The organism is Halorussus marinus (genome assembly GCF_004765795.1).
Classification (GTDB): Archaea; Halobacteriota; Halobacteria; order Halobacteriales; family Haladaptataceae; genus Halorussus; species Halorussus marinus.
The window spans coordinates 161,581-216,262 of sequence record NZ_SBIV01000002.1 but is presented as its reverse complement, the minus strand read 5'-3'; the positions used below and the strand labels follow the sequence as shown (position 1 = coordinate 216,262).

The 54,682-nt window shown below is 71.1% G+C and carries 57 protein-coding genes and 1 tRNA gene (2 of these 58 running past the window's edge); 31 read left to right on the top strand and 27 right to left on the bottom strand.

The window, feature by feature from the left end; all coding sequences use genetic code 11:
* The 3 genes in view from EPY72_RS05015 to EPY72_RS05005 are tightly spaced (at most 52 nt apart) and all read right to left on the bottom strand, a layout consistent with a single transcriptional unit that may run on beyond the window.
* Positions 1 to 313, bottom strand: partial view of a hypothetical protein gene (locus tag EPY72_RS05015; RefSeq protein WP_135805758.1) — the 5' portion only. It extends 1,133 nt beyond the left edge of the window; the window shows 313 of its 1,446 coding nt (coding positions 1–313); it begins with the start codon at positions 311 to 313; the stop codon falls past the left edge of the window.
* A 52-nt stretch (positions 314 to 365) separates the two neighbouring features.
* The gene (locus EPY72_RS05010; RefSeq protein WP_135805757.1) at positions 366 to 1,955 is read right to left on the bottom strand and encodes an ATP-binding protein; all 1,590 of its coding nucleotides are present in this window, start codon (positions 1,953 to 1,955) and stop codon (positions 366 to 368) included.
* Between the two features lie 52 nt (positions 1,956 to 2,007).
* A complete protein-coding gene (locus EPY72_RS05005; protein ID WP_168215998.1) occupies positions 2,008 to 2,541 on the bottom strand; it encodes a redoxin domain-containing protein in 534 nt (177 codons plus the stop codon).
* Positions 2,542 to 2,633: 92 nt separating this feature from the next.
* On the opposite strand from EPY72_RS05005, the gene EPY72_RS05000 reads away from it, so the two are divergent.
* The 11 genes from EPY72_RS05000 (at position 2,634) to EPY72_RS04950 (ending at position 11,916) form a co-directional block, all read left to right on the top strand.
* Positions 2,634 to 2,966: a hypothetical protein gene (locus tag EPY72_RS05000; protein WP_135805755.1), complete on the top strand. Its 333-nt coding sequence runs from the start codon at positions 2,634 to 2,636 to the stop codon at positions 2,964 to 2,966.
* A 62-nt stretch (positions 2,967 to 3,028) separates the two neighbouring features.
* On the top strand, positions 3,029 to 4,231 hold the full coding sequence (locus EPY72_RS04995) for a M24 family metallopeptidase (protein ID WP_134669434.1): 1,203 nt from the start codon (positions 3,029 to 3,031) through the stop codon (positions 4,229 to 4,231).
* Between the two features lie 46 nt (positions 4,232 to 4,277).
* A complete protein-coding gene (locus EPY72_RS04990; protein ID WP_135805754.1) occupies positions 4,278 to 4,901 on the top strand; it encodes an HAD family hydrolase in 624 nt (207 codons plus the stop codon).
* Positions 4,898 to 5,833, top strand: a complete 936-nt coding sequence (cbiB, locus tag EPY72_RS04985; protein ID WP_134669690.1) for an adenosylcobinamide-phosphate synthase CbiB — start codon at positions 4,898 to 4,900, stop codon at positions 5,831 to 5,833. The genes EPY72_RS04990 and cbiB overlap by 4 nt, the downstream gene beginning before the upstream one ends.
* Positions 5,824 to 6,588, top strand: a complete 765-nt coding sequence (cobS, locus tag EPY72_RS04980; RefSeq protein ID WP_244605526.1) for an adenosylcobinamide-GDP ribazoletransferase — start codon at positions 5,824 to 5,826, stop codon at positions 6,586 to 6,588. The genes cbiB and cobS overlap by 10 nt, the downstream gene beginning before the upstream one ends.
* Complete coding sequence (locus EPY72_RS04975; RefSeq protein WP_210423500.1) at positions 6,588 to 7,157, top strand: NTP transferase domain-containing protein; 570 nt, start codon at positions 6,588 to 6,590, stop codon at positions 7,155 to 7,157. Before cobS ends, EPY72_RS04975 begins: the two co-directional genes overlap by 1 nt.
* Positions 7,144 to 8,154: a threonine-phosphate decarboxylase CobD gene (gene cobD, locus EPY72_RS04970; RefSeq protein WP_135805752.1), complete on the top strand. Its 1,011-nt coding sequence runs from the start codon at positions 7,144 to 7,146 to the stop codon at positions 8,152 to 8,154. Before EPY72_RS04975 ends, cobD begins: the two co-directional genes overlap by 14 nt.
* Complete coding sequence (locus EPY72_RS04965; RefSeq protein WP_135805751.1) at positions 8,147 to 8,872, top strand: adenosylcobinamide amidohydrolase; 726 nt, start codon at positions 8,147 to 8,149, stop codon at positions 8,870 to 8,872. Before cobD ends, EPY72_RS04965 begins: the two co-directional genes overlap by 8 nt.
* Positions 8,873 to 9,084: 212 nt before the next feature.
* Positions 9,085 to 10,548 carry an aldehyde dehydrogenase family protein gene (locus EPY72_RS04960; RefSeq protein ID WP_135805750.1) on the top strand — a complete coding sequence of 488 codons (1,464 nt, stop codon included), beginning with the start codon at positions 9,085 to 9,087 and terminating at the stop codon, positions 10,546 to 10,548.
* Between the two features lie 52 nt (positions 10,549 to 10,600).
* On the top strand, positions 10,601 to 11,374 hold the full coding sequence (locus tag EPY72_RS04955; RefSeq protein ID WP_135805749.1) for a nucleotide-binding protein: 774 nt from the start codon (positions 10,601 to 10,603) through the stop codon (positions 11,372 to 11,374).
* The gene (locus EPY72_RS04950; RefSeq protein ID WP_134669422.1) at positions 11,371 to 11,916 is read left to right on the top strand and encodes a DUF8054 family protein; all 546 of its coding nucleotides are present in this window, start codon (positions 11,371 to 11,373) and stop codon (positions 11,914 to 11,916) included. Before EPY72_RS04955 ends, EPY72_RS04950 begins: the two co-directional genes overlap by 4 nt.
* Here the strand turns inward: EPY72_RS04950 and EPY72_RS04945 are convergent, their stop codons facing one another.
* Positions 11,917 to 13,017, bottom strand: a complete 1,101-nt coding sequence (locus tag EPY72_RS04945; RefSeq protein ID WP_135805748.1) for an outer membrane protein assembly factor BamB family protein — start codon at positions 13,015 to 13,017, stop codon at positions 11,917 to 11,919. It abuts the gene before it with no gap.
* Positions 13,018 to 13,145: 128 nt separating this feature from the next.
* Here EPY72_RS04945 and EPY72_RS04940 point away from each other — a divergent pair, with 128 nt between their 5' ends.
* The gene (locus EPY72_RS04940) at positions 13,146 to 14,054 is read left to right on the top strand and encodes an ABC transporter ATP-binding protein (protein ID WP_134669419.1); all 909 of its coding nucleotides are present in this window, start codon (positions 13,146 to 13,148) and stop codon (positions 14,052 to 14,054) included.
* The gene (locus tag EPY72_RS04935; protein ID WP_135805747.1) at positions 14,051 to 14,839 is read left to right on the top strand and encodes an ABC transporter permease subunit; all 789 of its coding nucleotides are present in this window, start codon (positions 14,051 to 14,053) and stop codon (positions 14,837 to 14,839) included. The genes EPY72_RS04940 and EPY72_RS04935 overlap by 4 nt, the downstream gene beginning before the upstream one ends.
* Positions 14,840 to 14,900: 61 nt before the next feature.
* Here the strand turns inward: EPY72_RS04935 and EPY72_RS04930 are convergent, their stop codons facing one another.
* From EPY72_RS04930 to EPY72_RS04900, 7 genes are read right to left on the bottom strand one after another with little or no spacing between them, the layout of a single operon-like run.
* Positions 14,901 to 15,434 (bottom strand): DUF7261 family protein, encoded by a 534-nt coding sequence (locus EPY72_RS04930; protein WP_134669415.1) that lies wholly within the window; start codon positions 15,432 to 15,434, stop codon positions 14,901 to 14,903.
* Positions 15,431 to 15,847, bottom strand: coding sequence for a DUF7262 family protein (locus EPY72_RS04925; RefSeq protein WP_135805746.1), 417 nt, complete (start codon positions 15,845 to 15,847; stop codon positions 15,431 to 15,433). Before EPY72_RS04925 ends, EPY72_RS04930 begins: the two co-directional genes overlap by 4 nt.
* Positions 15,840 to 16,517: a DUF7263 family protein gene (locus EPY72_RS04920; RefSeq protein WP_135805745.1), complete on the bottom strand. Its 678-nt coding sequence runs from the start codon at positions 16,515 to 16,517 to the stop codon at positions 15,840 to 15,842. Before EPY72_RS04920 ends, EPY72_RS04925 begins: the two co-directional genes overlap by 8 nt.
* Complete coding sequence (locus EPY72_RS04915) at positions 16,514 to 16,987, bottom strand: DUF7266 family protein (protein ID WP_135805744.1); 474 nt, start codon at positions 16,985 to 16,987, stop codon at positions 16,514 to 16,516. The genes EPY72_RS04920 and EPY72_RS04915 overlap by 4 nt, the downstream gene beginning before the upstream one ends.
* Positions 16,980 to 17,726 carry a DUF7289 family protein gene (locus EPY72_RS04910; protein WP_135805743.1) on the bottom strand — a complete coding sequence of 249 codons (747 nt, stop codon included), beginning with the start codon at positions 17,724 to 17,726 and terminating at the stop codon, positions 16,980 to 16,982. The genes EPY72_RS04915 and EPY72_RS04910 overlap by 8 nt, the downstream gene beginning before the upstream one ends.
* Positions 17,723 to 19,633, bottom strand: a complete 1,911-nt coding sequence (locus EPY72_RS04905) for a type II secretion system F family protein (protein ID WP_135805742.1) — start codon at positions 19,631 to 19,633, stop codon at positions 17,723 to 17,725. Before EPY72_RS04905 ends, EPY72_RS04910 begins: the two co-directional genes overlap by 4 nt.
* A complete protein-coding gene (locus EPY72_RS04900) occupies positions 19,630 to 21,855 on the bottom strand; it encodes a type II/IV secretion system ATPase subunit (protein ID WP_135805741.1) in 2,226 nt (741 codons plus the stop codon). Before EPY72_RS04900 ends, EPY72_RS04905 begins: the two co-directional genes overlap by 4 nt.
* Before the next feature lie 175 nt (positions 21,856 to 22,030).
* Here EPY72_RS04900 and EPY72_RS04895 point away from each other — a divergent pair, with 175 nt between their 5' ends.
* Genes EPY72_RS04895 through EPY72_RS04880 form a run of 4 tightly spaced genes read left to right on the top strand, consistent with a single transcriptional unit; the run spans position 22,031 to position 25,363 of the window.
* Positions 22,031 to 22,981 (top strand): DUF4129 domain-containing protein, encoded by a 951-nt coding sequence (locus EPY72_RS04895; protein ID WP_135805740.1) that lies wholly within the window; start codon positions 22,031 to 22,033, stop codon positions 22,979 to 22,981.
* The gene (locus tag EPY72_RS04890) at positions 22,978 to 23,574 is read left to right on the top strand and encodes a DUF7269 family protein (protein ID WP_135805739.1); all 597 of its coding nucleotides are present in this window, start codon (positions 22,978 to 22,980) and stop codon (positions 23,572 to 23,574) included. Before EPY72_RS04895 ends, EPY72_RS04890 begins: the two co-directional genes overlap by 4 nt.
* Positions 23,571 to 24,866 carry a DUF58 domain-containing protein gene (locus EPY72_RS04885; RefSeq protein ID WP_134669400.1) on the top strand — a complete coding sequence of 432 codons (1,296 nt, stop codon included), beginning with the start codon at positions 23,571 to 23,573 and terminating at the stop codon, positions 24,864 to 24,866. Before EPY72_RS04890 ends, EPY72_RS04885 begins: the two co-directional genes overlap by 4 nt.
* Positions 24,863 to 25,363 (top strand): DUF7519 family protein, encoded by a 501-nt coding sequence (locus EPY72_RS04880; protein WP_244605525.1) that lies wholly within the window; start codon positions 24,863 to 24,865, stop codon positions 25,361 to 25,363. The genes EPY72_RS04885 and EPY72_RS04880 overlap by 4 nt, the downstream gene beginning before the upstream one ends.
* Here EPY72_RS04880 and EPY72_RS04875 read toward each other — a convergent pair.
* Together EPY72_RS04875 and EPY72_RS04870 are read right to left on the bottom strand one after the other, a co-directional pair.
* Positions 25,360 to 25,548: a hypothetical protein gene (locus tag EPY72_RS04875; RefSeq protein WP_134669397.1), complete on the bottom strand. Its 189-nt coding sequence runs from the start codon at positions 25,546 to 25,548 to the stop codon at positions 25,360 to 25,362. The genes EPY72_RS04880 and EPY72_RS04875 overlap by 4 nt on opposite strands.
* A gap of 62 nt (positions 25,549 to 25,610) precedes the next feature.
* Complete coding sequence (locus EPY72_RS04870) at positions 25,611 to 26,570, bottom strand: AAA family ATPase (protein ID WP_134669395.1); 960 nt, start codon at positions 26,568 to 26,570, stop codon at positions 25,611 to 25,613.
* 100 nt (positions 26,571 to 26,670) lie between these two features.
* On the opposite strand from EPY72_RS04870, the gene EPY72_RS04865 reads away from it, so the two are divergent.
* Positions 26,671 to 26,755, top strand: a tRNA-Ser gene (locus tag EPY72_RS04865).
* A 34-nt stretch (positions 26,756 to 26,789) separates the two neighbouring features.
* On the opposite strand, the gene EPY72_RS04860 is transcribed toward EPY72_RS04865, so the two are convergent.
* From EPY72_RS04860 to EPY72_RS04845, 4 genes are all read right to left on the bottom strand, one after another.
* Positions 26,790 to 27,188 (bottom strand): hypothetical protein, encoded by a 399-nt coding sequence (locus EPY72_RS04860; RefSeq protein ID WP_134669394.1) that lies wholly within the window; start codon positions 27,186 to 27,188, stop codon positions 26,790 to 26,792.
* A 141-nt stretch (positions 27,189 to 27,329) separates the two neighbouring features.
* The gene (locus EPY72_RS04855; RefSeq protein WP_134669392.1) at positions 27,330 to 27,842 is read right to left on the bottom strand and encodes a TspO/MBR family protein; all 513 of its coding nucleotides are present in this window, start codon (positions 27,840 to 27,842) and stop codon (positions 27,330 to 27,332) included.
* A 42-nt stretch (positions 27,843 to 27,884) separates the two neighbouring features.
* A complete protein-coding gene (locus EPY72_RS04850) occupies positions 27,885 to 29,432 on the bottom strand; it encodes a 2-isopropylmalate synthase (protein ID WP_135805738.1) in 1,548 nt (515 codons plus the stop codon).
* Positions 29,433 to 29,510: 78 nt separating this feature from the next.
* The gene (locus EPY72_RS04845) at positions 29,511 to 29,858 is read right to left on the bottom strand and encodes a DUF192 domain-containing protein (RefSeq protein ID WP_135805737.1); all 348 of its coding nucleotides are present in this window, start codon (positions 29,856 to 29,858) and stop codon (positions 29,511 to 29,513) included.
* Positions 29,859 to 29,943: 85 nt separating this feature from the next.
* On the opposite strand from EPY72_RS04845, the gene EPY72_RS04840 reads away from it, so the two are divergent.
* Positions 29,944 to 30,465: a DUF7097 family protein gene (locus EPY72_RS04840; RefSeq protein WP_135805736.1), complete on the top strand. Its 522-nt coding sequence runs from the start codon at positions 29,944 to 29,946 to the stop codon at positions 30,463 to 30,465.
* A 28-nt stretch (positions 30,466 to 30,493) separates the two neighbouring features.
* On the opposite strand, the gene EPY72_RS04835 is transcribed toward EPY72_RS04840, so the two are convergent.
* The gene (locus EPY72_RS04835) at positions 30,494 to 32,920 is read right to left on the bottom strand and encodes a methyl-accepting chemotaxis protein (protein WP_134669387.1); all 2,427 of its coding nucleotides are present in this window, start codon (positions 32,918 to 32,920) and stop codon (positions 30,494 to 30,496) included.
* Positions 32,913 to 34,163 (bottom strand): ABC transporter substrate-binding protein, encoded by a 1,251-nt coding sequence (locus EPY72_RS04830; RefSeq protein ID WP_134669385.1) that lies wholly within the window; start codon positions 34,161 to 34,163, stop codon positions 32,913 to 32,915. The genes EPY72_RS04835 and EPY72_RS04830 overlap by 8 nt, the downstream gene beginning before the upstream one ends.
* 286 nt (positions 34,164 to 34,449) lie before the next feature.
* Between EPY72_RS04830 and metG the strand changes: the two genes are divergently transcribed.
* Entirely contained in the window at positions 34,450 to 36,582 is a 2,133-nt protein-coding gene (gene metG, locus EPY72_RS04825; protein WP_135805735.1) for a methionine--tRNA ligase, read from the top strand.
* Between the two features lie 17 nt (positions 36,583 to 36,599).
* On the opposite strand, the gene EPY72_RS04820 is transcribed toward metG, so the two are convergent.
* On the bottom strand, positions 36,600 to 36,884 hold the full coding sequence (locus EPY72_RS04820) for a GYD domain-containing protein (protein WP_134669382.1): 285 nt from the start codon (positions 36,882 to 36,884) through the stop codon (positions 36,600 to 36,602).
* A 104-nt stretch (positions 36,885 to 36,988) separates the two neighbouring features.
* Between EPY72_RS04820 and pyk the strand changes: the two genes are divergently transcribed.
* The 3 genes from pyk (at position 36,989) to EPY72_RS04805 (ending at position 39,771) form a co-directional block, all read left to right on the top strand.
* On the top strand, positions 36,989 to 38,737 hold the full coding sequence (gene pyk, locus EPY72_RS04815) for a pyruvate kinase (RefSeq protein WP_135805734.1): 1,749 nt from the start codon (positions 36,989 to 36,991) through the stop codon (positions 38,735 to 38,737).
* A gap of 54 nt (positions 38,738 to 38,791) precedes the next feature.
* The gene (locus tag EPY72_RS04810) at positions 38,792 to 38,986 is read left to right on the top strand and encodes a DUF7312 domain-containing protein (protein WP_134669378.1); all 195 of its coding nucleotides are present in this window, start codon (positions 38,792 to 38,794) and stop codon (positions 38,984 to 38,986) included.
* Positions 38,987 to 39,069: 83 nt separating this feature from the next.
* Positions 39,070 to 39,771 carry a TIGR00266 family protein gene (locus EPY72_RS04805; RefSeq protein ID WP_134669377.1) on the top strand — a complete coding sequence of 234 codons (702 nt, stop codon included), beginning with the start codon at positions 39,070 to 39,072 and terminating at the stop codon, positions 39,769 to 39,771.
* A gap of 10 nt (positions 39,772 to 39,781) precedes the next feature.
* Here EPY72_RS04805 and EPY72_RS04800 read toward each other — a convergent pair whose 3' ends face one another.
* Positions 39,782 to 40,210: a hypothetical protein gene (locus tag EPY72_RS04800; protein WP_135805733.1), complete on the bottom strand. Its 429-nt coding sequence runs from the start codon at positions 40,208 to 40,210 to the stop codon at positions 39,782 to 39,784.
* 199 nt (positions 40,211 to 40,409) lie between these two features.
* On the opposite strand from EPY72_RS04800, the gene ppsA reads away from it, so the two are divergent.
* The 4 genes from ppsA (at position 40,410) to EPY72_RS04780 (ending at position 46,223) form a co-directional block, all read left to right on the top strand.
* Positions 40,410 to 42,734 (top strand): phosphoenolpyruvate synthase, encoded by a 2,325-nt coding sequence (gene ppsA / locus EPY72_RS04795; RefSeq protein ID WP_134669373.1) that lies wholly within the window; start codon positions 40,410 to 40,412, stop codon positions 42,732 to 42,734.
* Between the two features lie 94 nt (positions 42,735 to 42,828).
* On the top strand, positions 42,829 to 43,995 hold the full coding sequence (locus EPY72_RS04790) for a hypothetical protein (protein ID WP_135805732.1): 1,167 nt from the start codon (positions 42,829 to 42,831) through the stop codon (positions 43,993 to 43,995).
* Positions 43,996 to 44,089: 94 nt separating this feature from the next.
* Positions 44,090 to 44,962: a DUF7537 family lipoprotein gene (locus tag EPY72_RS04785; RefSeq protein ID WP_135805731.1), complete on the top strand. Its 873-nt coding sequence runs from the start codon at positions 44,090 to 44,092 to the stop codon at positions 44,960 to 44,962.
* Between the two features lie 76 nt (positions 44,963 to 45,038).
* The gene (locus tag EPY72_RS04780; RefSeq protein ID WP_135805730.1) at positions 45,039 to 46,223 is read left to right on the top strand and encodes a 3-dehydroquinate synthase II; all 1,185 of its coding nucleotides are present in this window, start codon (positions 45,039 to 45,041) and stop codon (positions 46,221 to 46,223) included.
* Here the strand turns inward: EPY72_RS04780 and EPY72_RS04775 are convergent, their stop codons facing one another.
* Positions 46,224 to 46,703 carry a zinc ribbon domain-containing protein gene (locus EPY72_RS04775; protein WP_134669366.1) on the bottom strand — a complete coding sequence of 160 codons (480 nt, stop codon included), beginning with the start codon at positions 46,701 to 46,703 and terminating at the stop codon, positions 46,224 to 46,226. It lies immediately after the preceding gene.
* A 43-nt stretch (positions 46,704 to 46,746) separates the two neighbouring features.
* A complete protein-coding gene (locus tag EPY72_RS04770) occupies positions 46,747 to 47,418 on the bottom strand; it encodes a type I 3-dehydroquinate dehydratase (protein WP_134669364.1) in 672 nt (223 codons plus the stop codon).
* 84 nt (positions 47,419 to 47,502) lie between these two features.
* Here EPY72_RS04770 and EPY72_RS04765 point away from each other — a divergent pair, with 84 nt between their 5' ends.
* Positions 47,503 to 48,159, top strand: coding sequence for a helix-turn-helix domain-containing protein (locus tag EPY72_RS04765; protein WP_134669363.1), 657 nt, complete (start codon positions 47,503 to 47,505; stop codon positions 48,157 to 48,159).
* Positions 48,160 to 48,168: 9 nt separating this feature from the next.
* Here the strand turns inward: EPY72_RS04765 and EPY72_RS04760 are convergent, their stop codons facing one another.
* Positions 48,169 to 49,197, bottom strand: coding sequence for a DNA-methyltransferase (locus EPY72_RS04760; RefSeq protein WP_135805729.1), 1,029 nt, complete (start codon positions 49,195 to 49,197; stop codon positions 48,169 to 48,171).
* A 52-nt stretch (positions 49,198 to 49,249) separates the two neighbouring features.
* A complete protein-coding gene (locus EPY72_RS04755; RefSeq protein ID WP_134669359.1) occupies positions 49,250 to 50,215 on the bottom strand; it encodes a transcription initiation factor IIB in 966 nt (321 codons plus the stop codon).
* Between the two features lie 249 nt (positions 50,216 to 50,464).
* Between EPY72_RS04755 and EPY72_RS04750 the strand changes: the two genes are divergently transcribed.
* Positions 50,465 to 51,262 (top strand): helical backbone metal receptor, encoded by a 798-nt coding sequence (locus EPY72_RS04750; RefSeq protein ID WP_135805728.1) that lies wholly within the window; start codon positions 50,465 to 50,467, stop codon positions 51,260 to 51,262.
* A 68-nt stretch (positions 51,263 to 51,330) separates the two neighbouring features.
* Positions 51,331 to 51,849 (top strand): inosine/xanthosine triphosphatase, encoded by a 519-nt coding sequence (gene yjjX / locus EPY72_RS04745; RefSeq protein ID WP_135805727.1) that lies wholly within the window; start codon positions 51,331 to 51,333, stop codon positions 51,847 to 51,849.
* A 122-nt stretch (positions 51,850 to 51,971) separates the two neighbouring features.
* On the opposite strand, the gene EPY72_RS04740 is transcribed toward yjjX, so the two are convergent.
* Positions 51,972 to 52,211: a DUF7123 family protein gene (locus tag EPY72_RS04740; protein WP_134669353.1), complete on the bottom strand. Its 240-nt coding sequence runs from the start codon at positions 52,209 to 52,211 to the stop codon at positions 51,972 to 51,974.
* A 372-nt stretch (positions 52,212 to 52,583) separates the two neighbouring features.
* Here EPY72_RS04740 and EPY72_RS04735 point away from each other — a divergent pair, with 372 nt between their 5' ends.
* On the top strand, positions 52,584 to 54,422 hold the full coding sequence (locus EPY72_RS04735; protein WP_134669352.1) for a flippase-like domain-containing protein: 1,839 nt from the start codon (positions 52,584 to 52,586) through the stop codon (positions 54,420 to 54,422).
* 44 nt (positions 54,423 to 54,466) lie between these two features.
* On the opposite strand, the gene EPY72_RS04730 is transcribed toward EPY72_RS04735, so the two are convergent.
* On the bottom strand, positions 54,467 to 54,682 hold the end of the coding sequence (locus EPY72_RS04730) for a winged helix-turn-helix transcriptional regulator (RefSeq protein WP_135805726.1). Its footprint extends 393 nt past the window's final position; only the last 216 of its 609 coding nucleotides appear in the window; its start codon lies off the right edge, out of view; its stop codon occupies positions 54,467 to 54,469.

Below are 54,682 nucleotides of genomic sequence, written 5' to 3'. Positions count from 1 at the left end.
CGTCGGCGCGGACCGACTCGGGCCACCGCCGGCCGAGCACCCGCCGAATCTGCTCTTCGTCGACGGCGTCGTGATCGTGCTCGGGATACGCGGGATCGCTCGTCGACCAGTTCCGGAAGCCGAAGCCGTGGACCGCCGGGTCGAAGCCGTCGGCGTCGGGGCCGCCCCGCCTCGACACGCCCCGGCGCCCGGCGCGACTGCGCGCCCGATGGTCGGCTCTCGGCGTTCGATCTCGGGCGCTCGCGGTGCCGACCGCGAGCAGCGAGGCCGCCGCCGTCCCCAGGAACCCCCGACGGGTCGTTCCGGATCGCATCCAGTGCGTTCACGCCCGCCGATCACTTATTTCTAGCGTAGCTGAAATCAGACTATCGCGGCCAGGGACGCGTATCAGATCCGAACCACTCGGTTCCCAGACTGTACAGGAGGCCGAGGCCGAGCCCCCAGACGAGGTGGCTCGCGAGCGACGGCCACGCCAAGTTCGGCAGCGGCGCCGAGATCCCGACCAGCCGCAGCCACGTCGGCATGACGACGCCGGCCGCGAACGCCCAGAGGAACGCGCCCCAGCCCGCCCCGACGAGCAATCGGCCGCGCCGGCTCCTGCCGTACCGTTCGGGGACGACAGCCAGCATCGCCGCGTAGATCATCCCGAACACGACGCTGTGGAACTCGTGGGTGATCCAGCCGACGAGCGGGTTCGCGACGCCGTACAGCGCGCCGATGACGGGGATCGACCCGCCGGTGAGCTGATTGAACACGCCCATCGCACCCCCCGCGAGCACCGACGCGCCGACCGCGACCGTCAGCTCCGACGGCGAGACGCCGTACGACGAGACGCTCTCGGTCGGGGACGCCGGCGCCGGCCGGCTCGCCCGGACCAGCGTCACTTCGATGGTCGTCCCGTCGTCGGTCACGGTCGTGTGTACGTCGCCGTGGAACCGCTCGGCGAGCAGGCGGACTGCGTTGAGGCCGAACCCGCTCGACGGGTCGTCGTGGTCGGTGATGGCGCCGTCTTCGAGGATCTCGCGGTGGCGGGCCGGCAGTCCCGGTCCGTCGTCCGCGATGCGGACGGTCGCGCGACGCCCGCCGACGGTCGCGTCGATTTCCACGCGGGGCCGGTCGGAGCCGTCGTACGCGACGGCGTTCTCGATCAGGTTCTCGAACAGTTGGTCGAGCCGCTCGTTGGCCCACACCTCGACTCCCTCCGCCGGATCGACAGCCAGCGCGTACTCGGCGTCCGGATACGCCGCCCGGACCGACTCGACGCTCGCCCGCAGGCACGTCGCCAGCCCGACCGGCTCCAGTCCCCTCCCGGCCGATCGGCCCGTCTCGGTGAGGTACTCGACGTCCTCGATCGTGTCCACGATGTGGTCGGACCTCCGGCGGATGACGTCGGCCGACTCGCGTTCGTCCCCGGGGCGCTCGCGGTCGGCGATCGCGTCGGCGTACCCGCCGATGACGGTCACCGCGTTGAGGACCTCGTGGCGGAGGATCCGGTTGAGGGTGACCAGCCGGTTGGCCTGCGATCGGAGCTGGCGCCGCCGGCGCTCGGCCCGGGCGGCGTAGACGCCGGTCAGCGTCCCGCCGACGCTCCCGCCGATGAGGAAGTTCGAGAGGTACGTCTCCGACAGCACCGGCGCCATCCCGTCGACGCCGTCCGGGTTCGAGCCAAGCACCGTCAACATCACGAGCAGGAGCATCGCGCCGGCGCCGACCAGACACCAGGCGGTGGTGGTGCGGACGAACGCGCGGTCGAACGGTCCGACCACGAGCGCGACGCCGAACGCCGTCAGCGAGAGTCCGAGGACCAGCGGCACCAGCCCCGAGAGATAGAACGCCCGCGGCTCGTCGTAGATCGCCAGCGTCACCGTGAACCGAGTCAGCAGAAATCCGACGCCAGCGACCCCGAGGCCGCCGAGAGTCGCGTTTCCGGCCGGCGATGGGGTCGACCAGCGCATGCTACTCGGCGAAGCTTCCGATTCCCGATACAAATAGGTGTGGGTCCCGCGATCACGCGAGTCCGAAGGTCTCGGTGGTCGGGCGGCCGAGCACCTCGAGGACCGACTCGTAGAGGTCCCGGATCTGGGCCCGGGCGTGACTCCGTCGGGCCCGATCGGCAACCCACCGGTGGCGGACCACGCCGTCCGAATCCACGAAAAAGCAGGCCGGGCGCGCCCGCGGGGCAACCCCGAACGCCCGGTAGGTCACGCCGTACGCCCTCGCGATCGAGAGGTTCCGATCCGAGCAAAACGGGTACGGGACGTCGAGGTGCGCGGCGAACTTCCGGTTGGTCCGGGGTCGCGCCCGGTTGACGCCGACGACCCGGACCCGATCGTCGACGGTGAACCAGCCGTACTCGCCGACCGCCGACTCTTCGGCGAACGGTTCGAGTCCGAAGTCGGTGGGCTGGAACACCAACAGGACCGCGCGGTCCTCGCACAGCGACGACAGCGACACCGATCGGGTCGTTCCCTCAGAGGTAGAGAGTGGTGCAGTGAACTCCGGCGCCTCCGCGCCGACCGCCGGGCCGCGAGCGTCTGCCATCGGTCTCGTTTCGCGTCGTTCCGGCATAAGTTATTCGTCAGACGCACGTCTTCCGGACGTTTTATCTCCGGCGGGTCGAACGTCCGGTCGTGATGTCGGCGCAACTCGCGGACGCGGCGGTGGTCGTGGCGCTGGTGGGGTTCTACGGCGGTGTCGCACGCGACCTCGGCACGACGGCCGACCTCGTTGAGGCCCGGGTCGGCGTCGGGCTCTCGGTCGGTGCGTACGTCGCGGGCGGGGTCGCGGCCCTGCTGTCGCTGGCGATCGTCGCGATCGAAGCCGCCCGCGCCGCCCCGTCAGCGCTCGACGTCGCCGCGACTGCGGTCGGTCTGTCGGTCCTGTTCGTCGTCGTGTTCGGCCTGTTCTTCCGGATCGGGATCGCCGCCTACGCGGTGGCGCTCCGGGCGGGCCTGCGACTCTCGTGACCGGGTCCCGCGGGGTTGCCTCCACGTCAATATTTAACCGCGGGGGTTGCGTGGTTCGGCCTATGCCGACACGCGTTCCCGAGTCCGAGTTCGCGGACCGCCTCGACGCCGTCCGAAAGCGAATCGCCGACGCCGGCGCCGACGCCGGCGTCTGGTTCGGCGCGACCAGCATCGAGTATCTGACCGGGTTCGACCACATCCAGACCGAACGGCCCGTGGTCCTCGCGGTGACCGACGACCGAGCCGAGGTCACGGTCCCCCGGCTCGAAGTCGAGCGGGTCGAGACCAACCCGTTCATCGACGCGGTCCACAACTACTTCGACTACCCCGGCGGCGAACCGATCGAGGTGGCCGCCGAGATGCTCGCGGGTCTCGACGCGTCGTCGGTCGCGGCCGACGCCGACGGCGCCCCGGGCGCGATGGGCTACGAGGGGCCGGCGCTCTCGGAGTACGTCGACGTCGAGTCCCAGAGCTGGGTCGACCGGATGCGGTGGGCCAAGTCCGACGTCGAAGTAGACCTCATCCGCGAGTCCGCGCGGTGGGGCAACCTCGCTCACCGCTATCTCGCCGACTACACCGAGGTCGGCGAGCACCCCGCGACGGTGAGCCAGCGAGCGTCGATGGAGGCCTCGCGGGCGATGCTCGACGCGCTGGGCGACGAGTACGTCCCGCGCACGCGAGGAGACGGTCCCGCGATGGCGGGCTACATCACCGGCGAGCAGACCGCCCTGCCCCACGGCCACACCGCGAACCGCCGGCTCCGGGAAGGCGACGTGCTCGTGACCGGCGCGAGCGCGAACGTCGACGGCTACCACTCGGAGCTCGAACGCACGATGTTCCTCGGCGAACCCTCCGACGAGCAGGCCCACTACTTCGAGCTGATGCTGGAGGCCCAGACGATCGCCATCGAGGCGCTCGGCCCGGGCGTCCCGCTGTCGCACGTCGACGAGCAGGTGTGGTCGTACTTCGACGAACAGGGCGTGACCGATCTCGCACAGCACCACGTCGGCCACAACATCGGGCTCGGCGCCCACGAGCCGCCGTACATCGACCGCGGATGGTCCGACCACTGCGAGCGACGCGAGGAGCGCGACCCGGCCGACGCCGAGATGGAGCCCGGACACGTCTACACCATCGAGCCCGGAATCTACACCGACGAGTACGGCTATCGCCACTCGGACACCATCGCGGTCACCGAGGACGGCGTCGAGTGGCTGACCTACTTCCCGCGAGACCTCGAATCGAACGTCATCCCGGTCGAGTAGGGTCGACTCCGAGCGATTCAAGTCGGCTTGGACTAATCCCGGAGTAGTGGCAGTTTCGTTCGATCTGTTCGGGACGCTGGTCGAGGCCGACCGGCCGACCGATCCCGCGGCGGCGGTCGCGACCGAACTCCGCGAGCGGGGGGTCCGGGTCCCCGACGACTGGGACGCGGCCTATCGTGAGCGACACGTCGACGCGCCGGCCGGCGCGGAGGTGCCGCTGCCGGCCCACGTCAGTGGGGCCCTCGCCAGCCGCGGCGTCGACGCGCCCGGAAACGCCCCGCGCCGGGCGGTCGTCGCGGCGTTCGATCCCGACGTCGAGACGCGCGAGGGCGCCGTCGCCGCGGTCGCGGCCGCGAGCGATCGGGGGCCGGTCGGCGTGCTCTCGAACTGCGCGGTGCCCGAACTCGCCCGCCGGACCCTGATCCGGTCGGCGCTCGACCGCGAGGCCTTCGACGCGGTGGTCACCAGCGTCGCCTGCGGGTGGCGCAAGCCCGACCCGCGGGCGTTCGAGACCTGCGCCGACCGGCTCGGGGTCGGCGTCGAGGCGCTCGTCCACGTCGGCGACGACCCTCGGACCGACGCGGGCGTCGCGGACGCGGGAGGCGAGGCGGTCCTGCTCGACGACGTCGGCCTGACCGAGTTCCCGGCGTGGCTGGAGGGTCGGCGATGACCGCGGCGGCCGCCGGCGCGGTCGCGGTCGCGATCGTCCTCGACGCCGCACTCGCCGAACCGCCGACGCGGTTCCACCCGGTCGCGTGGTTCGGCTCGCTGGTCGCCTCCTTCGACCGCGAGTGGGTCCGCCCGCGGCTCGCCGGCGCGGTCGCGGCGGTCGCGCTCCCCCTGTTGGCGGCCGGCGTCGTCGCGCTCGCGGTCGCGCTCGCCCGCCGAGTGTTCCCGCTGGCGGGCGTCCTCGTCGCGGGGGTCGCGCTCTTTTCGACCACGAGCCTCCGGCGACTCGTCGCGAAGGCCGCCGAGGTCGCGGCGGCGACCGAGACCGACCTCCCGACCGCCCGCGAGCGCCTCCGGTGGCTGGCCGGCCGGGACGCGACCCACCTCTCGGCCGGCGAGGTCCGGAGCGCCGCCGTCGAGAGCGCGGCCGAGAACCTCACCGACGGACTGGTCGCGCCCCTGCTGGCGTTTGCCCTCCTCGCGCCCGCCTCCGTGGCGCTGGCGGCCGGCGCGGCCGCGTGGGTGAAGGCGGTCAACACCGTCGACTCGATGGTGGGCTACCCGCACAAGCCCCACGGCGGGGCCGGCGCCCGCCTCGACGACCTCGTCATGTGGGTCCCGGCCCGAGCCAGCGCCGGCCTGCTCGCTCTCGGGGCGCTCGCGGTCCGGGACGCCGACGCCGCTCGACCGCGACCGCTCGCGGCGCTCCGGGCGGCCCGCGAGTGGGCCGGCGTCCCCGCCTCGCCGAACTCGGGGTGGCCGATGGCGACGCTGGCGGCGCTTCTGGACGTCCGGCTCGAAAAGCCCGGCGCCTACGCGCTCAACCCCGGAGCCCCGCTCCCGACGCTCGCGGACGCTCGGGGCGGCGTCCGGATCGTCGGGGTCGCGGGACTGCTCTCGTTCCTGCTCGCGGGGGTGGTCGCGTGGCCCTGAACGAGGGGTCGCTCGCGGAGCGTCACCTGACCGCGCTCCGTGGCGCGCTCGGCTTTCTCACGCGCGCGCCGGTCGGCCACGACGAGCGGGCGTGGGACGCGTTCCGCGCGACGCCCGCCGCTTTCCCCGCGGTCGGCTGGATCGTCGGCGCGGTCGCGGCGGGACCCCTCCTCGTCGGGGTCCCCGCGCCGACTGCCGCGTTCGGCTACCTGCTCGCGCTCTACGCGATCACCGGGATCAACCACGCCGACGGGGTCGCCGACCTCGGGGACGCCGCGGTCGTCCACGGCGGCCCCGAGAAACGCCGGGCGGTGCTGAAAGACACCGAGGTCGGGGTCGGCGCGCTGTTGGCGCTCGGGGTCGTCCTCGTCGGGGTCGCGCTGGCGGGGCTGGCGCTCGCGCGTCGACCGCCGGCCGGGGCGTTCGGGGTCGTCGTCGCCGCGGAGGTCGGCGCCAAACTCGGGATGGCGTCGCTGGCGTGTCTCGGCCGGCCCGCCCACGAGGGGCTGGGCTCGGCGTTCGCCCGCCACCCGCCCGCCCGACTCGCCGGGCCCGCGGTCGTCGCCGCCCCCGTCGCGCTGTTGGGCGCGCCAGCGATCGCGGCCGTCCTCGGCGCGCTCGGGGCCGCGTTCGGCGTCCGGCGGTGGTTCGACGCGACTCTCGGCGGGATCAGCGGCGACGCGTTCGGCGCCGCCAACGAGCTCGGCCGGCTCGCCGGCCTCCACTTGGGGGTGATCGCGTGGACGCTCTCGTGATGTGTGGCGGGCGGGGCACCCGCCTCGACGCCGACGCCGAAAAGCCCCTGTTCGAGGTCGCCGGCGCGCCGATGGTCGACCGGGTCGCCGACGCGCTCGCGGCGAGCGGGCTCGAACGCGCCCACGCCGTCGTCTCGCCCCACGCCCCGGAGACCCGCGCGCACGTCTCGGCCCGCGAGGACCTCGCGGTCGTCGAGACGCCCGGCGAGGGGTACGTCGCCGACCTCCGGACCGCACTCGACCGGGTCGGGACGCCTGCGCTGACCGTCGCCGCCGACCTGCCGGTGCTCGACGGGGCGGCCGTCGACCGGGTCCGGGACGCCTTCGACGGGCGGTCGGTGACGGTCTGCGTGCCGGCGGTACTCAAGCGCCGACTGGGCGCGAGCGCCGACACCACCTTCGAGCGCGACGGGCGGGCGCTCGCGCCCGCCGGGATCAACGTCGTCGCCGACGCTTCCGAGGAGACCATCTACGAGACCTACGACGCGCGATTCGCGCTCAACGTGAACAGACGATCGGACGCCGACCTCGCCGAAACCCTGCTCGGGGGTGCGGATGGACCCCGATAGCGTCCGGGGGGTCGACCGCGTTCCCCACGGCGGGAGCGACGACCCCGACCTGCTCGACTTCTCGGCGAACACCAACCCCCGGACGCCCGACGGAGTCGATGCGGTCTACGACGGGGCGCTCGACGCGGCCCGATCCTACCCGAACGACGGCTATCCGGCCTTCCGAGACGCCGCCGCCGCCTTCGTCGGCTGTGACTCCGAATCGGTCGTCCCGACGCCCGGCGGCCTCGCGGCGCTCCGGCTCGCGTTCGCGACCACGCTGGGTCCGGGCGACGACGCGCTGGTCCCGTCCCCGAGCTTCGGGGAGTACGCCCGCGAGGTCCGCCTGCAGGGCGCGACGCCCGAGTTCGTCCCCCACGACGAGGTGCTCGACGCCGACCCCGACGACTACGCGCTCGCGGTCGTCTGCAACCCCAACAACCCGACCGGCGACGCGTACGACCCCGACGCGATCGAGGCGTTCGCGGCTCGCTGTCGCGACCGCGACACGCGTCTGGTCGTCGACGAGGCGTTCTTGGGGTTCACCGATCGACCCTCGCTGGCGGGCACCGAGGGCGTCATCGTCGCGCGCTCGCTCACCAAACTGTTCGGGCTCCCCGGGCTCCGGGCGGGGTTCGCGGTCGCGACCGGCGACCCCCGCGAGGCGCTCGGGACGGCCCGGCGGGCGTGGAACCTCGGCACGCCCGCCGCCCGGGTCGGCGCCTACTGTCTGGACCAGTCCCAGTTCGTCGCCGCGACCCGCGACCGGGTCGCGAGCGAGCGCGCCCGGCTGGCGGACGCGCTCGGCGAGCGCTTCGACGTCCACCCCTCCGAGGCCCCGTTCCTGTTGCTCGATACCGGCGCCCGTGATCCCGCCGACCTCGTCGCGGCCGCCCGCGACCGGGGCGTCGCGATCCGGGACGCCACCACCTTCCGGGGACTGAACTCGCACGTCCGGGTAGCGGTCCGCGCGCCCGCCGAGAACGACCGCCTGCTGGAGGTGCTCGCGAGTGTTTGAGACGGCGGTTCGGGACGGCGTCCTGCGACTCCGCCGCGAGGGCGCTCGCTGGCTCTCCTCGGGGTGGGCGGGCGGGCACTGCCGGGCCGACGCCGCGTACAACGTCTCGGTGCCCGAGGGGTTCGACCGGACCGACCTCGACGCCTATCTGGCCGAGCGCCGCGACCGGGTGGGCTTCGACGGGGCGGGGCCGGCCCTGCTCACCGGCGTCGACCTCCGCCACGCCCGGGGGGCGCGGTGTGGGCCGGTCGCGGCGGTCGCGACCGCGGGCCTCTCGAACCCGGCGGCGCTCCCGATCGACCCCGACCCCGACCCCGACCCCGACGGCGTCGAGCGGCCGAGCGACTCGCCCCGCCACGCGGGGACGGTCAACGTCGTCGTCGGCGCCGACCGATCGCTGGCCGACGGCGCGCTCGCGAACCTGCTCGCGGTCGCGGTCGAGGCCAAGACCGCGACCCTGCTCGCCGCCACGGGCTTTCCGGGCACGACCAGCGACGCCGCGATCGCGGCCTGCGACCCGGCTGGCGAGCCGGCGGCGTTCTCCGGGAGCGCGACCGAGGTCGGCGCGTGCGCCCGGGCCTGCGTCCGGGAAGCGGTCTCGGCGAGCCTCGACTCGCGGTACGCCGACGGCGACGGCGACTCAGCGCTCCCCGAGTCGGTCGCGGACGCAGACTACGGGGTCGTGACCGATCGGCGGGCGTCGGTGTTTACACCGTAACCGGCGATACGAAATCGACTGCGGGTGACGGACCGCGGAGGCGCGCCGTCGCGGTGAGCTCGGTCGATCCCGTGCGAAGTAACTAAATACGGTTTCGTAATACGGACTTTCCGGCGATATAGTAATCTATTGTAGTTTCCGACACCGGCTAGTTTTATACGCGCTCGCCGAGAGGGTTCTGACGAGCCGGACGAACACCGGTGACAGCACCCATGCCGACGACAGATACCGAGCGCGAGCGCCTCTTCATCGACGGCCAGCGCGTTCCAGCGACCGATGGCGAATGGCTAACGACCGAAGACCCGGCGACCGGCGAAGCGATAGCCAGCGTCCCGGAGGCGAACGCTCCCGACGTCGACCGTGCAGTCGAGGCGGCGGAGTCGGCGTTTCCCGATTGGCGAGACGTCTCGCCGTCGGAGCGCGGGCGTCTCCTCCGTGCGGTCGCCGCCGAGATCAGGGACTGCGCCCACGACCTCGCCGAACTCGAGAGTCGCGACCAGGGCAAGCCGCTGTCGCAGGCCCGTCGCGACATCGAGGGCGCGGCTCGCTACTTCGAATACTACGCCGGCGCGGCCGACAAATTAGAGGGGACGACCGTCCCGGTCGAGTCCGATCGTCTCGATTACACCGTCCGGGAACCGTACGGCGTGAGCGCTCAGATCATCCCGTGGAACTTCCCCGCGAACATCTTCGCGCGCGGCGTCGCGCCCGCGCTCGCCGCCGGTAACGCGACGGTCGTGAAGCCATCGCCCACGACGCCGCTTTCGGCCCTCCGGCTTGCCGAACTCTGTCAGGACGCGGGTCTCCCCGACGGGGTCGTCAACGTCGTCACCGGCGGCGCCGAGCCGGGCGCAGCCCTGACCGGCCACGAGGACGTCGACGCGATCACGTTCACCGGGAGCGTCCCCACCGGTCAGCGCGTGATGGAAGCGGCCGCAGAGACGATAACGCCGGTCACGCTCGAACTCGGAGGGAAGAACCCGGCCGTCGTCTTCCCCGACGCCGATCTCGACGAGGCGGTCTCGTGGATCGCGACCGGAATCTTCACTAACGCCGGACAGGTCTGCTCGGCCGCAGATCGGGCCCTGGTCCACGAAGACGTTTACGAGGAGTTCGTCGATCGCATCGTCGCCGTCGCGAACGCGTACGAACTCGACGCCGGACTCGACGACCCAGACATGGGTCCGCTCAACCACGCCGCACACCGCGAGAAGGTCGAGCAGTACATCCGGGTGGGACGCGAAGAGGGCGCGACGGTCGCGGCCGGCGGTGGGTCGCTCGACCGCGACGGCCACTTCGTCGAACCGACGGTGTTCACCGACGTTTCCCCCGAGATGCGGATCGCCCGCGAGGAGATCTTCGGTCCCGTACTCACCGTCGTTCCGTTTTCGGACGTCGACGAGGCGATCGCCGTCGCGAACGACGTCGAGTTCGGCCTCGCGGGCGGTGTCTTCACCCGCGACGTGAAACGCGCTCACGCCGTCGCGGGCCGCATCGACGCCGGAACCGTCTACGTCAACGAGTGGTTCGGCGACCGGACGGCGACCCCGTTCGGAGGCTACAAGCGGAGCGGAATCGGCCGCGAGAAGGGACTCGAAGCGCTCGACTCGTACCTCCAGACCAAGAACGTCGCGCTCTCGCTCGACGAGGGCCACCCCGACGTGCCCGGATTATAATTTCTCGCCTCGAAGGTTAGATTTTTACCGCGTCGAGCGCAATCACGGCCCAATGGTCGAGGCGTTCGCGGTGGCGAGCGGGAAGGGCGGCACCGGCAAGACCACCACGACGGTCGCGCTCGGGATGGCGTTGGCCGAGGAGTACGACGTGACCGTGGTGGACGCCGACACCGGGATGGCGAACCTCCTCTTTCACACCGGCCTGACCGACGCCGACGCGACCCTCCACGACCTGCTGATCGCGGGGTCGGCCAGATCGGTCGAGGACGCCGTCTACGAGCGGTTCGGCATGCGAGTCGTGCCCTGCGGGACCAGCCTCGAGGCCTTCGAGGCGGCCGACCCCGACCGGCTCCGAGCCGTGGTCGCGGAATTGGCGGCCGACGCCGACGTGATCCTGCTGGACTCGCCGGCGGCGCTCGGCTCGAAGAGCGCGGTCCTCCCGGTCGTGCTGGCCGATCGGGTCGCGGTGGTGGTCGAGCCGACGATCCCGGCGCTCAGCGACGGCCTCAAGGTCCAGGAGTACGCCGCCTCCTACGGCACCGACACCGCGGGCGTCGTGTTCAACAAGGTCCGAGACCCCGAGGCCGCCTCGGACGTCGCCGAGAAGGCAGAGCGGTACTTCGACGGGCCGACGCTGGCGACGGTCCCCGACAGCGACGCCGCCCGGGCGGCCCGGCGGGCGGGCGCTCCCCTGCTCGCTCACGCCCCCGACAGCGACGCCGCCCGAGCGTATCAGGCGGCGGCGGGGACGCTCGACGTGCGGGCCGGCGAATCGGACGCGGTGGCCGACCGCTTCCGGAGCGCGGTCGCGCCGGACTCGCCATGAGCCTCCCGTCGGGTACCCTCGTGCTGTCGCGAGTCGTCGGCGACCCCGGGGACGCGCTCGCGACCGCCCTCGACCGCGGGCTCACGGGCTATGCCGTCCTCGAACCCCAGGACGCGCTCCTGCTCGACGGGACGGGCGAGGGCCGACTCACCTTCGAAGACGGCGTGCCGGTCGCGGCGGGCCACACCGGGACGGGTCGGCGCGGCGCCGACGCACTCGCGGACCTCGCGGTGCCCGGACCCTACAGGGTCGAACTCCGGTCTGTCTCGGCGGGGGCGCTCGAAGCGTACCACCGCGAGGCCGACCGCCGAGTGGCGGCCGACGCGCCGGCGGACCTGCTGGCGGGCGACGCCGCCCTCGCCGACCGGACGCGGGCGGCCGCCCCCACGAGCCGTCGCGACGAAACCGCCGACGCGGGGTCGATGGACGCGGTCGAGGCGTTTCTCGACGACGAGGAGAAGATCGACGCGATCCGCGAGCGCGCACGCGAGGAGGCTCGCGAGCGCGCCGAGCAGTGGGGGTTCGACGAGACGCTGGAGTGATCAGGGCGCGAGCGCCCACAGCGTCCCGTCGGTGGTCTGGGCGTACGCTCGCTCGCCGTCGGTCGCCAGCAGGGCGCTCGCCGACAGCTCGGTCCGCCACGCTTCGGTGAACGTCTCGGCGTCGAAACAGGCGACGGTGTCCTCGGCCGTCCGGACGACGAACCAGTCGCCGCCGGTCGCGGTCCCGCGGACCGGCGCGTCGAACCGCGTCTCGCGGCGCTCGACCCCGGTTTCGGGGTCGAGCTCGTACAGCGTCCCGAACGATCCGCCGACGCCGGCGGTCCCGGTCGCGACCAGCATCGACCGATCGGTCGGACGGATCCCGGCCACGCCGGCGCTCTGACCGAAGGTGTGCGTCCACCGGACGTCGCCGCTCGTCGCGTCGAGTGCGGCGAGCCCGTCGCCGTTGTCCCCGCCGACGTACGCCGTCCCGTCGCCGAGAGCCGGGCCGGCGTTCGTCGAGAAGTCGGTGTCGGCGCGCCACTCGACGCTCCCGTCGGCCGGCGCGAGCGCGACGATGCCGCCGTTCCCGCCGTAGACGACCCGCCGTCCGTCGGCCGCGAGCTGCTCGCCCGGCGCGACCACGATCGTGAAGGTCGCGCCGTCCCGGTCGTCGAACTGCCAGCGCACGCTCCCGTCTGCGGGGTCGATCGCCGCGAGCCCGCCGTTCGCGGCGTAGAGCGCCCCGTCGGCGGCGGCCATCGCGGACGCGAGATTCCGAACCGATCCGTTCCAGCGCCGCTCGCCCGATCTCGCGTCGAACGCGAGGACGCGGGCGGTGTCGCCGCCGGCCTTGACGCCGACGTAGACGACGCCCCCGGCGGCCTCGACGCCGGTGACGCGGCCCACCTCCTTCGACCAGCGCCGCTCGCCCGACGCGGCGTCGAAGGCGTCGACGCGACCGTCCTCCAGGTCCCCGTCCGGACCGGCGGCCGCGACGACGCTCCCCGTGAGCACCGGCGGCGAGAGGGGGCTCGCGCCGCCGACCGATGCGCTCCAGACGGTTCCCTCGGGCGGATCGTCGAGGAGTCCGGTACAGCCGGCGAGGCCGCTGACGGCGGCGGCGCTACACGTCGCGAGGAATTGGCGTCGGGAGGGCATTATCGGGACGTGGGACGGTCGGGACAATAGTCTTCCCCCGCGTTAATGGCCGTCTCCCGCGGCTCGCCGGGCGAGAACGACAGCACGATGACAAGATCTATCCGGGCGCCCTCTGTAGGTCACGACGCATGACCGCCATCGAATTGGACTCCCTCCGCAAGCGGTTCGGCGACGTGGTCGCCCTCCGCGGGCTCGACCTCGCCGTCGAGTCCGGGGAAGTGTTCGGCTTCCTCGGGCCGAACGGCGCGGGCAAGTCCACCACCATCGACGTCCTGCTCGACTTCCTCCGTCCGACGGCCGGCAACGCCAGCGTCTTCGGTCTCGACGCCCAAACGGAGACCAAACGGATCAGGCGCCGCATCGGCGTCCTCCCAGACGGCTACCACCTCGACGGCCACCTGACCGCGCGCCACCACCTCGAATTCGCCGTCGACTCGAAGGGCGCCGACGACGACCCCGCGGCGCTGCTCGATCGAGTCGGCCTCGACGGCGTGCTCGACCGCCGGGTCGGCGGCTTCTCGAAGGGGATGGCCCAGCGGCTCCTGCTGGCGATGGCGCTGGTCGGCGACCCCGACCTGCTGATCCTCGACGAGCCCTCGACCGGCCTCGACCCCAACGGCGCGCGCCGGATGCGCGAGATCGTCCGGACCGAAGCCGACCGGGGCGCGACCGTCTTCTTCTCGAGTCACATCCTCGGGCAGGTCGAGGCGGTCTGTGACCGCGTCGGCATCCTCGCCGACGGCGAACTGGTCGCGGTCGACACCATCGACGGGCTCCAGGACGCCGTCGGCTCGGAGGCGACCATGACCGTGACTCTCGACCGCTCGCCCGACGGCGCGCTCGACGCCGTCGGCGACCTCGACGGCGTCTCGAACGTCGCCGCCGACGGCGCGACCGTGTCGCTGTCGTGTCCCGACCGACGGAAGATGGACGCCCTCGATGCGCTCCGGGCCGACGGCGCGACCGTCCTCGACATCGAGACCAGCGACGCGTCGCTCGACGACCTGTTCGCCGCCTACACCGGAGGGCGCGAATGAGCTGGACGGTCGTCGCCGAGCGAAACGCGCTCGACCCCTACCGGTCGCGGTCGCTGTGGGTGTACCTCGCGGTGTTCGTCGTCCTCTTCGGGCTGGCGGGCTACGTCGTCGCGCCGGGCGGCCAGCCACTCGCCGCGGCGCTGGTCGGCATCGTCGCGTTCTTCGTGCCGCTGGTCTCGCTGGTGGTCGGCTACCAGTCGGTGGCTCAAAGCCGCCAGAACGGCGGGCTCCGGGTCGTGCTGTCGTACCCGCATACGCGCCGCGAGGTGGTCGTCGGGACCGCCGTCGGGCGAGCGATCGTGATGGCGGGGCTCGTGACCGCCGGCTTCCTCGCGGCGGCGCTCGTCGCCGCTCTCCGGACGGGGGTCCCGGAACTCGGATCGCTCGCGGTCGTCTGGGCGCTCGGCGTCCTGCTCGCGGTCTCGATCGTCGGGCTCGCGGTCGGCATCTCGGCGGCCGTCCGCACTACCAATCGGGCCGCCGTGCTCGGGTTCGGGACCTACCTGCTGTTTTTAGGGCTGTGGAGCCAGCTCCCGGGTATCGTCCGGTACGTGCTCAACGGCTTCTCGCCGCCCCGCGGCCCGATCCCCGAATGGGTCGCGGTGTTCGGCCAGCTGAACCCCACGAACGCCTTCCAGACGGCGGTCCGGGGACTCGTGTCGGGCGGACCGGCGCCCACCGAAGCGTTCTACGCGACAGCGTGGTTCGGCGTTCTCGTGCTCGTCGCGTGGCTCTGTCTCCCGCTCGTCGTCGGAATCCTCCGGTTCGACCGGAGCGACCTGTGAGCGTCTCTCGCATCGCTCCCCGGTCTGCGGTTCGTCGCGCCACCGTGAGCGGCTCTCGAGGTCAGCCGACGCTCTGGACGACGGTCGTCAGCGACCACTCCGCGCCGTCGGTCGTTATCCGCACGTCGAACGCCGCGGCGAGGACGTGGGTCTCGCCCGCCCGCTCCTGAACGACGACGCCGTCGATCGCCTCGCAGTCGCCGAACTGCCGGTCGGGTCCGCCGGGGCAGTTCGCGCGGCGCCACGCGTCGGCCGCCGACTCGTTGTACGCGACCTGATAGACGGTCCCCGACTCGACCCGCGAGGACCGGAGCGCGTCGAGTCGGGGCGCCACCGACGACCGCATCGTGGCCACCGCGTCGTCGCGCTCGTCCCACGCCGCGCCGGTCGTTCCGGCCGCGGCGTCGTGGACCGCCCGGGTCAGGAGCCGGTCGGCGTTCTCGGCGGGCGCGTCGTACCCCTCGCTCGCGGTCACGTCGGCGTGGTAGCCCAACTGGACGTACGCCATCACCACCGGCGCGAGCGCGACGGCGACCACCGCCGCCGAGACGAGGACGAGTTGGGCGCGCTCGCCCGGCGCTACCGGTCGGCTCACGCGTACCACACCCTGATTCTCACGTCGCCGCCGCCGGTCGTCACGGTCGCCGACCCGACCGCGATCCCGGCTGGCTTGCGGAAGCCGACCGATCCGTATGGGGTAGTCACCCGGAAGAGGAGGTTGTCGGGGAGAATTCGGGCGACCCGGCGTTCGAGGGCGGCGCGCTCGCGGTCGAACGCCGCCCGCGTCCGGACTACCTCCGCGAGTCTGGTCGCGCCCCGATGGCGGGGCGGTTCTCCCGCGAGGACGGTCGCGGCGTCGGCGGCGTACGCGTCGAGTTGCGCGCGCCGATCGTCGGGCGGCGGACCGCCGAGTGCGAACCCCATCGCGACCGCGAGGATCAGGATCGCGCCGACCCCGGCCTCGACGACCGACAGCGAGAGCTGTCCGCGTCGCCCTCGGTCACCCATCGACGGTCACCGCCAGGAGTTCTTTGCGCGTCTCGGCCGGCGCGTAGGTCACTTCGAGACTCTCGGTCGGCAGCGGACCGTCGGTCTCGAACGAGAGGGTCGTGGTCTCGAACGCCGACAGCCGAACGTCGAACCGCCCCGCAAGCCCCGACCCGTTCCGGAGGACGACCCGGTCGTTCGCCCGGACGGTCTCGACGGTCGTCCCTGCCGGCGGCGAGAGCTCGATGGTGGCGTTCGGCGAGCGCCGCGGGAGGGTCACCGTCGGTTCGGCCGCCGAGAGGTCGGGGTGGAGCGTCGCCGCTTCGCGCTCCTCGACCAGCACTACACGCTGGATCGTCGTCCCGCCGGCGGGGTCGCCCGCGATCGCCACGGTTCGGTCGCCGATCCGGAGCCGAACGTCCCGACCGTCGGCGACCGGGAACAGCGTCCGGAGCCGACTCCCGTTCAGCGCGCCGAGTTCGTCGGCGTCGAGGACGTTGGCACGGGCGGTCACCCGCGTCTCGGCGCCGACCAACCGCTCGGAGAGCGCGACCGCGACCCGCCGCTCGCCCGGGTCGCGGTCGGCGGCGACGAACGCCCGGTCGGCCATCCCGAATCCGAGGATCGAGACCGTCGTCACGACGAGCAGGGCCACCGCCAGCGCCGGGAGGTTCATCTGGGCGCGACTCATTCGGCCGCCCCCGATTCGAGCGCGACGGTCAGTCCGTCGGCGTCGCCCCGGACCGCGACGACCGCCGGCTCGCCGCTCGACCAGTTGCCGGTCACCGACTCGACGGCCGCCGGGAGCGCGAGCCGCGCCCGGCCGCCGACCCCGTCGCGCGGGTGGTCGAGGACGAGCGTCCGGTTCTGGGCCCGGATCGAGTACCCCCGCCCGCGGATCGTCGCGGGCAGTGCCACCCGCACCCGTGTCTCGACGGCCCGCGCCGTCGGGGGAACCGCCTGCTGGACGCGCTGGGTCGACTGGGAGAGGACCCGATCGCCGACCTCCGCGCCCGCGGCGGTCCGGTACTCGGGCACCAGCCCGCCGTACAGCGTCGCCCCGAGCAACGAGACGTAGAGGACGACGATGCTCGCTTCGAGGGCCTTCCCGACGACCGGCGAGACGCCCCTGTCCCGGCGGTCGGGTCGCGGGTTACGCACCGCGGACCTCCAGTCGCATGTCGTGGACCACGAGGTACGCGACGCGCTCGCCGGGGAATCGGGCGACCACGCTCGGCTCGTCGTCGCCCGCGAACCGCCGCGTGGTCACCGTCGCGTTCCGCTCGCGGAAGTGGCGGGTCCACGCCGCCGGCGTCGCGGTCTCGATCGCCACTCGGTAGGAGCCGGTTCCGAGGTCGGTCCGCGCGTGGCTCACGTCGGTGCGGAGGAGCGCCGATCCGCCGCCGGTCGCCGCGATCGACCCCGAGCCGTTCAGCGCCGGCGCGCCGACGACGAGCACACCTTCGGGGCCCCTGTCTCCGCGGGACGCCGTCACGGGCGGCGGCGTCCGGAGGCGGGCGTTCGCGCCGGTCCCGCGGACGACGGCGCCGGCGAGGGCGGCGACCCGCCGGTCGCCCGCGGTGAACACGAGCGCGTCGACGCCGACGGTGCGAACGACCCCCGACTCGTTCAACACCCGGAGGTTCCGGTCGACGGTCTCCAGTCGCCCCTCGGTGAACGACACCCGCCCGCGGCGGACGCCGGTCGCCTCGACGGGCGCGAGCGCGGCGTCGAGGTCGGTCGCCACCCGGGTCGCGTCGGCGGTGGCGGCGTTCTCCTCGACGACCGTGCCGACGCTCGCGGTCAGCGTCCCGAGCGAGACGACGACCACTCCGAGCAGGACCGCGACGCCGACGACGCTCGACTGGGCGCGGACGCGCGAGTTCGGGCGCCGACTCATACCATTCCCACCCCCGCGAACACGAAGTACGCGACCCCGACCAGCGCGCCCGAGTGCAACAGCGCCTCGTACGGACCCCTGCTCGCGTAGCCCGCGAACCACCCGCAGGCGAGCATCGTGGCCTGCGTGACGACGTAGAACCGGTGTCTGTCGCGGGCGGGCTCGACCGCGTCGGGATCGAGCGCCATCCCTGCGTCGGTGGTCGAGAGCGACGACAACTGAGCGAAACTGTCGAGCACGTAGACGTCGACCGCGACCATGATCAGCACGACCAGCATGCCGGTGGTCCACCCGACCGCGACGTAGACGAGCATGTTCGCGCGAAGCGCCTTGCGCTCGTGGTAGAGCCGTCCGATCTCGACCTGCAGGGTCTCGAAGACGGCCTCGGCGTCGCCGCCGGCGTCGAGCGCGCCCGTCACGAGGCCGATGCTCTGGTCGGCCAGCGGCGTCCCGACCCGGTCGACGAACCGCGCGAGCGACGCCGACTGGAGGTTCTGCTCGCGGGTCGTCAGGTTCGCGTTGAACGCCAGATCGGCGACGTCGGGGTCGAGCGCACCCAGATCGACGTCGCTGGCGACCCGTTCGACCGCCGCCGAGAACGGCCGGCCGAGGCTGACGTGGCCCGAGACCGCGTGGACGAAGTCCTTGATCTCGCGGTCTTTCGCGTCGTCGAGGCCGGCTCGGCGGAGCGCGACGAGCCCGACCGGCACCGCGAACGCGACGTAGCCCAACAGTGCCACGTCGACCGGCTTGGCCCCGGTGGCGTGGAGGATCGCGACGACGCCGGCCGCGAACGGCGCGGCCGCGACGACCGCGCTGGCCGGGTTCCGGAGCGCGCTCGCGGCGGTCGCAAGCGCGCCCGCGGGTCGGTCGTAGCTCCGGCCCGACTGGTCCGGGGGCCGGAGCCGCGCGACCATCGCGGCCGCGCCGCCCCCGACGACGAGGATGAACGCGCCGCTCCCGTACACCAGCACCGCGCGGGTCGAGGTCGTCCCGAACGGGGTCGCAACGGGTTCGCTCAGCCCCGGCGCGAGCACGCTCATCACGGTCAGGACGATGACCAACAGTGCGGGCATCACCAGCAGGACGATGAACATCTCCGCGACGAGTTCGAGGAAGTCGCCCGCCTGCTCGCGAGTCTTCGACTGGCGGTGGCTCAGCATGCGGCTCTCCATCTGGAGGTACTGGGCCAACGCGTCGGGGCCCTGTTCGGCGTGCTCGCGGAACTTCACGAGGAACGGCGCCAGCGCGTCCCGCGAGGGGGTGTCCCGGGCGACGACGCCTAGCCCCTCCCCGAGGCTCCCGCTCAGGGCCGCTTTGTTCAGCGCCTTCCGGAACGCGACCGCGGTCTCGCCGTACGCGGCCTCGCGGTCGGCGACTTTCCGGAGCATCGCCGCGCCGTCGTCGCTTCCCGACGACAGCGCGTGGAGATACCGGACCGCGCCGGGGAGCGTCCGGTCGATGTTCGACCGGCGGGCGTCGGCGGCCCACTTGAGGTAGCGTCCCCCGAGCGCGACGACCGCGCGCTTGGCCGCCAGCCCCGCGGCGGCGCCGACGAGGAGCGCCGTAGTCGTCCCCGAGACCGACGGGCCGGAGACGGCGTCGAGGCCGGGTACGCCCCGCCGGACGAACGACGCGACCGCCCCGACGCTCGCGTCGGGCAGAGCCACGACCGCCCCGAACGCCCACACCCCGGCCAGCCCGAACGCGAGCCACGAGAGGCCGTACGTCCGCGCGAGGTAGACGTCGAAGCTCGCGGTCACGCCGGTCGCCCGGTAGCGCTTGCGGTCGGCGTCGTGGCGGGCCGAATCGGCGTGCCGGGAGAACAACGCGTAGAGCGCCCGATCGAGGACCGAGAGCGACCGCGACCCGCGGTCGTCGACGGCGCTCGTCTCGGCGACGCTCACGGCGCCCCCCGGTTGGCGCGCTCGACGGTCGCGGCCTCGTTGGTCTGGAGGTCCGAGAGGAACCCGAACAGCGCCTCGAAGTCGTCCATTCCCTCCCGCTGGAGGTACTGGACGTACCGGTGTTTCCGGTGAAACTCCGCCTCGACGTCCTCGACGGTGCGGTCGCCGCGGGCCGCGAGACGGTGGAAAAACCGGTGGCGCCGGTCGCGCTCGTCGTCGCCGAGCTGGGGGTGGTCGTACGCGAACCGGTATCGCCCGTCGGTGTCCCGGTACGCGACCGTGTTCCAGTAGACGGTGGCGTCGTCCTTGTGGACCGCGCCGCACCGCGACCGGTCGGCGTCAAGTGCCTCGAACGCCGACTCAGAGAGGAGTTCGACGACCTCGCCGACGTATCGCTCGCCGTCGACGCGCCGAGGGAACACGACCAGATCGAGCTCCCGGAGGAGGTAGGGCGGCAGGCCCTGCTCGACCACCCGATTGACGAGCTTCTCGACGTCCTCGGCGTGGGTTGTGCCGATGATGCCGTGGCCGGTGTTGAGGCTCTCGGCGAACGTCCGGAAGCTCGCTGGCGTGTTGATCTCCGCGATCACCTCCACGTCCGGATTCAGGTAGTTGCACTCGGTCATCAGATCCGCCATCGTCACGCGCTTGTAGTCGCTCTCGTGGTCGCGCGTGGTGAGCGAGACGCTCGTCTCGTGGGGGAGCCGGACTTCCCGGGAGCCCTCGTCGATCGAGATCGGGCGGTCGCGGTAGGGCACGAACGGCATGTGGGCGTTCATCAGCGTCGTCTTGCCGGCCCCGGTCGGCCCCGAGAAGAGGACGACGCCGTGGTGCTCGTAGGCCTGCCACAGCAGGGTCACGATCTCCGTCGAGAGGCTCTCGGATTCGAGCAGGTCGACGGGCGTCATCGCCTCGGGCGCCTGCTTGCGGATCGAGATGTGTGGGCCGTCCTCGCTGATGACTCCGAGCGCGACCGCACACCGGATGGTCGTCCCGTCGGGGACGCCCTCCGGCTGGAGGTTCACCTTCGCGCTCGGGTTCGAGGCGTTGAGCTCGGTGCCGTCGGCGGCGGCCATCTGGGTGACGACGTTGACGAACGCCGACTCGTCGTCGAACGAGAGGTTGGTCGGGATGCGCTCGCCGTGGCCGATCTCGCGGCCCCGCGGGACGACCTTGATGCGTTCGCCCACGCGGTTGGCCTCGATGTCTTCGAGCAGGTCGTCCCGGATCGGGATCGTGAGCTTGCCGTGGCCAACGAAGTCCCGCATCACGTAGTAGACGAGGTCCGAGAGCCGATCGGTCGAAAAGCGGTGGTTCACCGGCGGCACCGCCAGATCGTACTCCGCGAGGGCGGCCCGCGTGCGGTAGGCCGCGGCGTCGAGCCACGCTCGGGTGTTGCGGGCGGTGAGCCGCCGCGAGAGGAAGGTCCGGGCGCGCTCGCGCACGAACGCCGCCCGGTCTTCGACCACGCCGTCGACGTTGGTCTCCCAGATGCGGTCTTTGCACTCGCGTATCAGTTCCTCGTCGCCGGGCAGGAGATCGGGCTCTTGGACCGCGTACTTCGTGGTGAAGGCGTCGTTCGCCAGCAGGTGTTCGCGGTAGATCACGACCGGCACCCGGAAGTTCCGGAACCCCACCGCGTGGGTCTCGACGCGCTCGCTGGCGAACCGGCTCAGGAAGTCGGCGTCGGCGGGCAGGGCGGTGTCGGCGGGCGCGTAGTCGTCGGTGTGGACCACGAGGCGGTCGCCGGCGGTGTCGGCGACCTCGATGCCGGAATCGAGCGCGAGCGGAGTGAGCTCGCCCAGACACCGCAGGTCTCGGAGCGCTCGGTACTCGACCCGCCGGCGGGCCTCGGGCGGCAGATCTGTGAGCCGGTCGACGATCCGGCGGTACTTCGGGTCGAGGCCCGCGTCCATCCGCTCGGTCGCGCCCTCCCGGGTCACCGGCCGCCGGAGGTTCGCGTCCGAGAAGTGCTCCTCGACCCGGGAGAGGGCGTCGGCGCCGGCCGGCGAGAGGCTCGGCTCTCGCACGCGGTAGTCGAAGCCCTCGCCGGCCTCGCGGATGGTGGCGATCACGTCGGGGTGGAGCTCGTACTGGTCGCGGACGGTCGGCGCGTACCACGCGTCGGGGTCGTCCGGCGGCTTCGGCGCCGGAACCGTCGGCGGTTCGGGGCTGCCGGGAGCCGATCCCGGCGCTTCCGGAGACGGCGATAGCCCTGCCATAGGATAATTCTGATACTTATACAATTTAAATTTTTAGAAACGGAGACGGTGGATAACTCTGGGTGGGCGACCGGCGACCCGACCCCGCTCGACTCGAACGCCGTCGGGTATCGCCGGCGTTCGATCCCGGGACGAATCCCCAAACGCTAAGGTATCAATCGCGCTACCTTCTGCCGTGGACAGCGATACCGTACGGCCCGTCGTCCTGGCGCTGTTGTGTGTCCTCGCTATCGGCGTGGCGGCCGCGACGCTGAACTCGGCGGTTCGGACCGACGCCGGCGGCGGGTTCGGCGTCGGATCGCCGGCGTCGGACGCGGGGTCGCCCGGCGGCGCCGACCCCGAGTTCAGCCTCGGGAACGGATCGGCGGGCGCGGGGCTCGGGTTCGACTTCCCGTGTTACCCCATGTTGGTCGAACCGTGGGCGGTCGGGCTGATCGTCGCGGCGTTCGCGCTCGGGGGGTATCTCGCGTACCGTCGGCTCGGCGGGATCGGGGTCGTGGCATACGCCCTTCCGGTCGGAATCCCGCTCGTGCTGGCCCACGCGTTGCTCACCGCGTGTCTCTCGCCGTCGACTTCCGAGTCCGAGAGCCTGCTCCCGGGCGGGGCCGGTAACATCTCGTTGCCCGGCGGCGGGAGCGGCGTGCCGGGGTCGGGGTCGGGGACGACTCTGACCGACCCCTCGGTGTTACTTCTGGTCGGACTCGGCCTCGCGCTCGCGGGAGCGGTCGCGCTACTGGTCGTCTCGTCGAGCGGCGACGACGCCGACCCCGACGAGTCGGTCGCCGGCCCCGAGACCCGAGAGGACGTCGCCGCGGTGGGCCGGGCGGCCGGCGCGGCCGCCGACCGCATCGAGGACGCGACCGACGTCGACAACGAGGTCTACCGGGCGTGGCGCGAGATGACCAGCCATCTCGACGTGGCCAACCCCGACTCCAGCACGCCCGCCGAGTTCGCGGCGGCCGCGGTCGAGGCGGGCATCGATCGGGAGGACGTAGAGGAACTCACCGCGCTGTTCGAGGAAGTCCGGTACGGTGGCGAGTCGCCGACCGACGACCGCGAGCGCCGGGCGCTGGACGCGCTCCGAAGCGTCGAGGAGTACGCCGACGACGGAGGGCCCGGTCGATGACCGATCACCCGATTCTCACCGCGGTCGGCGTGGGGGCGGTCGGACTCGGCGTCCTGCTGGTCGTCCAGCCGGGGCTCGCGGCCGCCGTCGGCGCCGACTACGTGGCGGTCACCGTGGTCGGACTCCTTGCGGTCGTGCAGGCGGTCCGGGTCGTTCAGCGCCGCCGATCGACCGAGATCCGCGGCGCGGCGACGCCCGACGTCGAGACGGTAGAGACCGTGCCGACCCCGGGCGAGGCGTTCGACGACCGCGTGGCGGGGCTCGGGGCGGGCGCCCGCCGGACCACGGTCCGCGAGCGAGAGGACATCCGCGAGCATCTCACCGAGACCGCGGTGACGGCGGTCGCCCACGCCCGCAACTGCTCGCCGGCGACCGCCCGCGAACGGATCGAGGCCGGCGAGTGGACCGACGACCGGTACGCCGCGGCGTTTCTCGCCGGCCCGGACGGACCCCGCCTGCCGTTCCGGTCGAAGCTCCGGTTCGTCGCCGGCTCGGAGTCGCTTCGCCAACACCAGATGCGTCGCACCGCCGACGCCGTCGCTCGGGTGGCCGGGGTCGGCGACGACGCCGACGCGCGGGAGGGGTCGCGATGAGCGACCGCGACGACGACCGGAGCCGGACGATCCGGACGACGAACCGCTGGCGCGGCGTCAGTGCGGTCGCGTTTCTGGCGGGCGGGCTGGGCGTGCTGTTCAGCAGTCCCGTCGTCCTGCTGTCGGGCGTGGTCGGGGTCGCGTTCGCGGCCTACGCCCGGACCGCGAGCCCGCCGGCGGTCGCCCTCGAGGTGACCCGCGCGGTGAGCGACGACCAACCCCTGCCGGGCGAGGAGGTGACGGTGCACCTGACCGTCGAGAACGTCGGCGACGCGACGCTCCCGGACCTCCGGCTGGTCGACGGCGTTCCGGACGCGCTCGGGGTCGTCGACGGCTCGCCCCGGCTCGGGACCGCGCTCCGCCCCGGCAAGACCGCCCGGCTCACCTACGCCGTGACCGCCGAACGCGGCGACCACGCCTTCGACCCCGTCTCGGTGGTCGCCCGGGACTTCAGCGGGGCGACCGAGGTCGAGACCCAAATCGAGTGCGAGACCACGCTCACCTGCGTGCCGAAGCTCGGCACCACGGTCGACGTGCCCCTGCGGGCCCAGACCACCCAGTACACCGGTCGGGTCACCACCGACTCGGGCGGCTCCGGCGTCGAGTTCCACGCCACCCGGGAGTACCGCCGGGGCGACCCCCTCTCGCGGGTCGACTGGAACCGGCTCGCACGGACGGGCGATCTCACGACGATCGACTTCCGGGAGGAACGGGCCGCCAGCGTGGTGGTGGTCGTCGACGCCCGCGAGGAGGCCTACTGCTCGGCGCCGGGCGACGACCGGAACGCGGTCCAGTACGGCGTCGACGCCGCCGGCAAGGCGCTGACCAAGCTCCTCGACGCGGGCAACCGGGCGGGGCTGGCGTCGTTCGGCCCCGAGACGTGCTGGCTCGCGCCGGGCGCGGGCCACGATCATCAGGCCCGGGCCCGGGACCTGCTGGCGACCCACCCGGCGTTCGGGCCGGTGCCCGCCGGCGGCACCTTCTACCCGACGAGCCGGCTGAAGTGGCTCCGCAAGCGGCTCCCGCCCTCCTCGCAGGTCCTGTTCGTCACGCCGCTGTGCGACGACTTCGCCGGCGAGGTCGCCCGCCGGCTCGACGCCGAGGGCCACCTCGTGACCGTCCTCAGCCCCGACCCCACCGCGACCGAGACGCCGGGCCAGCGCCTCGCCCGGACCCGGCGCGCCCACCGGCTCACGGGGCTCCGGGAGGCCGGAATCCGCGCCATCGACTGGTCGCTCGACGACCGACTCGGCGTAGCGCTCGAACGGTCGGCTCGGAGGTGGACCGCGTGACCCGCGAGATCGACCGGTCGCCGGCGGTGCTGTCGTCGGCGCTGGCGGCTTCGGCGGCGGCGATCTCGGCGGGGGCGAGCGCGCTCACCTCGACGATCGGGCTCGGGTTCGGCGCGGCCGGGTTCGTCCTCGTCGCGATCGGTCTCGCCCGGGGCTGGCGGCGCGCTGTCGGGCTGGGCGCGAGCGGCCTGCTCGTCGGCGCGCTCGCCGGCGGCGTCCTGACCGGGGCGCCGTTCTTGCTGTTGCCGGGTGTCATCGCCGCGGTGCTCGCGTGGGACTTCGGCGAGCAGGCGATCAACGTCGGCGAGCAACTGGGCCGGGCGGCCGACACCGCCCAACTGGAGGCGACCCACGCCGCCGCCAGCACGGTCGTCGGCGCGGGCGCCGGCGGACTGGGGTACGCGATCTACCTCGGGTCGTCGGGCGGCCAGCCCGTGACGGCGCTGGTGTTCCTGTTGCTCGGGGCGGTCGCGCTGACCTCGGCGCTTCGGGCCTAAGGCCGCGTTTCGCGCCGAACCCGTCGGAGCTGGCGTTCGACCCGGCGAGCCGCGTCCTCGGCGTTCGGATCGAGGTCGCGGAGGTCGGCGTCGGCGCTCTCCTCGCCGCCTTCGTCCTCGCGGTCGGGTCGCGCGGTGTCGTCGGTCTCTCGCGTCTCGGAATCCGTCTCGCGGTCGTCGTCCATACCCGTCAGTGTCCGGCGCTCCGAAATAAAGGCGAGCCAACCGCGGTGAAAGTGAAACGGTCCTACGCGCGCTGTTCGACCGTCGGGACGGCCACCTCGTCGAGGACGCGGTCGACGATCGCGGCTTTCTCGACGCCGTTGACCTTCGCGTCGGGCGTCAGCACCACGCGGTGGGCCAACACCGGCTGTGCAACGCGCTTGATGTCGTCGGGCGTGACGAACTCCCGGCCCTCCAGGACGGCCCGGGCGCGGGCGGCCTCGAACAGCCGCTGGGTCCCGCGGGGCGAGACGCCGACCTCGACCCGGCGGTCCTCGCGGGTCGCGCGGGCCACGTCGGCGACGTACTCCAGCAGGTCGTCGTCGACGCGCACCGTCTCGGGCACCTCCCGGAGGTCGGTCACCAACTTCTCGTCGAGCACGGTGCCGATCGAGGGGCTCTGGGCGCTCCGGCCGGCCCGCCGCCGGAGGAGTTCGTACTCGCCGTCGGCGTCGGGGTAGCCGATCGAGGACTTGACCGCGAACCGGTCGACCTGCGCCTCGGGCAGGGGGAAGGTGCCCTCCTGCTCGACGGGGTTCTGTGTCGCGATCACGAAGAACGGCCGGGGGAGCTCGTGGGTGTCGCCGTCGACGGTGACCTGCGCCTCCTCCATGGCTTCGAGGAGCGCGGCCTGGGTCTTGGGCGGCGCGCGGTTGATCTCGTCGGCCAGCACCACGTTCGCGAAGATCGGCCCCTCGTTGAACTCGAAGTCGCGGGTCTCCTCGTTGAAGACGTGGGTGCCGGTCACGTCGGCCGGGAGGAGGTCGGGGGTGAACTGCACGCGCGAAAACGAGAGCCCGAGCGCCGACGCGAAGCTCCGGGCGGTCAGGGTCTTGCCCGTGCCGGGCACGTCCTCCAGCAGGACGTGGCCGCTCGACAGCACGCCCAACAGTACGGTTTCGAGGAACTCCCGGTCGGCGATGACCGCGCCGCCGATCGCGTCGAGGACCGACTCACACCGCTCGCTCGCCTCGGTTACGTCCATACGCTACCCCGGCGTGCCACTCGCTTGAATGTGACGGTCGGTTGAAGGATGGGCGCGGAATCGAAACCACTAAGTCCGAGACGGCGGTACGTCGAGACGAGCCGAGGTAGCCTAGCCCGGCCAAGGCGGTTGCTTCGAGAGCAACTGTCCTCACGGACACAGGAGTTCAAATCTCCTCCTCGGCGCTTCTTCGTTCCCACACCGGCGAGCCGCGGCTGTTCAGAACAGCAACATGAAGTTGTGGACTCCGAGAAAGCCGTACCACACTCCCGCCGAGGCGTAGGTCACGACCCGGAACGCCGCGGGGTAGTCGTCGGGGGCCCACCCCTCGGGGACGATTCGAGCCACCACCTCGGCGCTCTCGGCCAGTAGCGCCACGCCCCCGACCGCGATGACGACGGTGACGAGCACCCCGGGCACCATCCCGAGTTCCTGCATCAGCGTCCGGGTGACGTACATCGACTCGTAGACGTCGTCGCGCAGTGACAGGACCGTCACCGTGCTGACCGCGTCGAGCGCCTTGCCGGCGATCAACACCACCAGTAGCGCGGCGCGGCTCGCGCCCACGCCGTAGCGACCGCCGGCCACACCGATCTCCGAGACCGAACTGTTCGACACGACCCAGCCGACGCCACAGCCGTCCTTTGTTATGCGGCGCGCAAACTCGCGGTAACCGCGGTCAAGCCCGAATCAGGCGAGGGTTGGGACGGCCTGCTCGCGAGTAACGGCCCGATACTCGGTCGCGACGGCACCACCGAGTCAGCCGTTCAGCCGCCAGATTTCGTAGTTCAGCGCGGTCGCGTACCCCACCCACAGCAGGTACGGAGCCAGGAGCGCCGCGGCCCGGCGGTCGATCCGGGCGAACGCCGCCATCGTCGCGAGGATGGTGGCAACGAGCGCGACGATGACGACCAGCCCGCCGAGGAGTTCGCGGGCGCCGAAGAAGGTGAGCGTCCACGCCGCGTTGAGGACCAACTGGACGGCGAACGCCCCGAGCGCGATCCGGCGGCGCCGACCCGTCCCGCCACGCCACGCCAGATACAGCGCCACGCCCATCAGGAGGTAGAGGACGGTCCACACCGGGCCGAACACCCAGCTCGGCGGTGTGAACGCCGGCTTGGCGAGCGTCGGGTACCACGTCGCCACGTCGTCGGCGGTCAGGAGCGAGGGCACGACGCCCGCGAGCTCGCAGACGAGGACGCTCGCCGCCAGCGCGAGCCACTCGACGGATCGCCCGCCCGGCGTCGATCGTAGCCTGTCGAGAACGCTCATACGCGTCCTACGCGCCGGTGACCCAAAAAGAAGGGGAACCGCTCAGTCGTCTGCGACCGCGGGGCCGGCCTCGCCGTCGGGCGCGGCCGCGAGCAGTCGGTCCAGCGCGTCGACCATCGCGGTGACGCTCGCGCGGGTGATGTCGCCGTCGCTGGCCCGGACGGTCACCGTGCGGTCGCCCCGGCTCATCTCGACCTCGACGGTGACGACCGCGTCGGTCCCGCCCGTGATCGCGTCGACGTGGTACGATTCGAGGCTGGCGTCGGCCATCGACCCGACCGCCTCCCGGACCGCGGCGACCGCGGCGTCGACGGGGCCGTCGCCGGTGCCGGAGGCGACCCGCTCGTCGCCGTCGACGACGAGTCGGACGCTCGCGGTCGGGAGCGGACCGCCGCTCGTGGCTGTGAGTTCCCGGAGCTCGATTCGCCGGTCGCGGTCCCGTCCCTGCACGTCCTCGGCGATGGCGAGCAGGTCGGCGTCGGTCACGCGCTTGCCCCGCTCGGCGAGCCGCTGGACCCGGGCGACAACCGCGCCGAGCTCGTCGTCGTCGACTTCGACGCCGTGCTCGGCGAGCGCGGCCTTCGCGCCCGCCCGACCGGTGTGCTTGCCGAGCACGAGCCGGCGCTCGCGGCCCACCCTCTCGGGCGGGTACGGCTCGTACATCCGCTCGTCTTTGAGCGTGCCGTCGGTGTGGATGCCCGACTCGTGGGCGAACGCGTTCTCGCCGACGACCGCCTTGTTCGGCGCGAGCGCGACGCCGGTCGCGTCCGCGACCACGCGCGCGAGGTCGTAGAGTCGAGTCGTGTCCGCGGTCTCGACTCCGTAGCAGTGGTCGAGCGCGATCGCGACCTCTTCGAGGGCGACGTTGCCCGCCCGCTCGCCGACGCCGTTGACCGTGGCGTGGACGAGGTCGGCGCCCGCCGCGAGGCTCGCGAGGGCGTTGGTCACCGCGAGCCCGAGGTCGTCGTGGGTGTGGGTGCTGGTCGGGCCCAGTTCGGCGAGCCGCGAGACCGCCTCGTAGGTGCGCTCGGGACCTGCGTGGCCCACCGTGTCGCAGAAACACACCCGGTCGGCGCCGGCGTCCAGAGCTTCGGCCATCAGGGTTTCGAGGAAGTCGAGGTCGGCCCGCGAGCCGTCCTCGCCGAGCACCTCGACCCACAGGCCGTGGTCGCGGGCGTAGGCCACGAGGTCGGCGGTCGTCTCGACCACCTCCTCGCGGGTCGTCCCGACCTTCCCCTCGACGTGGCGGTCGCTGGCCGGCACCACGATGCCGACCCCGTCGACGTCGCAGTCGAGCGCGAGGTCGACGTCGTCGCGGACCCCGCGGGCGAAGCTGGTGATCTTAGCGTCGAGGTCCCGGTCGGTCACCCGACGGATCGCCTCGCGCTCGCCCTCGCCGGTGCAGGCGCTCCCGGCCTCGATGACCGAGACGCCCGCCGCGTCGAGCGCCGCGGCTATCTCGGCTTTCTCCTCGGGCGCCAGCGAGATGCCCGGTGCCTGCTCGCCGTCGCGAAGCGTCGTATCTAACAGCTGTACGTCCCGGTCTGAGAGAGGTGTGCTATTCGGGAAGCCCCCGAATAAAACGTTCACGGGTCATGCGAAACCACGACAGGGGCTCGGAGCCCGACCGGCTTAAGGGGGCCTTTGTGACAGGCGGGTCTGTCGGACCTACGAGTCGAGCCCAACCGCATCGCCGACAGCCACGCCGTCGGCGGCGCCGGCCGGGAGTTCGACCAGCGTGTCGGCCTCGGCTTCGGCCAGCCCGGTCCACGCCGAGAGGCGCTCTTTGTGCCGGACTTCCCCGTCCCGGAGCCACAGCACGTCGAGCCCGAACGGCACGAACACCATGTGGACGTCCCGGGTCCCGACGCCGTCGAACCGGAAGACCAGCGCGTAGTCGTCGGGAATCGACCGCCTGAACATCAGGCCCTTCGCCCGCGAGAGGAACGAATCGGCCGTCTCCACGTCGGTAGCGAGGGTCTGTCGCTCGCCGCCCGACTCGTGTATCAGTTCCACGGGCCGAGGTGTTCGCGGCGCGAGCAAAAGCGTTGCGCTGGCGCGTCGCTACACATTTTTATCCGTAGACCCCCGAGTGGCGGGCGTGAAAGAGACGCCCTCGGGGACGCCCGTCGGCGTGGACGATCCCTACGACCACGCCGGGCTCTGTGACCATCTCACCGACGAGGGAAAGTGCCGGTACGCCTTCGAACACCCCGAACGGGATCCGGCGTTCGCCCGCGAGCGCCGCGAGGACGACCTGCGGTGTCCGGCGGTCCCCGACGGCGACTGGGAGTCGTGTCCCCACTACCGGTGTCGGAACCGCGATCGAGCGTGCGTCCGGTGTGGGTTGGGAGAACGCCGGATGGCCCACTCCGACGAGCGCCCCCTGCTCGAAGAACACCACCTCTCGTACGCGGACGAGGCCGGGACCCTGAGCCACGAGATCACGGTGTACCTCTGTCGGTGGTGTCACGCCAAAGTCCACGACTCGTGGGCGCGGATCGACGACGACGCGAACCCCGACCCCGAGGCGATCGCCGAGAAGGAGGGCCGCCGGTCGCGCGAGCGGTCCGAGACCGCGTTCGAATCGGCGGCCGAGCGGTTCGACCGCGACGGCGAGTGATCGCGCGCCGTCGAGTGACCTTCGGTGTCTACTGCTCGGGCGCGCTCGTCGACGACTCGCTCGGCTCCTCGCGCTCGACCCGGAAGTCCTCCAGCATCTCCATCAGTTCGTCGGCCTGCCGCGCGAGGTGGTCGGCGCTGTCGGTGACCTCCGAGACCGCGTCGGACTGCTGTTCGGTCGCGGCCGCGACCTGCTCGGCCTCGTCGGCCGACTCCTCGCTGAGCCGGGTCACGTCGTCCATCATGCTCACGACCTCCTCGGTCGAACTGGCCTGCTCGTCGGTCGCGGAGTTGATCTGCTGGATGCCGACCGCGGTCTCCTCGACGTTCTCGACGATGGCCTTCAGCGACTCCTGGGCCTCGTCGACCGTCTCGACGCCGGCCGAGACCTGCGATTGGGTCTGGCGGATGTCGTCGACCGCGTCGTCGGTCTCGGCCTGAATCTCCGCGATCTGATCTTCGATCTGGTCGACGGCCTCCTTCGACTCCTCGGCCAGCGCCTTGATCTCGTTGGCGACCACTTCGAAGCCGTCGCTCGACCCGTCGGCGGCCGCCGCCTCGATGTTGGCGTTCAACGCGAGCAGGTTGGTCTGGTCGGCGATGTCCCGGATCAGATCGACGATCTCGCCGATCTGGTCCATCTCGGACTGGAGCCCGTCGATCTGTTCGACGGTCGCTTCGGTCTCGGTCTCGATCTCGTTCATCATCTCGATCGCCTCGTTGGCGGCCTCGCGGCCGTCCTCGCCGAGCGCTTCGGTGTTCTCGGCGGCCTTGGCGACCTCGTCGGCGGAGGCGGCGACCTCCTGGATAGTGGCCGAGAGGGTGTTGACCTCGTTCGACGTGGTGTCGAGGTTCTCCTGTTGCTCGCGGGCGGCCTCCGAGAGCTGCTGGCTCGCCCGAGAGACCTGCTGGCTGGTGTCGGCGATGTCCTCGGTCCGGGCTGTCACCTGTTCGCTCGCGCTGGCGACGCTCCCGGCGAAGCTCCGGACCTCCTCGACGGTGGCCTCGAGTTCGGTCATCATCTCGTTGAACTCCCGAGCGATCTGGGCCATCGCCTCGCTGTCGCTGTCGGTGTCCATCCGCCGGGTGAGGTCGCCGTCGGCGGCCGCCTCCATCACCTCGCCGAACTCCCCGGCTTTCTGGACCAGCGCCTCGTTGAGCGCCTCGGCCTCCTGTTTCGCGCCCTCGGCCTCGTCGCGGGCGCGTTCGATGTCGGTGACCATCGTTTCGAGGTTCCCCTGCATCCGGTCGAGCGCGTCGCCGAAGGTGCCGGGCACGTCCTCGTCGAGCACCGGATCGTCGAAGTTCTGGTCGGCGAGCGCGCCCGCCTGATCGGCCACCGTGTTGAGATACGTCCGCATCGCCGCGAACGCGTGGATGAGCGACCCGAGCTCGTCCTCCCGGCGCGTCTCGGGGAGGTCGACGTCGAGCTCGCCGCGTGCGATGGCGTCGGCCTTCTCCGAGAGGACGTCGAGCTCCCGGCCGGTCCGGCGACCGATGGTGAGCCCGACAAGCCCCAGTCCGACGAGCATCACGACCAGCAGACCCCCGATGTTCCGGGTCACCTGCGTCTGGAGGCCGTAGGCCTGCTGTTTCGGGACGTGGTAGGCCAGCACCCAGTCGGTCCCGACGACCGGGGCCGAGGCCATCACGTAGCTGCCCGACTCCATCCCGGTCTGTGCGGAGATCGTCTCGAACGCGCTCTCGCCGTTCATCCCCGTCGCGACGGCCGCTGGGAGTTCGCCGTCGGCGTACGGGTCGAGGATGTTCGCGTTCCGGTTGTCGAAGACGATGGTGCCGTCGGCGTCGACCACCTTGATGTCGCCGGTGGCGATCGGGGAGCTGAATCCGAGCGAGCGCTTCTCCAGAGAGGTCGTCAGCACGATCGCCCGATCGGCGTTGACCGGAGTGACGAACGCCACGACCGGCCCGGCGTCGGTCTCGTAGGGCTCGGACATTCGAACGGTCCCCTGTTCGAGGTCGGTGAGGTTGTTCGCCCAGGGAGTCTCGCCCGCGACGCTGGTCTCGATCTTCCCGTCGTCGGTGCTCGCCATGATCGTCCCGCGGTTTCGGCCGATGTAGTGTATCGACTCGACGTCGGCGGGCACCTCGACAAGTTTCCGTTCGAGGTTGGCCTGGATCTTGGCGGTGTCGCCCGCGGTGATCGACGTCGCGATGAACGACGCGGTCGTCTTCCTGTTGTTCACCCAGTTCTGGATCGCTGTCGCCTCCCGCTGGGCGATACCGGTGATTTCGGCCTCGGTGTCGTCTCGAACGAGCCCCTGCGTGTCGAAGTGGGTGAAGACGCCGATGGCGCCGACGAGCACGATCACGAGCACCAACACGAGGTTGAACTTCGCGGCGTAGCTCCGCCGGATCGCGCTGGGGAGCCGGCGTTCGAGCCAGCCCGACGCCCGACCCAGCCGCTCGCGGAGCCCGGAGTCGTCGTCACTCATCGTCTCCCCCCTCGAAGAACGAGGTCTTCACGAGCTCGCGGTTCCTCACGGACCCGCGGTACACCTCCCGGATCAGGTACGGACTGAGCGGTTCGAGGTCGGCGTTCAGATCGACGCTCCCCGAAGCGCCCTCGTAGTTGATCTCCCGGCCGGCGTCGAGCAGTTTTCGGGCGCGGTCGAACTCCCCGACCGTCACGGTGTGGCCCCGACCGCCCGACACCGCCTGGAGGTTGTTCGCGATCGCCTCGGGCGTCGCCTCGCCGGCTCGCTCGATCGCGAGCGCCTGCAGGAACAGCGCGTCGTATGCGTGTTGGGTGTACGGCGCCAGCGGCGCGATGTCTTCGAGTCGCTGGGCGAGCTTCTGGGCGCCGTTCGACTGCTGGGACATCACCGTCGCGTCGTACACGTTCGTGTAGAGGTTAGGGAGCGCGTCGGGGACCAGCCCGGCGCTCAGCACCCACTCGCCGTCGTAGTCGCTGTTGAGCCCGCGAGTGAGCACGTCTTTCGTGCTCCCGGGCGACCCCACCACGGCGACCCCGTCCGGATCGTCGGCCAGTAGCGTCGAGATGGTGTCGTCGTACGACGCCGCCCCCGACTCGAACGGGACCTCCGCGATCACGTCGGCGTCGACGGCCGCCGTGACCTCGGTGACCAGACTGTTGCCGAACGCGTCGTCGAGGTAGAGGACGGCGACGTCGTCGGCGCCGACGTACTTGGGATCGTCGAGGACCTTCGCCATCACGGACGCCTGCTGGATGTCGTTGGGCGCGGTCCGACCGACGTACTTGGTGTCCTCGCGGTACCCCCGGTCGGCGAGCCCCGGGGCCGTGCTCGACTGGCTCACCTGCGCGATCGGGTCGTCGGCGATGTGTTCGGCGAGCGCGAGCGAGACGCCGCTCACGAGGCCGCCGACGAACCCGACGGCGTTCTCGTCTTGGAGCGCCTCGCACCGTTCGACCGCGGCCTCGGGGCTCACCTCGCTGTCGCGGGCCAGTAGCTCGACGTCTCGCCCCAGCGGCCCGCCGCCGGCTCGGACGTCTTCGACGGCCTGCTCGACGGCCCGGCGGTGGTGCGTGCCGAGGACTTCGAGGGGCCCCTCCGCAGACAGCGGGAAGATCGTTCCGAACCGCACGGCGGACTCCGAGCCCCGGACCTCCCCGAGACAGCCCGAGAGCGAGCCGGCGCCGACGAGAGCGGCGCCGCCCCGCCTGAGGACGGATCGTCGTGAGTACCCAGTGGACATGGAGATGAGTCGAAAAGACCACCTAATAAAGATTTGGACGGGATTATCAGATATAAAAATCCGCTCTCGACGCTCGAAACGGGCGATACCTCCAATATCACTGTCACGACACGACGCGGGGGCGTCGGTCACAAAAAGTCGTTTGAGGCCCGCTCGCCCCGACTCGGAACTCATTTATAAGAGACGATGGCCGGGGAGTACGATCCAGCGAGGTCGACGCGACGCGACCCGCGCACGAAACACCGAAATCGGCGGCTTTTACACCCGTCGCGACGGACCGAACAGTATGAGCCACGACGACTTCCCGACGGACCGGCCGGCGGTGGTGACCTGCGGACTGCCGTACGCCAACGGCGACCTGCACATCGGCCACCTCCGGACGTACGTCAGCGGCGACGCGTACGCCCGCGCGCTGGAGACGCTCGGTCAGGAGACCGCGTTCGTCTCCGGATCGGACATGCACGGCACCCCAGTCGCGGTCAACGCCGAGAAGGAAGGCGTCTCCCCCGAGGAGTTCGCCCTCGACCACCACGAGACGTACGCCGGGACGTTCCCGAAGTTCAACGTCGAGTTCGACAACTACGGCCACACGCACGAACCGACCAACACCGAACTCACCCGGGAGATCGTCCGCACGCTCGACGAGGCGGGCCACGTCTACGAGAAGGAGATACAGGTCGCCTACGACCCCACCGACGACCAGTGGCTCCCCGACCGGTATGTCGAGGGCACCTGCCCCTACTGCGGGGAGCAGGCCCGCGGCGACGAGTGCGACGAGGGGTGTGGCCGCCACCTCGAACCCGGCGAGATCGAGGACCCGGTCTCGGCCATCTCGGGCAACCCCGCCGAGTACCGCGAGCGGACCCACAAGTTCTTCCGGGTCTCGGAGTTCGAGGACTATCTCACGGGCTTTCTCGACCGGCTCGAAGGCACGAGCAACGCGAAAAACCAGCCCCGCGAGTGGATCGAGAACGGCCTCCAGGACTGGTGTATCACCCGAGACATGGACTGGGGCATCGACTACCCCGGCGAGGACGGCGACGATCTGGTCCTCTACGTCTGGGTCGACGCCCCCATCGAGTACGTCGCGTCCACGAAGCAGTACACCGAGCGGGTCGGCGCCGACACCTTCGACTGGGAGACCGTCTGGAAGGCGAACGCGCCCGACGCCGACGACCCGGCGGCCGCCGACGCCGAGACGTGGGCCGGTCGCGACACCGGCGAGATCGTCCACATCATCGGCCGGGACATCATCCAGCACCACACCGTGTTCTGGCCGTCGATGCTCCGGGCGGCGGGGTACAACGAACCGCGCGCGGTGATGGCGAGCGGCTTCGTCAACCTCGACGGCGCGGCGTTCTCGACCAGCCGCGACCGCGCGGTGTGGGCCGACGAGTACCTCGACGAAGGGTTCGACCCGGATCTCGTCCGGTACTACCTGACGACGACGGGCGGCTTCCAGCAGGACGTCGACTTCTCGTGGGAGAAGTTCCAAGAGCGGGTCAACGGCGAACTGGTGGGGACGCTGGGCAACTTCGCCTACCGGAGCCTGCTCTTTGCGGCCCGCAACTACGGCGGCACCCCCGACGCGACCACCTCCGAGGAGGTCGCGTCCCGTATCGAGGAGGCCGTCGAGGACTTTGAGGCCGCCGTCAACGACTACTCGCTCAAGCGGGCCGGCGACGCGGCGGTCGCGCTCGCCGGGTTCGGCAACGAGTACATCCAGCGCAACGAGCCGTGGAACCTCACCGACGACGACCCCGACCGGGCCGAGCAGGTCATCTACGACTGCGTGCAGGTGGCGAAGGCGGTCGCGGTGCTCGCGGCGCCCATCCTGCCCGGCAAGGCCCAGCGGCTCTGGGAGCAACTCGGCGAGGACGGGTCGGTCCACGACGCGAACCTCGAGGCCTGTCTCGAATCGCCGCCCGGCGACTTCGGCGAGCCCGACGAGCTGTTCGAGAAGATCGAAGACGACCGCGTCGAGGAACTCAGCGCCGAGATGGAAGCGAGCGCCGGCCCGGCCGACGACGGTGAGACCGACGGCGAGAGCGCCGACGACGCCGAGGACGAGCCCGCACCGGATCTCGAACCGATCGCCGACGACCGCATCAGCTTCGAGGACTTTCAGGACCTCGACATCCGCGTCGGCGAGATCGAGGCGGCCGAGCCGATCGAGGGGGCCGACGATCTGGCGCGCCTCGAAGTCGACATCGGCGTCGAGCGTCGCCAGATCGTCGCGGGCATCAAACAGCTCCACGACCTCGACGAGCTGGCGGGTACCCGTGCGGTCATCGTCGCGAACCTCGAAAAGGCCGAGCTGTTCGGCGTCGAGAGCAACGGCATGCTGTTGGCGGCGGGCGAGGACGCGGACATCCTGACGACCCACGGCGACAGCGCGCCGGGAACGAAAGTCCGGTAGCGTTCGGGCCCGTCGGGCTACGCGTCGTCGACGACGTGTGCCAGTTCGTCGGTGGGAATGATCTCCATCGTCTGGGAGTCGAGGCCGTGGCGGTCCAGCGCGAGCGCCGCCTGATAGGCCGCGTCGCGGTCGGGCGCGCTCAAGATCACGAGGAAGTCGTACTCTCCGAGGATGGCGTAGGTGTCTTTCAGCGTCGCGTCTCGATCTTCGAGATCGCTTCGGATGTCGCCCCAGACCGACGTGAGTTCCTGGGGGTTCTGGACGTCCTTGCTCACGTCGACCAGTGACGCGTACGTGTGCATATCTGTCTCATTCTTCGCAACGCAATAAAGTGGTTTGGGTAGATCGACTACTACACCCCGAGTTAATCACGAGCTTTTTTGTCCGAGGCGGCTTACCGGGGGCCATGAGAAACGCCAAGATCGTCTGCACGCTGGGGCCGGCCTCCGACTCCCAGCGCACGATTCGCGAGCTCGCGGACGCCGGGATGACGGTGGCCCGGCTGAACGCCAGCCACGGCTCGCGCGAGGACCGAGCCGAGCTCGTCGACCACGTCCGGGCGGTCGACGAGACCACCGAGAACCCGCTGGCGGTGATGCTCGACCTCCAGGGGCCGGAGATTCGGACCGCGCCCGTCGACGAGCCGGTCCACCTCGAAACCGGCTCGACGGTCCGGTTCGTGAAGGGCGAGGACGCGACGCCCGAGGAGGTCGGACTGAGCTACGCCATCGCCAACGTCGAACCCGGCGACACGGTGTTGCTCGACGACGGCCGGATCGAGACCACCGTCGAATCGGTCGAGGGCGACGCCGTCCACGCCCGCGTCGACAGCGGCGGGGAGCTCCAGAGCCGGAAGGGCGTCAACGTCCCCGGCGTGGAACTCGACCTCGACGTCGTGACCGAGAAAGACCGCCGAGACCTCGATCTCGCCGCCGAGAAGGGCGTCGACTTCGTCGCCGCGAGCTTCGTCCGGAGCGCCGCCGACGTCTACGAGGTCAGCGAGTACCTCGAAGACCACGACGCCGACATCCCCGTGGTCGCCAAGATCGAACGCCGCGGGGCGGTCGAGAACCTCGACGAGATCGTCGACGCCGCCTACGGCGTGATGGTCGCACGCGGGGATCTCGGTGTCGAGTGCCCGCTCGAAGACGTCCCGATGATCCAGAAACGCATCATCCGGACGTGCCAGCGGGCGGGGGTCCCGGTCATCACCGCGACCGAGATGCTCGACTCGATGGTCCACGCCCGCCGCCCGACCCGCGCGGAGGCCTCGGACGTGGCAAACGCCGTGCTCGACGGCACCGACGCGGTGATGCTGTCGGGCGAGACCGCGATCGGCGACGACCCGGTCCGGGTCGTCGAGACGATGGACCGCATCGTCCGGGAGGTCGAGAACTCCGCGGAGTACGACGAGAGCCGCGAACAGCGGGTCCCGCCGGCCGACGACGCCCGGACCGACGCGCTGGCGCGGTCGGCGCGGTTCCTCGCCCGCGACATCGGCGCCTCGGCCATCGTGGCCGCGAGCGAGTCCGGGTACACCGCGCTCAAGGTGGCGAAGTTCCGGCCCGCGATGCCGGTCGTCGCCAGCACGCCCACCGACGAGGTCCGGCGCCAGCTCGCGCTCTCGTGGGGGGTCAACGCCCAGTACACGCCCATGTCGGAGGGCGTCGACAACATCATCGAGGACGCGGTGCAGGCCGCACTCGACGCGGGGGTCGCCGAGAGCGGCGACACCGTGGTCGTGCTCTCGGGAATGATGTCTCAGCTCGAAGACACCAGTACCACGAACATGCTCAAAGTCCACGTCGCGGCCGAGACCATCGCCACGGGTCGGAGCGTCGTCCGCGGGCGGGTCGCCGCGCCGGTGTTCCGGACCGAGGACGGGGACCTCTCGGCGGCGCCCGACGGATCGTTGCTCGCGCTCGAACCCGGCTTCGACGGGGAGTTCGCCGGCGATCCCGCGAAGCTGGTCGGCATCGTGGACGCCCGGCCGGGCATGACGGGCTACCCCGCGATGGTGGCTCGCGAACTCGACGTTCCGATGATCAGCGGCGCGCCCCTCGACCCCGCGATCCGGGACGGCGACGTCGTGACCCTCGACGCCGAGCGGGGCGTGGTCTACGAGGGCGACATCAGCCTCGTCGACCGACCGTGAGCGGGGCGTGAGGAGGTCGCCAAGGCTTTGACGGTGGGTGCCGTATCGGGTCGTATGCCGGACTCCGACTCGGAGTGGAAGTACGAACTCGACGACGTCGGCGAGGACGCCGAAGCCGAGGCCGAGATCGAGGACTTCGATCTCTCGGTTCACCCGGGGTCGCCGTCGGCGGAGAACGCCTTTTTCGTCGCGCTCGGCGCTCTCACCATGCTCGCGCTGTTCGGTCGGCTCGTTCTGCTCGCGGTCTGATCCGTCGGCGCTCCGGTGGGAAAACGTTAACACGATATCACGAATAGCTTCGCGCGGACGAGACTCCTCGTCCGGTAATTCCCATGGAATTCGAACTCACCCACCGCCCGTCGTACGCTCATCTGGTCGCCGACCTCCGCGCAGGCGAGACGGTCCTCGCCGAACCCGGCGCGATGGTCAGCCACTCGCCGTCGGTGTCAGTCGAGACAACCTCGACCCGGGACGGCCTCCTCAGCTCCGCCAAGTCGATGCTCGGCGGCGAGTCGATGTTCGCCAACGAGTTCACCGCCGAGGGCGAGGCCGGCACCGTGACCCTCTCACCGCCCACCCCGGGCGACATCTACCACCACGAGCTGAACGACGAGACCCTCTATGCGGTCGACGGCGCGTATCTCGCGTCGAACCCGGACCTCGACATCGACTCGGAGTTCGGCGGCCTCAAGTCGATGCTGGCGGGCGCGAGCATCACGCCGCTGGCGCTCAGAGGGACCGGCGACGTGTTCATCGAGGCGTTCGGCGGCATCGAGACCGTCGAACTCGACCACGGCGAGTCGTACGTCGTCGACAACGAACACGTCCTCGCGTGGGAGAGCGGCGTCGAGTTCGACGCCCGTCGGGTCGGCGACCTCAAGTCGACGTTCCTGAGCGGGGAGGGGATCGTGATGGAGTTCACCGGCCCGGGAACGGTGTGGTACCAGACCCGCGGGCTCGACACGTTCACCGAGGCTATCGTCGGCGGGGTTCCGGACGACGGCGACGGCGGCGTCGACGTCGACGTGTTCTAGGCCGGCGGCCTCACTGCTCGCCGAACTCGAACTCGCTTGCGGTCTCCTCGCGCTTGAGTTCGGCGACCTTCCGGCGAGTCTCCTCGGTGTCGCGTTCGACGTCCGTGAGCCGGTCGTCGAGCACGCTCAGGATCTCGCTTTTGACCTTCTCGCTGTCGAAGCGCTCGCGCATCTGTTCGTCGACCGCCTCGGTGAACACCTTGAGGAAGGCGGCGACCGACCCGACCGCCCACACGACCGCGCCGAGCGCCGCGAGCGCGAGGCCGGGCGCGGCGGTGGCGGCGACCGACCCGAGCGCGGCGCCGCCGGCGAGCTGTTCGTAGGCGGTCCCGAGTCCGAGCACGGCGCCCGCGGCGACGAGGCCGCCACCGAGGACGGCGGCGACCGCCGAGAGCGCGACGTAGGTGAGCGCCCACCGAATCGAGCGTTTCGCGTCCATGAGCGATGCCACGAACCCCGGAACATAAAACCCACGCGTTTCGTATCGGCCGAATAACACGACCGCGCGTCCGACCGGGAGGGCGGCTCCGTCGTCCGATTTCCGAATCCGTATCGGTATCCGATTTCGAGTAAATATTACCGCGACGACACGGTCGGAACATTCTTTATTCGCCTTCGTGTTCGACTACACGGACACAATGGCTGTACTCTGGCTGGACGAAGTCACTGCGGACGACCTCGAATCGGTGGGCGGGAAGGGCGCGTCGCTGGGGGAACTCACCGGCGCGGGCCTGCCCGTCCCGTCGGGGTTCGTCGTCGCCGCTGGCACCTACCGCCGGTTCCTGGAGGAGACCGGCATCGAGGAGGAACTCTTCGAGGCCGTCGATGTCGACACCGAGGACTCCGCCGCGCTCGCCGAGGCCCAGTCGCGGGCCGAACAACTCATTCTGGACACCGAGTTCCCCGAGGGGATGCGCGAGGAGATGCTCGCCGCCTACGACGACCTCGGTGACGATCCGTTCGTCGCGGTCCGGTCGTCCGCGACCGCCGAGGATCTGCCCGACGCGTCGTTCGCGGGCCAGCAGGAGACCTTCCTCAACATCACTCGCGAGGACCTCGTCGACCGGGTCAAGCAGTGCTGGGCGTCGCTTTTCACCCAGCGGGCCATCTACTACCGCCAAGAGCAGGGGTTCGACCACTCGAAAGTCGACATCGCTGTCGTGGTCCAGCGGATGGTCGACGCCGAGAAGTCGGGCGTGATGTTCACCAGCCACCCCTCGACCGGGGAGCCAAAGCTCATCATCGAGGCCGCGTGGGGGCTCGGTGAGGCGGTCGTCTCGGGATCGGTCTCGCCCGACAACTACGTCGTCGACCGCGAGACGGGCGAGACCGTCGACGTGACCGTCGCCGACAAGAAGACGATGATGGAGAAAGACGACGAGACGGGCGAGACCGTCGAGCGCGCCGTCGACGACGACCTGCGCGAGTCGCAGGTCCTCGACGAGTCGGACATCGCGCGGCTCGTCGAACTGGGCGAGCGCGTCGAGGACCACTACGGCGGCCCGCAGGACGTCGAGTGGGCGGTCGTCGACGGCGAGGTTTTCATGCTCCAGTCGCGTCCGATCACGACGATCGACGACGAGAGCGAGATCGAGACAGACGCCGGCGCCGGGAGCGCCGAGGGGATCGCCGACGGGAGCGGCGCGGTCGAGTCGGCCGCGGGCGCGAACGCCAGCGCCGAGTCGAGCGGCGACGACGTACTCGTCTCCGGGCTGGGCGCGAGCCCCGGCATCGCGAGCGGCCCGGTCCGCATCGTCACGAAGCTCGACCAGCTCGACAAGGTCGCGGAGGGCGACGTCATCGTCACCGAGATGACGACCCCCGACATGGTGCCCGCGATGAAGCGGGCGGCCGGCATCGTCACCGACGAGGGCGGCATGACCAGCCACGCCGCCATCGTCTCCCGGGAGCTTGGCTGTCCCGCGGTCGTGGGGTCGGGCGACGCCACCGCCGCGCTCGAAGACGACCAGCTCATCACCATCGACGGCGACAAGGGAACCGTCGTCCGGGGCCGTCAGGAGACCGACGAGGAGCGCGAGCCGATCGAGGACGCCCGCCCGAAGACCCCGGTCAAGCCGATGACGGCCACCGAGGTCAAGGTCAACGTCTCGATCCCGGAGGCCGCCGAGCGCGCGGCGGCGACCGGCGCCGACGGAGTCGGGCTCCTCCGAATGGAGCACATGATCCTCTCGACCAACAAGACGCCCGCGAAGTACCTCGACGACCACGGGGTCGACGCCTACGTCACCGAGATCGTCGACGGCATCCGGGGCGTCGCCGAGGAGTTTTACCCCCGGCCGGTCCGGGTGCGGACCCTCGACGCCCCGACCGACGAGTTCCGCCAGCTCGAGGGCGGGGAGGACGAGCCCGACGAGCACAACCCCATGCTCGGCTACCGGGGGATTCGACGGAGCCTCGACCGGCCCGACGTGTTCGCCCACGAGCTCGAGGCGTTCGCCCGCCTCTACGAGATGGGGTACGACAACGTCGAGATCATGTTCCCGCTGGTCAACGACGCCGAGGACGTGCTTCGGGCCCGGAACCTCATGGCGGACGCGGGCATCGACCCCGACAAGCGGACGTGGGGCGTGATGATCGAGACGCCCGCCTCGGCCCTCGGCATCGAGGCGATGGCCGAACAGGGGATCGACTTCGCCTCGTTCGGGACCAACGACCTCACCCAGTACACCCTCGCGGTCGACCGCAACAACGAGAACGTCGCCGACCGGTTCGACGAGCTCCACCCGTCGGTGCTCGAACTCATCTCCCAGACCATCGAGACCTGCCGCGAGCACGACGTCGCGACCTCGATCTGCGGGCAGGCCGGTTCGAAGCCCCGGATGGTCCAGCACCTCGTCAACGAAGGGGTCAGCTCCATCTCGGCCAACATCGACGCGGTCCGGGACGTCCAACACGAGGTCAAGCGCGTCGAACAGAAGCTCGTGCTCGACTCGGTGCGCTAACGACGACTTACCGCGGTCGAACCCTCGATTTCTCCCGGGTCGGACCGCGGACGGTCCCGTCGATTTATCTCCGCACCCGCCGGAGCCGTTCGGTATGTCGACACGATTGGCGACAGCCGCGGTACTCGCGCTCGTCGTCCTCGCGGGGTGTGCGGGGAGCGCGGCCCAGACGGCGACGACCGCCGCGGAGGGCGAGCCGACCGAAACGACGGCCCGGTCCGACGCGTCGAGCGCCGACCTCCCGCCGGGAGTGAGCCCCGACGGCGTCTCGAACGCGAGCGCGCTGGTGGCGGCCCACCGGGCGGCGCTCGCCGAGACGGGCTACACCTACCGGGTCCGGACCGCGGGGTCGGCCGACGGCTCGTTCGACCAGCAGGGGACCGCCCGCGCCGCGGTCGGGACGAACCACGCCCCGATCCGGCTCCGGTCGGTCACCGACGTCCAGTCTGACGACGGTACCCGGCGGATCCGATCGGACATCTGGGCGAACGAGTCGGTCGCCCTCTACGAGTACCGCACCCGGAACCGGACGGTGTACGACAAATCCAACGCGTCGCTGTCGCCCGACGGCGAGCCGGTCGTCGGCTCGACGGCGTTCGACGTGACCGAGCAGGCCTCGCTGGCGCGACTCGTCGAGACCGCGCTCCGGGCCGGCGAGTTCGAGGTCGCAGACGTCGGGTCGACCGACGGATCCACGCTGACCACGCTCCGCGCGACCGCGCCCAACCGGAGTTCGACCGCGTTCGGGAACGTCTCGACGTACGATGCGACGGTCGTCGCCGACGAGCGCGGGCGAATCCACCGGCTCGACGTGACCGTCGAAACCGACCGGACCGGCTTCCGATACGAGTTCACGCTCGAAACGCTCGGCGGGGTCGTCGTCGAGTACCCGGCGTGGGCCGACCGCGCGCTGGCGACCGTCGCCGCCGATATCGACGTCGACTCCGCGGACGACCACTTCGTCGTCTCGAACGAGGGCGGCGAGACGCTCGCGCCCGAGTCGACGGTTCGCGTCCGTCGCGGGGCGAGGAACGTCACGCTCGAACTGAACCGATCGCTCGCACCCGGCGAGGCGGCGTACGTCTACTTCCCCGCCGACGGCGCCGATCCCGTGATCGGCGACGAACCGCCGGCCGAGGGCGAGGCCGACCGGCTCGACGGCGAGTACCGTTTCGTGGTCGCGGGACCGACCGGGACTCCGCTCGTCAACGCGAGCTTCGGCTTCGAGACGGCGTCCGAGACCGAAACGCCGGCCGGGTAACCGCGACTTAGCCGTTCTAAAGCACCGGCTACGCGAGTAAACGAGCCGGTACAATCGAGCCGGTTTAACAGGCACGAGCGCCCACGTCCCGGAAATGCGTGCATCGACGGCCGCGCTGGTTCTGGCGGCGGCGACGCTTCTGGCCGGCTGTTCGGGCGGGACGGTCGCGCCCACGGCGACCGAGACGACGACCGACGCCCCGCCGGTGACCGACGAGGGCGCGAACGCGACGTTCGCACCCGGACTGAACGAGTCGGGCGTCGCGGACGCCGCCGCGCTGGTGGCGGCCCACCGGGCCGCGCTCAACGAGACCGGGTTCGCGTTCGCGTTCCGCGCGAACGTCACGGTCGGGCCCGCGAGCCAGCGGACCGTCCAGCGCGGGCGGGTCGAGACCGGGCTGGCGCCGCTGGTCGTCAACTCCACGAGCGAGCGCGACCTCGGCGACGAGACGACGGCGGTCGCCACCGACATCTGGGCGAACCACACCGCGAGCGTCGTCCGGTACGATCGCGAGGACTGGACGCGGGTCCGGGCGTACAACCGCTCGGGCGAGGGGATCGGCGTCCCCGACGAGTCGTGGGCCCACCTGCCGCGGGCCGACCTCGACTCGCAGGTCACCAACGCGTGGCTCGTCGAACTCGCGCTGGCGGCCGGCGACTACGACATCGACCGGATCGAGGAGCGCGACGGCCGGGAGGTCGCGGTCCTCCGGGCGACCGAGCCCGCCGGCGCGGCCAACGTCACCGACCTCGACGCGACCGCGGTCGTCGACCGCGAGGGCCGGGTCCACGAACTCTCGCTGACGGCGGGCTACGAGGGCGAGGAACCGACCACCCGGGTCCACTACGAGTTCGAACTCGCCGACCTCGACGAGCGATCGGTCGAGCGCCCGAAGTGGGTCGCGCCCGCGCTCAGGTCGACCAACGCGACGGCCGAAACGCCCACGACGGCGCCGGGTTCGGACTGACCCGGCTCCGACCGCGCGCGGGCGTGGGGTCGCCGCATCCGCCACGTTCAAGCCACCGGGACGCAAGCCTCCGAGTATGACACGCTCGGTATGGCTGAAGGCCGACGACGCGGTCGGCGACTGGGACGCGCGTCGGCGACGCATCACCGCGGGACTCGAATCCGGGGTCGACTGGGTGCTCGTCGACCGCGAAGACGTCGGACGCGTCCGGGAGCTCGGGGACGTGAACGTCGCGGCGTTCACCGATGGCGACGCCGAAGTGATCGACGAGGCCGGATCGGCGGCCCAACCCGACGCCTACGTCGTCGGCAAGGACGGCGAGGGCGACGGGACGGTCGATCTCCCCTCGGACTTCTCGGGGTCGGCGGACCTCTCGACGCTCCGGCGCGACGACGACCGGGCCGACGGCGCGTACGTTCGCATCTTCGACGAGGACTACGAGGCGTTCGCCGAGGCGGCCGCGACCGAGGCCGACTACACCCTCGTCGTCGGCGAGGACTGGACGATCATCCCCCTCGAAAATCTCATCGCCCGGATCGGCGAGGAGACCGAACTCGTCGCGGGGGTCACCACGGCCGCCGAGGCCCAGACCGCGTTCGAGACCCTCGAAATCGGGAGCGACGCGGTCCTGCTCGACACCGACGACCCCGACGAGATCCGCGAGACGGTCGCGGTCCGCGACGAGGCCGAACGCGAGACCCTCGAGTTCGACTGGGCGACCGTCACCGCGGTCGAGCGCACCGGCACCGCCGACCGGGTCTGTATCGACACCGGGAGCCTGATGGACCACGACGAGGGGATGTTGGTCGGGTCGATGTCCCGCGGGCTCTTTTTCGTCCACGCCGAGACCGCCGAGTCGCCGTACGTCGCCTCCCGGCCGTTCCGGGTGAACGCGGGCGCGGTCCACGCCTACGTCCGGACGCCCGACGGCGGTACCAAGTACCTCTCGGAGCTGAAATCCGGCGATCAAGTCCAGATCGTCGATCTGGACGGCACCACCAGGGAGGCGACCGTCGGCCGGGTCAAGATCGAGAAGCGTCCGATGTTCCGCGTCGAGGCGGAGTTCGACGACGAGAGTTCGAGCGGCCCCGGCGACCGGGTGGAGACGCTGCTCCAGAACGCCGAGACGATCAAGGTCCCGACCCGCGAGGGCCGGACCGCCGTCACCGATCTCGCGGTCGGCGACGAACTCCGGGTCTACCGCGAGGGCGGCGCTCGCCACTTCGGCGAGACCGTCGAGGAGAGCATCATCGAGAAGTAACTACCGCGAGACCGCGCCGTTCTCGGCCGAGACCTCCCCCTCCGAGCCCTCGTCGCGACCCGGAAGGGGCGCCGTACACCACTGACAGAAGTCGAGGTCCTCGTCGACGGTGCGACCGCACGAGGGACACTCCGCGCCGCCGTTCCCGTCGTCGCCGCCGACGCTGTCGGTCCGGAGCGCGAGCCAGTAGGCGTCGATCCCGCTGAAGATCCGAACCACGAGCACGGGGAGCATCGCCTCCAGCGACAGGTCCGAGGTGGCCTCCATCGCGGCGGTCCACGCCGACTCCATCCCGCCGGCCTCGGCCGACGCCATCACCGAGTCGGGCATCGGAACGAACAGCAAGACCGCGCTGACCGCGAGCGCGAACCACATCGCCGACCGGAGCCACTCCTTCAGATAGACGTGCCCGATACCGGGCAGGAAAAACGACAGTAGGGCGCCCAGCCACGGTCGCTTTCCGGATTTCGTACGAGTCACTGTCCGGGGGTTACCGGCCGACGAATATAAATGCTGTCCCCGCTCACCGCAACTGCTCGACCAGCCCCGCGAGCGTCCGGAGGTCGTACTGACCCGGAGCGGTCGCCTCGGCGGGGTCGACCGGCGCGTACCCGATCTTCGACCCGTACACCGGCGCGACCGCCCGCGAGTGTCGACCCGCCGCGCCCATCGCCATCGTGGCGACCCGCGCGCCCGCCGTCCCGAACTCGTGGGTGACCCCGAGCAGGTCGAGCACGTCGGCCCGGTCCTCGGCGGTCACCGCGAGCTTCCCGACGTCGCCCCGGTCGGTGGCCGATTCGAGCAGGCCGCGCAGTTCGGGCGTCGGCGGCGTGGCCCCGAAGTCGTGGACGGAAGCGATCACGGCGGTCCCGGTCCGGCGAGCGCGCTCGGCGACCGTCTCGCCCTCGCCGTCGGTCAGGCTCTTCAGTTCCACGTCGACCGCGCCGACGCAGGCTAGTTCGGCGGCCTCGGCGAGGGCGGCGAGTCGGGCCTCGTCGTCGCCGGCCTCGCCGCCCTCCCACGCCGCGCGGTTGGTGGCGATAACCGGAAGCTCGCCGTCGTAGTCGGCCAGCGCCGCGAGCGGGTCGTCGGCGAGGTCCATCCGGAACTCGACCGCGTCGGCGTGCGGGCGCGCTCGGGGCTCGGCGTCGAGGTCGCCGACGGCGGCCGCGAGGACGAACTCGTCGAACTCCATGCCCGACCCTGTGGGACCGACCGGTAAAAGCGTATCCGTCGGGTCCGCCCGGGCACTTATTTCGCCGGCTCCCGGAGTAGGGCCATGAGTATCGTCGGCGAGTTCACCATCCCCGCACGCGCCTTCGCGCTGGCGGAGGCGCTGTCGGCGGTCCCCGAGATGACGATCGAGGCCGACCGATTGGCAACTCACAGCCCGAGGGAGGTGTTCCCGTTTCTCTGGGCGACCGGCGGCGACTTCGAGCGGTTCCGGCGAGCGCTGGCCGACGACCCGACGGTCGCCGAGGTCGACGTCGCGGAGGAGGCCGACGGGGAGGTGCTGTACCGGGTCGTGTGGACCGACGAGGTCTGCGATCTGGTCCACGACATGATCGACCACCACGCGGTGATCATCGAGGCGACCGCGCGGTCCGACCGGTGGACCCTGCGACTGCGGTTCGCCGAGGAGGAGATGGTGTCGTCGTTCCAGACCCACTTCCGGGAGACCGACCACTCGTTCGAGGTCAACCACCTCACCCACCCCGCCGAACCGCGCCAGCGCGAGTTCGGGCTGACGCCCGCGCAGTACGAGGCGCTGGTCACGGCGGCCGAGGCGGGGTACTTCGCGGTCCCGCGGGCCGCGTCCGCCGAGGAGATCGGCGAGGCGCTTGGCATCTCGGCCAACGCCGCCTCCCAGCGGATCCGCCGGGGCTCGGAGGCGCTGGTCCGGTCGGCGCTGACGCTTCCCGACGAGACGGGGTAGCTCGGGGCCTCACTCCTCGACCGGCTCGTGGGCGACGACGTACCGGTCGCCCTCGCGCTCGTAGCCGTCGACGGTGTACAGCCGTATCCGGCGCTCCTGTTTCGTCTTCACGCCGAAATCGTAGTGTTCGGCGTCGTAGCCGAGGTCGGCGTCGGCCGCGAACGCGCGGTGGGCGTCGAGTCGCTCGCGGGCCACGCGGTCGGCCAGCGACCCGACGCCGGCGACGCGGTCGTCGAACACCGCCCGGAACTCCCGGTCGAGTTCGTAGCCCACCGAGTCCCGGCCCGCGACCATCGCCGCGAGCGTCGTGGTGCCGGTCCCCCAGAAGGGGTCGAGCACCGTGTCGCCGTACGCCGAGTACATCTGGACGAGCCGATGGGGGATCTCGAAGGGGTAGGCGGCCGACCGATCGCGGAGGGCTTCGGCGTCGAGCGACTGGCCGGTCCCCCGAACGTCGGTCCAGAGGTCCGAGAACCACTCGTTTCGCTCCTCCCAGAAGTAGGCGGCCTCGTAGCGCCGGTCGGCGCCCGGCTCGAACGACCGGGGTTCGGTCCCGTTTCGGAACACGAGGACGTACTCGTGTTCGAGCGTCGGGTAGGCGTTGGGCGGCACCATCCCCGACCCCATGAACTTGGTGTGGCCGTTGGCGGGCTTGCGCCAGACGATCTCGGGCAGCAGCGCGAACCCCCGATCGCGGAGCCGGGCCACCAGTTCGGCCCGGTTCGGGAACACCTGGAAGCCCCCGCCGAGGCTTCGGGTCGCGTCGCCGACGTTGATCGCGGCGATACCGCCGTCGACGAGCACGCGGGCTAGTTCGTCCCACACCGGGTCGAGCGCGTCGTGCATCGCCTCGAAGGCGGCGTCGGCCTCGCCCGCCGCGAGGCGGTCCTCGATCGCGGGGTCGAGCGCCCCGAACAGATCGTCCCACATCTCGATCATGGGGTACGGCGGCGAGGTGACGACCAGTTCGACGGAGCCGTCGCTCACTCCGTCGAGTTCGCGAGCGTCGCCGACGTGGATCCGGTGTTCGGTCTCCATCCGCTTGGTGGCATCTCACGCGGGCGACAGAACGGTCTTTCGGTTCGGGAGACTACAGGACTGCGGGCGCTTCCTCGGCTTCGAGCAGTTCGTGGTAGCGGTTGCGGATCGTGACCTCGCTGATGTCGGCGACCTCGCTGACCTCGGCCTGCGTGGTCTTCTCGTTGGTGAGTAGCGCGGCGGCGTAGACGGCGGCCGCGGCGAGCCCGACCGGCGACTTCCCGCTGTGGACGCCCTGCTCTTTGGCGGTCTGGAGGAGTTCGCGGGCGCGGTGTTCGGCCTCGTCTGAGAGGTCGAGCCCGGAGGCGAACCGCGGGACGTAGCTCTCGGGGTCGGCGGGCTTGACTTCGAGGTTGAGCTCTCGGACCACGTACCGGTAGGTCCGGGCGACCTCGCTCTTCTCGACCCGGCTCACGTCCGCGATCTCGTCGAGGCTCCGGGGGACGCCGGCCTGTCGGGCCGCGGCGTAGACGCAGGCCGTCGAGACGCCCTCGATCGAGCGGCCGGGCAGGAGGTCCTCGTCGAGCGCGCGCCGGTAGATGACCGAAGCGGTCTCCCGGACGTTGTTCGGGAGCCCGAGCGCCGAAGCCATGCGGTCGATCTCGCCGAGCGCCTGCTTGAGGTTGCGCTCTTTGGAGTCGCGGGTCCGGAACCGCTCGTTCCACTTGCGGAGCCGTTGCATCTTCTCGCGCTGGCGCGAACCGAGCGAGTTGCCGTAGGCGTCCTTGTTGCGCCAGTCGATGTTGGTCGACAGCCCCTTGTCGTGCATCGTGTTGGTGGTCGGGGCGCCGACCCGGCTCTTTTCGTTTTTCTCCTTCGAGTCGAACGCGCGCCACTCGGGGCCGCGGTCGACCTGGTCTTCGTCGACGACGAGGCCGCAGTCCTCGCAGACGGTCTCGCCGCGCTCGTCGTCGGCGATGAGGTGGCCGCTGCACTCCGGGCAGGCGGTTCCGTCTTCTCGTTCGTCTTCGACTTCGTTCTCGCTCGCAGTTCTGGTCTGGATTCGGGTGTCTGTCATGCTAGCTCCTCTAATTACGCGAGAGGCCGTGGGCTACCGGGCAGGGGGAAAACCTGAGAAACCCGGACCTCAGTTCTTACACCTCAATACTTCCGAAAGGTATTTAGTATTTTCGGAATTATATTTCGCGGTTCGCGTGAACGGCTACCACGGTCCGCGAAGTCGCCGCGGAGACGGCGCGTCTCTCGGACTGGGCGCGGGGCCCCGCGAGCGGACGATTTAATCCCCCGGGGCTCCGAGTGGGACGCGATGGACGCCGCACCCGACCGACCGGAGCCGACGGCCCCCGATTCGCGGCCCGAGCGAATCGTCTCGCTGGCGCCGAGCGCGACCGAGACCCTGCGCGCGCTCGGCGGGCTGGACCGGGTCGTGGGGGCGACCCACCATTGCTCGGATGTCGACGCCGCGCGGGTCGGCGGCTGGCTCGACCCCGACTACGACGCGGTCGCGGCCCTCGACCCCGACCTCGTGGTGACGTCCGACGACCTCCAGGCGGAGGTCGCCGCCGACCTCCGCGAGCGCGGCCACGAGGTGTTCCACGCGGCGCCGGCCACGCTCGCGGACGTCGTCGAGTCGTTCGCCGCGTTCGGGGCGGCCGCCGGGCTCCCGAAGGCGGGCCACGACCTCGCGTGGCGCGCCCGGAGCCGGCTCGACCGCGTCCGGGGGCTCGTGGCGGGCCGCGACCGCCCGGTCGTCTACGCCGAGGAGTGGTCGGACCCGCCGATGGCGGCGGGCAACTGGGTGCCCGAGGCCATCGAGACCGCCGGCGGGCGCTACCCGTTCGTCCCGCCGGGCGAACGCTCTCGGGAGGTCTCGGCCGCGAGCGTCGAAGCCGCCGGCCCCGAACACGTCGTGCTCCACGTCTGCGGGCACGGCGAGCGGAGCGACCCCGCGGTCGTGGCCGACCGGGGCTGGGAGCTCCCGGCGATCGAACGGGACAACGTCCACGTCCTCGACGACTCGCTTTTGAACCAGCCGAGTCCGCGGCTGATCGAGGGCGTCGAGACGCTCGCGGCCGTCCTCCACCCCGCGGCGATCGAGGCGTAGGTCGGCTCGCGTCGGGGGATCGGCCCGCGAGCGCAACCGCCAAGTCGGACGCCCGTCTCGGCTCGGGTATGCGAGTCGCCGTCGGCAGCACGAACCCGGTGAAGCGGCGGGCGACCGAGACCGCGCTCTCGGGGGTCACAGACGCGTCGGTCGACGCCGTCGACGTCCGGTCGGGCGTGAGCGAACAGCCGTTCGGCCCGTCGGAGACGATCGAGGGCGCGCGGACCCGCGCCCGGAACGCCCTCGACGCCGGCGCGTTCGATCTCGGCGTCGGCCTCGAAGGCGGGGTCGCCGAGGTCGAGGGCGCCGACGGCCTGTTTTTGACCATGTGGGCGGCGGTCACCGACGGCGAGCGATCGGGGCTCGGCGCGGGCCCGCGACTCGGCCTCCCCGAGTCGGTCGCCGCCCGCGTCAGGGCCGGCGAGGAACTCGGTCCGGTGATGGACGACGTCTTGGGCACCGCCGACGTCGCGGAACGGCAGGGTGCGGCCGGGGTGTTGACGGGCGAGGTCATCGACCGCGAGAGCGCGCTCGCCGCGGCGCTCGCGGGCGCGCTCGGCCCGTTCGTGACCGACCGCTACGAGTGAGGCGGCGGGGCGGCTGTGGTCTCGATCACGCTGCGGAAAAAGCGAGAGCGGAATCGAACCGCGGAAACCCCCGAGCGCGTGCCAGCAGCGGAACGACCGGGGACGGGGTTCGGCGGGCGGCTTCAGGCCGTGACCTTCCACGTCGTCGACGAGGAGTACCCCCACTTCTCGACGTCGACGTCGAAGCTCCCCTCGGCGATGGCGGTCATGTTCGCGCCGACCTCCTTGGCGGTCAGGCCGAGTTCGTCGCCGATGAGCCGGGACTTGAAGTACGTCTTGGTGTCGCCGTGCTCGCGGAGGTACCCGAGGATGCGCTGTTGCTTGTCGGTGAGGGTGGTCGTGCCAGCAGCGGTCGTGCTCATGACTATCTCTACGTAGCGCGGCGTCCGCCTTAGGGGATTTGGTACACCCGGTTAACACGCCGCCCGCATGCGATTTCGCAAGCTGGGAAACGAACAAAACACCCCCGGGACGGGGTGTTGGTACGGCTGGTTAATCCGGAGTTTCGCCCGGGCCGCCCGCCCGGGCGGATTCGGCCGGCGACCGAAACGGTCGAAACGGCGGGAAACGTCGCGTGGAACGAGAGTAACGCCGAGTTACCGGCGGGTGTCTCGTCGCGTCGGCCGCGATCGCCGTCCGACGGCTCCCGAGCGCGTCGAAGGCCCGCTTAGCCCGTCGCTGACTCCCGGAACGGAGCAGAAGGTACTTAGGCCGGCGGACTGTCCCGTTCGACAATGAGTGGCCGCGCAGTCGAGGTCAGCGTCGTCCTCCCGGCCTACAACGAGGAGGCGACCATCGAGAACACGGTCGAGACCACGCTCTCGACGCTGGGGTCGTTTCTCCCCGCGGGAGCCTTCGAGGTCATCGTCGCCGAGGACGGGTGCGACGACCGTACGCCCGATATCGCCGACCGGATGGCCGCCGAGGACGACCGGGTCCGACACTTCCACAGCGACGAGCGACTCGGCCGCGGCGGGGCGCTCAACCGCGCGTTCGAGGCCGCCGACGGCGAGACGCTGGTGTACTTCGACACCGACCTCGCGACCGACATGCGACACCTCGAAGAGTTGGTCGAGAGCGTCCGGACGGGCGGGTACGAGTTCGCCACCGGCTCGCGGTGGATGCCCGGCGACGAGGCCGACCGGCCGGCGAAACGCGACGTCGCCAGCCGGGGGTTCAACGGGCTGACCCGTACGTTCCTGGGCTCGGGGCTCCGGGACCACCAGTGCGGGTTCAAGGCGTTCGATCGCGCGGCACTGTTCGACGTGCTGGCCGACGTCGAGGACGAACACTGGTTCTGGGACACCGAGGTGCTGGTCCGGGCCCAGCGGCGGGGCTACGACGTCAAGGAGTTCGCGGTCGACTGGACCCCGAAAGGCGACTCGAAGGTCGACATCGTCCGGGACGTGTTCGGCATGGGGAGCCAGATCCTGCGGTGCTGGTGGGAGTTTTCGGTCCAGCCTCGGATCACCCGTCGGGTGTCGATCGTCGCGGGTCTGCTGTTGACGGTGATCGCGATCGCGCTGACGACCCTCTACCTCCCGGTCGAGGAGGTGCTCGCCCGGATGCGGGCGGCCGACCCGACGCTGGTCGGGGTCGCCGCGGTCGTCTACGCGCTGTCGTGGCCCCTGCGCGGGCGCCGGTACAAGGACATCCTCGAAGAACTCGACTACACCGAGACGACTGGGTTCCTGACGGGGGCGATCTTCATCAGCCAGACCGGCAACCTCGTGTTCCCGGCGCGGCTCGGCGACGGGGTCCGGGCCTACGTCGTGAAGGCCCGCCGGTCGATCCCGTACCCGACCGGGTTCGCGTCGCTGGCGGTCGAGCGCGTCTTCGACCTGCTGACGATCACGGTGCTCGCGGGCGCGGTGCTGATCGGGCTCGCGCTCACCGGCGTGACCTCGATCGCGGGCCTCCAGTCGACCGTGCTCGGCCCCGGGCCGGCCGAGGGCGGCGTCGGGTCGAGCGGCCAGACCGCGGTGTACGTCGCGGGCGGGGTCGGCCTCGCGGCCATCCTCGCGGTCGCGGTCATCGTCGCCAGCGCCCGGTCGGACCGCAACTTCGTCCGCGGGGCGGTCTCGCGGCTCAGCTCGGACTCGTACGCCGAGTACGTCGCGGGCGTCGTCGAGCGGTTCACGGGCGACGTCCAGACCGTCGCGGGCGACCGGGGCGCGTTCGCCACGGTGGGGGCGTCGAGCCTCGCCATCTGGACGCTCGACGTGGCGACCGCTTTGCTCGTGCTCGCGGCGTTCGACGTCTCGCTACCGGTGGTCACGATGGTCGCGGTCGGCTTCTTCGCGGTCAGCGTCGGCAACCTCGCGAAGGTGTTGCCGCTGTCGCCCGGCGGCATCGGCCTCTACGAGGGGGCGTTTACGGTCCTCGTGGCGGGGCTGACCCCCATCGGCTGGAGCGTCGCGCTCGGGGCGGCCATCCTGGATCACGCGGTCAAAAACGTCGTTACGCTGATCGGTGGCGTCGGCTCGATGCTGGTGTTGAACGTCTCGCTGACCGAGGCGGTCGAGCAGAGCAAGCGCGTCGAGGCCGAGGCCGCCGAACCGACCGACGACTGAATCGGTCCGTTTTGGGTTCGCGGCGCCGGAAAACGAGGCGCCCGCTACGGGTCGAACGAGATGAAGCCGTCGGCCTGGGCCGCGAACGACGCGGCGCGTTCGCCGAACGAGTCGGCGTACCGCACCAGGAGCGTGATGACCGTCTCGGGTTCGCGGACCGCGTAGCCGTCCTCCCGGTCGAGGAGTCCGGCCTCCTCCAGGCTGGCGGCGTACTTGCTCACGGTCGGTCGCGAGACGTCGAGGGCGTCCGCGAGGTCGCT

Excerpts from the sequence above, each read along its gene's own strand:
- EPY72_RS04785 (WP_135805731.1), top strand. The coding sequence starts at position 44,090 with ATGCGTGCATCGACGGCCGCGCTGGTTCTGGCGGCGGCGACGCTTCTG.
- EPY72_RS04790 (WP_135805732.1), top strand. The coding sequence starts at position 42,829 with ATGTCGACACGATTGGCGACAGCCGCGGTACTCGCGCTCGTCGTCCTC.
- EPY72_RS04945 (WP_135805748.1), bottom strand. The coding sequence starts at position 13,017 with ATGCCCTCCCGACGCCAATTCCTCGCGACGTGTAGCGCCGCCGCCGTC.
- cbiB (WP_134669690.1), top strand. The coding sequence starts at position 4,898 with ATGACCGCGGCGGCCGCCGGCGCGGTCGCGGTCGCGATCGTCCTCGAC.
- EPY72_RS04820 (WP_134669382.1), bottom strand. The coding sequence starts at position 36,884 with ATGCACACGTACGCGTCACTGGTCGACGTGAGCAAGGACGTCCAGAAC.
- EPY72_RS04920 (WP_135805745.1), bottom strand. The coding sequence starts at position 16,517 with ATGAGTCGCGCCCAGATGAACCTCCCGGCGCTGGCGGTGGCCCTGCTC.
- EPY72_RS04870 (WP_134669395.1), bottom strand. The coding sequence starts at position 26,570 with ATGGACGTAACCGAGGCGAGCGAGCGGTGTGAGTCGGTCCTCGACGCG.
- EPY72_RS04760 (WP_135805729.1), bottom strand. The coding sequence starts at position 49,197 with ATGGAGACCGAACACCGGATCCACGTCGGCGACGCTCGCGAACTCGAC.
- EPY72_RS04935 (WP_135805747.1), top strand. The coding sequence starts at position 14,051 with ATGAGCTGGACGGTCGTCGCCGAGCGAAACGCGCTCGACCCCTACCGG.
- pyk (WP_135805734.1), top strand. The coding sequence starts at position 36,989 with ATGAGAAACGCCAAGATCGTCTGCACGCTGGGGCCGGCCTCCGACTCC.
- EPY72_RS04995 (WP_134669434.1), top strand. The coding sequence starts at position 3,029 with ATGCCGACACGCGTTCCCGAGTCCGAGTTCGCGGACCGCCTCGACGCC.
- ppsA (WP_134669373.1), top strand. The coding sequence starts at position 40,410 with ATGGCTGTACTCTGGCTGGACGAAGTCACTGCGGACGACCTCGAATCG.
- EPY72_RS04780 (WP_135805730.1), top strand. The coding sequence starts at position 45,039 with ATGACACGCTCGGTATGGCTGAAGGCCGACGACGCGGTCGGCGACTGG.
- metG (WP_135805735.1), top strand. The coding sequence starts at position 34,450 with ATGAGCCACGACGACTTCCCGACGGACCGGCCGGCGGTGGTGACCTGC.
- EPY72_RS04800 (WP_135805733.1), bottom strand. The coding sequence starts at position 40,210 with ATGGACGCGAAACGCTCGATTCGGTGGGCGCTCACCTACGTCGCGCTC.
- EPY72_RS04765 (WP_134669363.1), top strand. The coding sequence starts at position 47,503 with ATGAGTATCGTCGGCGAGTTCACCATCCCCGCACGCGCCTTCGCGCTG.
- EPY72_RS04855 (WP_134669392.1), bottom strand. The coding sequence starts at position 27,842 with ATGAGCGTTCTCGACAGGCTACGATCGACGCCGGGCGGGCGATCCGTC.
- EPY72_RS04890 (WP_135805739.1), top strand. The coding sequence starts at position 22,978 with ATGACCGATCACCCGATTCTCACCGCGGTCGGCGTGGGGGCGGTCGGA.
- EPY72_RS04770 (WP_134669364.1), bottom strand. The coding sequence starts at position 47,418 with ATGGAGTTCGACGAGTTCGTCCTCGCGGCCGCCGTCGGCGACCTCGAC.
- EPY72_RS04900 (WP_135805741.1), bottom strand. The coding sequence starts at position 21,855 with ATGGCAGGGCTATCGCCGTCTCCGGAAGCGCCGGGATCGGCTCCCGGC.
- EPY72_RS04830 (WP_134669385.1), bottom strand. The coding sequence starts at position 34,163 with ATGTCCACTGGGTACTCACGACGATCCGTCCTCAGGCGGGGCGGCGCC.
- EPY72_RS04875 (WP_134669397.1), bottom strand. The coding sequence starts at position 25,548 with ATGGACGACGACCGCGAGACGGATTCCGAGACGCGAGAGACCGACGAC.
- EPY72_RS04955 (WP_135805749.1), top strand. The coding sequence starts at position 10,601 with ATGGTCGAGGCGTTCGCGGTGGCGAGCGGGAAGGGCGGCACCGGCAAG.
- EPY72_RS04910 (WP_135805743.1), bottom strand. The coding sequence starts at position 17,726 with ATGAGTCGGCGCCCGAACTCGCGCGTCCGCGCCCAGTCGAGCGTCGTC.
- EPY72_RS04885 (WP_134669400.1), top strand. The coding sequence starts at position 23,571 with ATGAGCGACCGCGACGACGACCGGAGCCGGACGATCCGGACGACGAAC.
- EPY72_RS04975 (WP_210423500.1), top strand. The coding sequence starts at position 6,588 with ATGTGTGGCGGGCGGGGCACCCGCCTCGACGCCGACGCCGAAAAGCCC.
- yjjX (WP_135805727.1), top strand. The coding sequence starts at position 51,331 with ATGCGAGTCGCCGTCGGCAGCACGAACCCGGTGAAGCGGCGGGCGACC.
- EPY72_RS04740 (WP_134669353.1), bottom strand. The coding sequence starts at position 52,211 with ATGAGCACGACCGCTGCTGGCACGACCACCCTCACCGACAAGCAACAG.
- cobD (WP_135805752.1), top strand. The coding sequence starts at position 7,144 with ATGGACCCCGATAGCGTCCGGGGGGTCGACCGCGTTCCCCACGGCGGG.
- EPY72_RS04835 (WP_134669387.1), bottom strand. The coding sequence starts at position 32,920 with ATGAGTGACGACGACTCCGGGCTCCGCGAGCGGCTGGGTCGGGCGTCG.
- EPY72_RS05000 (WP_135805755.1), top strand. The coding sequence starts at position 2,634 with ATGTCGGCGCAACTCGCGGACGCGGCGGTGGTCGTGGCGCTGGTGGGG.
- EPY72_RS04735 (WP_134669352.1), top strand. The coding sequence starts at position 52,584 with ATGAGTGGCCGCGCAGTCGAGGTCAGCGTCGTCCTCCCGGCCTACAAC.
- EPY72_RS05005 (WP_168215998.1), bottom strand. The coding sequence starts at position 2,541 with ATGGCAGACGCTCGCGGCCCGGCGGTCGGCGCGGAGGCGCCGGAGTTC.
- EPY72_RS04940 (WP_134669419.1), top strand. The coding sequence starts at position 13,146 with ATGACCGCCATCGAATTGGACTCCCTCCGCAAGCGGTTCGGCGACGTG.
- EPY72_RS05010 (WP_135805757.1), bottom strand. The coding sequence starts at position 1,955 with ATGCGCTGGTCGACCCCATCGCCGGCCGGAAACGCGACTCTCGGCGGC.
- EPY72_RS04810 (WP_134669378.1), top strand. The coding sequence starts at position 38,792 with ATGCCGGACTCCGACTCGGAGTGGAAGTACGAACTCGACGACGTCGGC.
- EPY72_RS04960 (WP_135805750.1), top strand. The coding sequence starts at position 9,085 with ATGCCGACGACAGATACCGAGCGCGAGCGCCTCTTCATCGACGGCCAG.
- EPY72_RS04750 (WP_135805728.1), top strand. The coding sequence starts at position 50,465 with ATGGACGCCGCACCCGACCGACCGGAGCCGACGGCCCCCGATTCGCGG.
- EPY72_RS04925 (WP_135805746.1), bottom strand. The coding sequence starts at position 15,847 with ATGGGTGACCGAGGGCGACGCGGACAGCTCTCGCTGTCGGTCGTCGAG.
- EPY72_RS04950 (WP_134669422.1), top strand. The coding sequence starts at position 11,371 with ATGAGCCTCCCGTCGGGTACCCTCGTGCTGTCGCGAGTCGTCGGCGAC.
- EPY72_RS04755 (WP_134669359.1), bottom strand. The coding sequence starts at position 50,215 with ATGACAGACACCCGAATCCAGACCAGAACTGCGAGCGAGAACGAAGTC.
- EPY72_RS04805 (WP_134669377.1), top strand. The coding sequence starts at position 39,070 with ATGGAATTCGAACTCACCCACCGCCCGTCGTACGCTCATCTGGTCGCC.